The following is a 57,671-nucleotide window of genomic DNA, read 5'->3' on the forward strand; positions in this document are numbered from 1 at the left end:
CTCGCCCTTGGCGTTGATGGCTTCGCGGGTCATGTAGTACAGACCCAGAACCACGTCCTGCGACGGCACGATGATCGGCTCGCCGTTGGCGGGCGACAGGATGTTGTTGGTCGACATCATCAGGGCGCGCGCTTCCAGCTGGGCTTCCAGCGTCAGCGGCACGTGCACTGCCATCTGGTCACCGTCGAAGTCGGCGTTGTACGCGGCGCAGACCAGCGGATGCAGCTGGATGGCCTTGCCTTCGATGAGGACCGGCTCGAACGCCTGGATACCCAGACGGTGCAGGGTCGGGGCGCGGTTGAGCAGCACGGGGTGTTCGCGAATGACTTCGGCGAGAACGTCCCAGACCTCGGGCAGTTCGCGCTCGACCATCTTCTTGGCGGCCTTGATGGTGGTCGCCATGCCACGGGCTTCCAGCTTGCCGAAGATGAAGGGCTTGAACAGCTCCAGAGCCATCTTCTTGGGCAGGCCGCACTGGTGCAGACGCAGAGTCGGGCCCACGGTGATCACGGAACGACCGGAGTAGTCGACGCGCTTGCCCAGCAGGTTCTGACGGAAACGACCCTGCTTGCCCTTGATCATGTCGGCCAGGGACTTCAGCGGGCGCTTGTTGGAACCAGTGATGGCGCGACCGCGACGGCCGTTATCCAGCAGGGCGTCGACGGCTTCCTGCAGCATGCGCTTCTCGTTGCGCACGATGATGTCGGGCGCGGCGAGGTCGAGCAGCCGCTTGAGGCGGTTGTTCCGGTTGATGACGCGACGATAGAGGTCGTTCAGGTCGGAGGTCGCGAAGCGGCCGCCATCCAGCGGCACCAGCGGACGCAGATCCGGCGGCAGCACGGGCAGCACGGTCATGACCATCCACTCCGGCTTGTTGCCGGAGCCCTGGAAGGCTTCCATCAGCTTGAGGCGCTTGGACAGCTTCTTGATCTTGGTCTCGGAATTGGTCTGCGGAATCTCTTCGCGCAGGCGGCCGATCTCGTGCTCCAGATCAATGGCGCCGAGCAGCTGGAATACGGCTTCCGCACCCATGCGGGCGTCGAAGTCGTCACCGAATTCTTCCAGGGCCTCGAAGTACTGCTCGTCGTTGAGCAGCTGATACTTCTCGAGGGTGGTCATGCCCGGATCGATCACCACGTAGCTCTCGAAATAGAGCACGCGCTCGATGTCACGCAGGGTCATGTCCAGCAGCAGGCCGATACGGGACGGCAGCGACTTCAGGAACCAGATGTGGGCAACGGGCGAAGCCAACTCGATGTGGCCCATGCGCTCGCGGCGCACCTTGGCCAGGGCGACTTCCACGCCGCACTTCTCGCAGATCACGCCGCGATGCTTGAGACGCTTGTACTTTCCGCACAGGCACTCGTAGTCCTTGACCGGGCCAAAGATCTTGGCGCAGAACAGACCGTCGCGCTCCGGCTTGAAGGTACGGTAGTTGATGGTCTCCGGCTTCTTAACTTCACCGAACGACCAGGAGCGAATCATCTCGGGCGAGGCCAGACCGATACGGATGGCATCGAACTCCTCGAGTTGACCCTGGTTTTTCAACAGATTGAGCAAGTCTTTCAAGGCCTTTCCTCCTCACGGACCGGATGCGGCCGCCGCGCGGCCGCATCCTCTAGGGTCTCGTGTTATTCGGTTTCCAGTTCGATATCGATGCCGAGCGAGCGGATTTCCTTGATCAACACGTTGAAGGACTCGGGCATGCCGGCCTCCATGCGGTGATCCCCGTCCACGATGTTCTTGTACATCTTGGTCCGGCCGTTCACATCGTCCGACTTCACCGTGAGCATTTCCTGCAGGGTGTAAGCCGCGCCATAGGCCTCCAGTGCCCAGACCTCCATCTCCCCGAAACGCTGACCACCGAACTGCGCCTTACCACCCAGCGGCTGCTGGGTAACCAGGCTGTAGGAACCAGTGGAACGGGCGTGCATCTTGTCGTCCACCAGGTGGTTCAGCTTGAGCATGTACATGTAGCCAACGGTGGTGGTGCGCTCGAAGGCGTTGCCAGTGCGGCCATCGTACAGGCGCATCTGACCGCTCTCGGGCAGATCGGCCAGCTTCAGCATAGCCTTGATCTCGCGCTCCTTGGCACCGTCGAATACCGGCGTGGCCATGGGAACACCGCCACGCAGGTTCTTAGCCAAGTCGAGGATTTCCTGGTCGCTCAGGTCGTCCAGCTTCTCCTGGCGGCCACCGATCTCGTTATAGATCTCGTGCAGGAAGCCACGCAGTTCGGCAACCTTGCGCTGCTCTTCGAGCATCAGGTTGATCTTCTCGCCCAGGCCCTTGGCCGCGAGGCCCAGGTGGGTTTCAAGGATCTGACCGACGTTCATCCGCGAGGGTACGCCCAGCGGGTTGAGCACGATGTCCACCGGTGTGCCGTTGGCGTCGTAGGGCATGTCTTCGACCGGCATGATCACCGAGACCACACCCTTGTTACCGTGACGACCGGCCATCTTGTCGCCCGGCTGGATGCGGCGCTTGATGGCGAGGTAGACCTTGACGATCTTCAGTACGCCCGGTGCCAGGTCATCGCCCTGCTGCAGCTTGCGCTTCTTGTCTTCGAACTTGTCGTCCAGCAACTGGCGACGGTCGGACAGGTAGGCCTGGGCCTTTTCCAGCTGCTCGTTGTGAGCATCTTCCGCCATGCGCAGCTTGAACCACTGACCGCGCTCGAGGCCATTCAGGTACTCGTCGGTGATGACGGCACCCTTCTTGACTGCCGGACCGCCCTCGGCGACTTGACCCACCAAGGCCTGACGCAGACGCTCGAAGGTCGCGCCTTCGACGATGCGGAACTCTTCGTTCAGATCCTTACGGATCTCGTCGAGCTGGGACTTCTCGATGGCCAGGGCGCGGGAGTCACGCTCGACGCCGTCACGGGTGAAGACCTGGACGTCGATGACGGTACCCTTGGTGCCGGTGGGCACTCGCAGGGAGGTGTCCTTAACGTCGCTGGCCTTCTCACCGAAGATGGCGCGCAGCAGCTTCTCTTCCGGGGTCAGCTGGGTTTCGCCCTTGGGCGTGACCTTGCCGACCAGGATGTCACCGGCACCGACCTCAGCACCGACATAGACGATACCCGCCTCGTCCAGCTTGTTCAGCGCAGCCTCACCCACGTTCGGGATGTCGGAGGTGATCTCCTCCGGGCCGAGCTTGGTGTCACGGGCCACACAGGTCAGTTCCTGGATGTGGATGGTGGTAAAGCGGTCTTCCTGAACCACGCGCTCCGACAGACAGATGGAGTCTTCGAAGTTGAAGCCGTTCCAGGGCATGAAGGCCACGCGCATGTTCTGACCCAGTGCCAGCTCGCCCATGTCGGTCGAGGGGCCATCGGCCAGGATGTCGAACTTGGCCACCTGATCACCCTTGCTCACCAGCGGACGCTGGTTGATGCAGGTGTTCTGGTTGGAACGGGTGTACTTGGTCAGGTTGTAGATGTCGACGCCGGCTTCACCGGTCTCGACTTCGTCATCGTTGACACGCACCACGATACGGCTGGCATCGACGGAGTCGATCACACCGCCACGGCGAGCCACGACGCAGACGCCGGAGTCACGGGCGACGTTGCGCTCCATGCCGGTACCTACCAGCGGCTTGTCCGAACGCAGGGTCGGCACGGCCTGACGCTGCATGTTGGAACCCATCAGCGCGCGGTTGGCGTCGTCGTGCTCGAGGAACGGAATCAGCGAGGCAGCGACGGAAACGACCTGCTTGGGCGAAACGTCCATCAGGGTGACGTCTTCGGGCGCCTTCACGGTGAATTCGTTCAGGTGACGCACGGCCACCAGCTCGTCGATCAGCCGGTTGTTCTCGTCCAGCCCTGCAGAGGCCTGGGCGATCACGTGGTTGGCTTCTTCGATGGCCGACAGGAAAACGATCTCGTCGGTGGCCACGCCGTCCTTGACCATGCGGTACGGGCTTTCGAGGAAGCCGTACTGGTTGGTGCGGGCATAGGCAGCCAGGGAGTTGATCAGGCCGATGTTCGGACCTTCCGGCGTTTCGATCGGGCAGACCCGGCCGTAGTGCGTCGGGTGTACGTCACGAACTTCGAAACCGGCGCGCTCACGGGTAAGACCGCCCGGGCCGAGTGCTGAGACACGACGCTTGTGGGTGATCTCCGACAGCGGGTTGTTCTGGTCCATGAACTGGGACAGCTGGCTGGAGCCGAAGAATTCCTTGATCGCGGCAGCCACCGGCTTGGCGTTGATCAGATCCTGCGGCATCAAGCCTTCGCTTTCGGCCATGGACAGGCGTTCCTTGACGGCACGCTCCACCCGCACCAGGCCTACGCGGAACTGGTTCTCGGCCATTTCACCGACGCAACGGACACGGCGGTTACCCAGGTGGTCGATGTCGTCGACGATGCCCTTGCCGTTACGGATGTCGACCAGGGTCTTGAGCACGTCGACAATGTCTTCGCGACTGAGGACACCCGAGCCTTCGATGGCGTCGCGACCGATACGACGGTTGAACTTCATGCGGCCGACGGCGGACAGGTCGTAACGCTCGGCGCTGAAGAACAGGTTGTTGAACAGGGTCTCGGCAGCTTCCTTGGTCGGCGGCTCGCCAGGACGCATCATCCGGTAGATCTCGACCAGGGCTTCCAGCTGGTTGCCGGTGGAGTCGATCTTCAGGGTATCGGAGATGAAGGGACCACAGTCGATGTCGTTGGTGTACAGCGTCTCGAACCGCACGACATTGGCCTTGGCCATCTTGGCCAGAATGTCCAGGGTCAGTTCGGTGTTGCACTCGGCGATGATCTCGCCAGTGGACGGATGCACGACGGCCTTGGCGGTGGTACGGCCAATGACGTAATCGAAGGGTACTTCCAGCTCGCTCAGACCGGACTTTTCCAGCTGATTGATGTGGCGAGCGGTCACACGGCGGCCCTGCTCCACGATCACCTTGCCGCTGCCATCCTTGATGTCGAAGCTGGCAATGTCGCCGCGCAGGCGCTGGGGTACCAGCTCGAACGTCAGCATTTCACCTTTGATATGGAAGGTGTTGGTGTCATAGAACGCATCCAGCACCTCTTCGGTGCTGTAGCCGAGCGCGCGCAGCAGGACCGAGGCCGGCAGCTTGCGGCGACGGTCGATACGGACGAACACAGCGTCCTTGGGATCGAACTCGAAGTCCAGCCAGGAGCCGCGGTAGGGGATGATGCGTGCCGAGTACAGCAGCTTGCCCGAGCTGTGCGTCTTGCCGCGGTCGTGATCGAAAAACACGCCCGGGCTGCGGTGCAGCTGGGACACGATGACACGCTCGGTACCGTTGATGATGAAGGTACCGTTCTCAGTCATCAGGGGGATTTCCCCCATGTAGACTTCCTGCTCCTTGATGTCCTTGATCGCCTTGTTCGACGACTCACGGTCGAAAATGATCAGGCGAACCTTGACCCGCAGCGGGACGGCGAAGGTCACGCCGCGCAGGACGCATTCCTTCACATCGAAAGCCGGCTCGCCCAGGCGATAGCCGACGTATTCCAGGGCCGCATTGCCGGAATAGCTGATAATCGGGAAAACGGACTTGAAGGCCGCATGCAGGCCGATATCGCGGAACTGGTCTTTGCCTGCGCCCGCCTGCAGGAATTCGCGGTACGAATCCAGTTGGATAGCCAGCAAATAAGGCACGTCCATGACGTGCGGCAACTTGCTAAAGTCCTTGCGGATACGTTTTTTCTCAGTGTATGAGTAAGCCATCAGCGTTCCCCAGCTTGGTCACCAGCTTGTTTGGCCTCTCCGACGGGAGCAGCCGGAAAATCGTGCAAACCCTTGGTTTGCCGCACCCCGAGAGCGAGGTGGATACAGCACGTTTTGCCAGGCGGATATGCTCGCCCTGCACAAAACGGCAAAAGGCCGGTGGCGTTCGCCACCAGCCATCAGCCGAACGTGAGACGTTGCGGCTGTAGACGCAAGAACCGAACTTACTTGAGCTCGACCTTGGCGCCTGCTTCTTCCAGAGACTTCTTGGCAGCCTCGGCTTCCTCTTTGGAAACGCCTTCCTTGACCACGCCCGGGGCGCCGTCAACGACAGCCTTGGCTTCTTTCAGGCCCAGACCGGTCAGTTCACGAACGACCTTGATGACGTTCACTTTCTTGTCGCCGGCTTCGGTCAACATGATGGTGAATTCGGTCTGCTCTTCGACGACGGCAGCGGCAGCAGCCGGGCCAGCGGCAACGGCGGCAGCGGCGGTCACGCCGAACTTCTCTTCCATCGCCTTGATCAGTTCCACCACTTGCATGACGGACATTTCGGATACGGCGTTGATGATGTCTTCGTTGGTCAGAGCCATGACTCTAGATTCCTATAACAGGGTGCGGCTTCAGGCCGCAAATAATAAGAAAGACTTGCAGGAAACGCAGCACGCACGATTAGGCGGCGGCAGCTTCCTTTTGGTCGCGAATGGCGGCGAGGGTACGAGCCAGCTTGCTGGTAGCGCCCTGGATAACGCTCATCAGCTGGGACACAGCTTCGTCGTAGGTCGGCAGCGTTGCCAATACGTCGATCTGGTTAGCCGGGATGAGCTTGCCTTCGAACGCGGCGGCCTTGATCTCGAACTTGTCCTGACCCTTGGCGAAATCCTTGAAGATACGGGCGGCAGCGCCCGGATGCTCCTGGGAAAACGCGATCAGGGTCGGGCCCTTGAAGGTGTCGTTGAGGACGTCGAAAGACGTACCTTCAACGGCACGACGCAGCAGGGTGTTACGTACGACACGTACATAGACACCAGCGGCGCGGGCCTCTTTACGGAGTCCGGTCATGGCACCCACAGTCACGCCACGGGCATCGGCCACGACAGCGGACAGGGCACCTTGGGCAGCCTCGTTGACTTCAGCGACGATAGCCTTCTTGTCTTCGAGTTTGATTGCCACGGGTTTAACTCCTGGATGTTACCGTTTCGCCCGATGGACTGGGCGGCGTTTTGGTGTCTGACTCGGTAACCGAATCGGGAGCACCATCTGCGTAGGCTGGGGTTTCCCCGGTTTAAGACCTGCGTCCCCTACGGTCTTGGACAGCCCCCGCCAGGCAGGGACCCCAATCTTGGCGCCGTGCCCGAGAGCACGGCGACTTGCAATTTGCTTAGGCTTCCAGGGAAGCCTGGTCGATCTGCAGACCCGGGCCCATGGTGGAGCTCAGGGTAATGCGCTTGACGTAGATGCCCTTGGAGGTCGAGGGCTTCAGGCGCTTCAGGTCGGCCAGCAGAGCTTCAACGTTCTGCTTCAGCTTCACGGGCTCGAAATCGATCTTGCCAACGGAAGCGTGGATGATGCCGTTCTTGTCGGTACGGAAACGCACCTGACCAGCCTTGGCATTCTTGACGGCGGTAGCGACGTCCGGGGTCACGGTGCCAACCTTGGGGTTGGGCATCAGACCGCGCGGGCCGAGCAGCTGACCCAGCTGGCCAACGACGCGCATGGCATCCGGCGAGGCGATGACGACGTCGTAGTTCAGGTCGCCAGCTTTCATTTCAGCAGCCAGTTCGTCCATGCCGACTTTCTCGGCACCAGCGGCCAGAGCAGCTTCGGCATTGGCACCCTGGGTGAACACGGCAACGCGAACCGACTTGCCAGTGCCGTTGGGCAGCACGGTGGCGCCACGGACGACCTGGTCGGATTTACGCGGATCCACGCCCAGGTTCACGGAGACGTCGATGGACTCCTTGAACTTGATGGTGGACAGCTCGGCCAGCAGGGCTGCAGCTTCTTCGAAGCCGTACTGCTTGCCAGCCTGGATTTTTTCGGCGATAGCCTTTTGACGCTTAGTGAGCTTGGCCATTACACGCCCTCCACATTCAGACCCATGCTACGAGCGGAACCGGCGATGGTACGCACGGCGGCGTCCATATCGGCGGCGGTGAGATCGGCATTCTTGGTCTTGGCGATCTCTTCCAGCTGGGCGCGGGTGACGGTACCAACCTTCTGGCTGTTGGGACGAGCGGAACCGCTCTGGATGCCAGCAGCCTTCTTGAGCAGCACGGAGGCCGGGGTGCTCTTGATTTCGAAGGTGAAGCTACGGTCGCTGTACACGGTGATGATCACCGGAGTGGGCAGACCGGGCTCCATGCCCTGGGTGCGGGCGTTGAACGCCTTGCAGAATTCCATGATGTTGACGCCGTGCTGACCCAGCGCCGGGCCGACTGGCGGGCTCGGGTTGGCTTGGGCGGCCTTAACCTGCAGCTTGATGTAAGCCTGAATCTTCTTAGCCATGTGCTACTCCAATGATGGGTTCAACGCCCCGTGGGGCTCCCCAATTACTTGCTATATCCCAGTGACGACAAAACCCCGCAGCCTGGGCTACGGGGTGAGGGATGCGGACAACCTAGACCTTTTCGACCTGGCTGAACTCGAGCTCCACCGGGGTCGACCGACCAAAGATCAGTACCGCCACGTGGATACGGCTCTTTTCGTAATTCACTTCTTCGACGACACCGTTGAAGTCGGCGAACGGACCGTCCACGACTCGAACTGTCTCACCCGCCTCGAACAAGGTTTTCGGCTTGGGCTTGTCGCTACTATCGGAGACACGACGCAGAATTGCATCCGCCTCACGATCGGTGATGGGTGCCGGCTTGTCGGCGGTACCGCCGATGAAGCCCATGACGCGAGGGGTATCCTTGACCAAGTGCCAAGTCCCTTCGTTCATCTCCATCTGCACCAGGACATAGCCCGGGAAAAACTTGCGCTCGCTTTTACGCTTCTGGCCATTGCGCATTTCCACCACTTCTTCGGTGGGCACCAGAATGTCGCCGAACTGGTCTTCCATTTCGTGCAGCTTGACGCGTTCGATCAACGAACGCATGACATGCTTCTCGTAACCCGAGTAGGCATGCACGACGTACCAACGCTTAGCCACGGCGAACCCTTTCAACCAACAATCGTGGAAACTAGCCAACCGAGCAGGGAGTCGAGCCCCCACAACAACAAAGCCATCACGAGCACCACGGCGACCACGATCAGCGTGGTCTGGGTGGTCTCTTGCCGAGTAGGCCAGACAACCTTGCGAATCTCGGTACGGGCGTCTTTCAGCAAACCGAAGAAGGCTTGCCCTTTGGCAGTCTGCAGGGCAACAAAGGCAGCGATAGCTGCCAGCACCAACAGACCTACCACTCGATACAGGATGGACTGAGCAGCGAAGTAATGATTGGCAACAACACCGATCACCACCAGAACGACAACCACCAGCCACTTCAGCGCATCGAAGCGCGACTCTTTGGCTTCCGCCTTGATGCTCATTGCATGAATCCTGTAAGGAGTGCCAGATATAAATCTGGCAGGCCAGGAGGGAATCGAACCCCCAACCTGCGGTTTTGGAGACCGCCGCTCTGCCAATTGAGCTACTGGCCTGTAACTTGAATCAGGCCGACCATTATGCCGGCCTAACAGCCCAAGATCAATCGATTACTCGATGATCTTGGCAACCACGCCGGCGCCGACGGTACGACCGCCTTCACGGATGGCGAAACGCAGACCGTCTTCCATCGCGATCGGAGCGATCAGGGTGACAACCATCTTGATGTTGTCGCCCGGCATCACCATCTCGACGCCTTCCGGCAGTTCGCAGTTACCGGTCACGTCAGTGGTACGGAAGTAGAACTGCGGACGGTAGCCCTTGAAGAACGGGGTGTGACGACCGCCTTCTTCCTTGGACAGCACGTACACTTCGCACTCGAACTTGGTGTGCGGCTTGATGGTGCCCGGCTTGGCCAGAACCTGGCCACGCTCGACGTCTTCACGCTTGGTGCCACGCAGCAGGACGCCGACGTTCTCACCGGCACGACCTTCGTCCAGCAGCTTGCGGAACATTTCAACGCCGGTGCAGGTGGTCTTGACGGTGGCCTTGATGCCCACGATCTCGACTTCTTCCTGGACCTTGACGATGCCACGCTCGACACGACCGGTTACCACGGTGCCACGACCGGAGATCGAGAACACGTCTTCGATCGGCATCAGGAACGGCTTGTCGATGGCGCGCTCGGGCTCGGGGATGTAGGAGTCCAGGGTCTCGACCAGCTTGCGCACGGCAGAAACGCCCATCTCGTTGTCATCCTGGCCGTTCAGGGCCATCAGCGCGGAGCCGATCACGATCGGAGTGTCGTCGCCCGGGAAGTCGTAGGTGTTCAGCAGATCGCGAACTTCCATTTCGACCAGTTCCAGCAGCTCGGCGTCGTCAACCATGTCGGCCTTGTTCAGGAACACGACGATGTAGGGAACGCCTACCTGACGGGACAGCAGGATGTGCTCGCGGGTCTGCGGCATGGGGCCGTCAGCAGCCGAGCAAACCAGGATCGCGCCGTCCATCTGGGCAGCACCGGTGATCATGTTCTTCACGTAGTCGGCGTGGCCGGGGCAATCGACGTGCGCGTAGTGACGGGTCGCCGAATCGTACTCAACGTGGGAAGTGTTGATGGTGATACCGCGAGCCTTTTCTTCCGGCGCGTTGTCGATCTGGTCGAAACCACGAGCGGAACCGCCCCAGGTGTCAGCACAGACTTTGGTCAGCGCTGCGGTCAGAGTGGTCTTGCCATGGTCAACGTGACCGATGGTGCCCACGTTCAGGTGCGGTTTGTTACGTTCGAACTTTTCTTTAGCCATCGACACTCTCTCCCTTCACGAATTGAGCAAAGCAATGCCGCCATTAAAACAAAGGCAGATATTTTCATATCTGCCTTTTAAGATGGAGCTCATGAGCGGATTTGAACCGCTGACCTCACCCTTACCAAGGGTGTGCTCTACCAACTGAGCTACATGAGCGAAACATTTGCCAGTCAAACTGGAGCGGGTAGCGGGAATCGAACCCGCATCATCAGCTTGGAAGGCTGAGGTTCTACCACTGAACTATACCCGCAGAGCCTAAGCGCTCTAGCAATCTGGTGGAGGGGGAAGGATTCGAACCTTCGAAGTCTGCGACGTCAGATTTACAGTCTGATCCCTTTGGCCACTCGGGAACCCCTCCAAAGTGAGGCGGCATTTTCTTCATCTGCCCTCCTCTTGTCAAGGATCTTTTTAAAATCTCCTTAACAATCAACGCTTTCGCATCGCTCGTTAGCGTTATCAGCGAAAGCGGGCGCAGTTTATGCAACCTCAGCGAACTACGCAACCCCAAACCGCAAAAAAAGCTTAAAAAACAAAGGCCGCCCTAGCGGCGGCCTCTGTCTGCAGACGATAGCCCCGAATTACAGCTGGGGGCCGGCCGCCACGATGGCCTCGGAGACGCCAGAGAACTTCTTGAAGTTCTCGACGAACTTGCCGGCCAGCTCGCGCGCCGCCGCATCATAGGCCTCGCCTTCCTGCCAGGTATCGCGCGGGTTGAGCAGGACGGTATCCACGCCAGGTACGGCAACCGGGACGTCGAGATTGATGACCGGCACATGGCGGGTTTCGGTACCGATCAGGGCGCCCCTCTGGATGGCGGCGATCACTGCACGGGTGGTGGGGATGTTGAAACGCTTGCCCACGCCGTAGCCGCCACCGGTCCAGCCGGTATTGACCAGATAGACCTTGGAGCCGAAGCCCTGGATACGCTTGATCAGCAGATCGGCGTACTCGGCTGCCGGACGCGGGAAGAAGGGCGCGCCGAAGCAGGTGGAGAAAGTTGACTTGATGCCCGGGCCGGAGCCCATCTCGGTCGAGCCGACCAGGGCGGTATAGCCGGACAGGAAGTGGTAGGCCGCCTGCTCATTATTAAGGATGGAAACCGGGGGCAGCACACCGGTGAGGTCGCAGGTCAGGAAGATGACCGCATTGGGCTCGCCGCCCAGGTTGTGCTCGGCACGCTTGTCGATCAGCTCGCGCGGATAGGCTGCACGACTGTTCTGGGTCAGGCTGTCATCGGCATAGTTGGGCTGACGGGTCTGCGGGTCCAGGACCACGTTTTCCAGCACGGCGCCGAACTGGATGGCTTTCCAGATGACCGGCTCGTTCTTTTCGGACAGGTCGATGCACTTGGCGTAGCAGCCACCTTCCATGTTGAAGACGGTGCCTACGCCCCAGCCATGCTCGTCGTCACCGATGAGGTAGCGGCTCTGGTCGGCGGACAGGGTGGTCTTGCCGGTACCGGACAGGCCGAAGAACAGGGTGACATCACCCTCCTCGCCCACGTTGGCCGCGCAGTGCATCGGCAGCACGTCCTTCTCCGGGAGCAGGAAGTTCTGCACGGAGAACATGGCCTTCTTCATCTCGCCTGCATAGCGCATGCCGGCGATCAGCACCTTGCGTGCCGCGAAATTGATGATGACGGTACCGTCGGAGTTGGTGCCGTCACGCTCGGGCTCGCAAACGAACTCGGGCGCGTTGATGATCTCCCAGGCCGGCTTGGACTGGGGATTGTATTCGGCCGGATTGATGAACAGGCAACGGCCGAACAGGTTGTGCCAGGCCGTCTCGGTACGCATGACGACGGGCAGGTAGTGCTCGACATCAGCACCTACATGAACGTGGGAGACGAATTGATCACGCTCGTCCAGGTAGGCGCTGACGCGCTCCCACAGCGGCGCGAACTTCTCCTCCGGGAAAGGCCGGTTGATCGGCCCCCAGTGAATGGCAGCGCGCGTGGAGGCTTCCTCGACAATAAAGCGATCAACCGGCGAACGCCCCGTGCGATGCCCCGTCTTGACGACCAGCGAGCCATTGGCGGCCAGCTCTCCTTCGCCACGTCGCAGGGACTCTTCCACTAACTGCGCGACGCTGATATCGGTATACACGTTGGCTTTCGTCATTTCGTTCCCCATGGCCCTGGGCCTTTCCTTATGCTTGTAGCTCTTACACGGCAGAACTACACGTTGCGGGATTATGCCAGAAAGCCTTCGGGCATTTGCAACGGCTAGTGGCGGGTATTTCCCGGGGTTTGCGTGCCACCGCCCGCAAAAATCTGTGCGATATCGGCGGCGTCGAACACCTGTTGCTCATTGCAAAACTGACAATCGACCTGAATTTCTCCCTGCTGTTCGTCGAGCAGCGTCTCGACTTCCGAACGGCCCATGCTGACCAGCGCATTGGCTGCCCGATCACGGGAACAGCTGCAGTTGAACGCCACCCCTTGCTCGTCGAACAGGCGCACCGTTTCCTCGTGGAACAGGCGATGCAGGATCACCTCGTTGTCGAGGCCCAGCAGTTCTTCGGCAGTGAGGGTATCGGCCAGGGTGACCACGTGTTCCCAGCTGTCCTGACGCGCCTGGGCATCCTTGATTCGTGCCGGCGGCAGCTGCTGGAGCAGCAGGCCGCGGGCACGTCGCCCATCGGCATTGAGCCAGAAGCGGGTGGGCAGCTGTTCGGACGTGGCGAAATAGCCGGACAGGCACTCGGCCAGATTCGCCCCCTCCAGCGGCACGATGCCCTGATAGCGCTGACCATGGCGGGGATCGATGGTGAGGGCCAGGATGCCGTCGGGCATGAGTTCGCCAAGAGAGGCGGACCCCGTAAGCGCCGCCTCGTCGTAGCGAGCGATGCCGCGTACCTCGCGCTCGCTGGAGCATTCGACCATGAGCAGCGGAACGGGTCCGCTGGAGCGCGCCTGGAGCACGAGCAGACCCTCGAACTTCAGGGTCCCGCACAGCAGCGCGGCGGCGGCCAGCATCTCGCCGAGCAACTGCGCCACGGGCTCCGGATAGGGATGCTTGGCCAGCACCTCGGCATAACTGCGATCCAGGGTGGCCAGCTCGCCACGGACATCGGTTTCGTCGAACAGGAAGCGCTGGGTGAAATCGTGGGAAGTCATGAACTACCTATATAAGGAGGAAGGTCGCGAACCTTGGCGTTCGCGACCCAGTCCAGGCCCGTCGGGCGGACTTGGCCATTGAGAGGATCCAGCGAGTGGCGACGACTCAGTCGTCGAACGGATGGACGTACTCGCGGAACTGGTGGATCTGCCGGCGCTGCTTCTTGGTGGGACGGCCATCGGTCTGCAAGCCGAGATTGCCCGCCTTGCGCGCCGCCGCTGCCTGCTCGCGCGCCTTGATGCTTTCTGGCGTCTCGGTATAGAGCTGCTGGGCCTCGGGCGCTCCCCGGCGGTTCTGCGACAGGGCGACTATCACCACGGTCTTTTCGTCATAGCCCTGACGGATGGTGAGGACGTCGCCGATGCGCGGCTCCTTGCTGGGCTTGCAGCGCTCGCCGCGGCACTGGATCTTGCCGCCTTCGAGAGCAGCCTTGGCCAGCGCGCGGGTCTTGAAAAAACGTGCGGCCCATAGCCATTTGTCGAGGCGCATCCGTTCTTCAGTGTGATCTACTGCATACATCGAATAAAAGGTCCCCTGTTGGGTCTTAGACTCTTCTCAAGAACTCTAAACCATCGGACCGACGCTGCAAGCGTGCCTCTGGAGAGCCATGACCACATTCTTTCCTTCCGACCTGACCGGCCAGACCCGTTGCGCGGGTTGCCAGCAGTCGGAACCTCTGGGCTTCGACTTCGACTTTGCCTATCAGCCCATCGTGGATCTGGGCAAAGGCGCGGTCTTTGCCCGCGAAGCGCTGGTGCGCGGCCCTGCCGGCGAAGGCGCCCTGTCGGTGCTCAACCAGGTCACCGACAGCAACCGCTATCGCTTCGACCAGCTCTGCCGCACCAAGGCAATCGCCACCGCGGCCGCCCTGGGCCTGCGGGAGAGCTTGTCGATCAACTTTCTGCCCAATGCCGTCTATCGCCCAGAGCTGTGCATTCGCAGCACCCTGGCCGCCGCCCGGGAGCATGGCTTTCCGCTGGAACGCCTGATCTTCGAAACGGTGGAAACCGAGCATGTGGCCAGCAATCATCTGACGCATATCCTGCGTGAGTATCAGCAGTTCGGCTTCAAGACCGCCATCGACGACTTCGGTGCCGGCCATTCCGGCCTGACCCTATTGGCCGAATTTCAACCGGACCTGGTCAAGCTCGACATGGCGCTCATCCGTGACATCGACCGAGATCAGGTCCGCCGCACCATCGTGCGCAACGTGATCGTCATGTGTCGCGAACTGGGCACCCAGGTGGTGGCCGAAGGTGTGGAAACGACTGCGGAACGGGACTGCCTCCGGGACCTCGGCATCGACCTGATGCAGGGCTACCTGTTCGCCAAGCCCGCCTTCAAACAGCTCGTCGATCCGCAACATTTAGGCGGAGGCCACTGATTTCAAGGAGCAGCGATGAGCAATTCCGCCGAACCGGTCATTATCGGCCTGAGTGAGTGGGTGGCCCTCCCCGAATTGGGGGTGGTGGGCCTGAGAGCCAAGATAGATACCGGTGCCAGCACCTCGGCGCTGCATGCGACGGAAGTCCAGCCGTTCATGCGCGGCAAGGAGCGCTGGGTGAGATTCACCGTGCACCTGGGGACGCTGGTTCAATCTCGGCATCGGCACTGCGAGGCGCCCCTGGTGGCGAAAAAGACCATCCGCAGCTCCAACGGCATCGCCCAGACGCGTTATGTCATCCGTACCCTGCTGGCCCTGGGCGAATGCCAGTGGCCGGTGGAATTTACCCTGGCCTGTCGCAAGAGCATGCGCTATCGCATGCTGCTTGGCTCCAAGGCGCTGATCGATGGTGGCCTGCTGGTGAATCCGGCCGTCTCCTATGCACAAGACAAACCCCAGCTGTCCCTCACTCCGGCTTCCGGTGCCCCATGAAAATCGCCGTTCTCTCGCGTAATCCCAATCTGTATTCCACCCGACGCCTGGTCGAGGCCGGGGTCAGCCGAGGCCATGAAGTGGTCGTGGTGGACACCCTGCGCGCGTACATGAACATCGCCAGCCACAAGCCGCAGATCCACTACCGTGGCAAACCCCTGGAGGGCTTCGATGCGGTCATCCCGCGCATCGGTGCCTCGGTGACCTTCTATGGCTGCGCGGTGTTGCGCCAGTTCGAGATGCAAGGGGTTTTTCCGCTCAACGAGAGCGTGGCCATCAGCCGTTCGCGCGACAAGCTGCGCTCTCTGCAGCTGCTCTCGCGCAAGGGCATCGGCCTGCCGGTGACCGGCTTCGCCCATTCGCCGGATGACGTGCCCGACCTGATCCGGATGGTCAACGGCGCTCCGCTGGTGATCAAGGTCCTGGAAGGTACCCAGGGTATCGGCGTGGTGCTCTGCGAGACCGAGAAGGCGGCCGAATCGGTGATCGAGGCTTTCATGGGCCTCAAGCAGAACATCATGGTGCAGGAGTACATCCGCGAGGCAGGCGGTGCGGATATCCGCTGTTTCGTGGTCGGCGACAAGGTGATCGCCGCCATGAAGCGCCAGGCGGCGCCCGGGGAGTTCCGCTCGAACCTGCACCGTGGCGGTACCGCCAGCCTGATCAAGATCACCCCCGAGGAGCGCATGACCGCCCTGCGCGCCGCCAGGGCCATGGGCCTGAGCGTCGCCGGCGTGGACATCCTCAGATCCAATCACGGGCCGCTGGTGATGGAGGTCAACTCTTCGCCCGGCCTGGAAGGCATCGAGCAGACCACCGGCAAGGACGTGGCCGGGATCATCATCGAGTACCTGGAAAAGAACGCCGAGCCGGGTCTGACGCGAACCAAGGGCAAGGGCTGAGGCGCCAGCTCCCGAGTGTTGGGCTTCGCTGCGCTCAGCCCAACCTACGCACTATCGCGGCCGTGGCGGTCCGCCGATGCGGCCGCTCCTACAGGTTGCAGAGGCGCAATTCTGTGTCAGCTGGCGCTACGCGGCAGTAGCAGGCCCAGGGGCAACAGCACCCGGGCCTCCACCCCTCCTCCCTCGCGATTGCGCAGCTCGGCGCTACCGCCGTGCTGGGCAGCGATGCGCTTGACGATGGCCAGGCCCAGCCCGGAACCGCTGACGGTGCGGGCGCGATTGCCGCGGGTGAAGGGATTGAAGATGTCCTGCAGGTCCTTGGGATCAATGCCGGGGCCGCGATCCATCACGCTCAGGGCGACATAGGGCGCGGTGGCTGAGCCCGCCACCTGTCCGATCACCTCGATGCCTCCACCGCCGCCGTGGCGCAGGGCGTTTTCCACCAGGTTGGTCAGCAGCCGCTTGAAGGAAATGCGCCGCACCGGCAAGGGCGGCAGCACGTCCAGCATCAGCCGTACCCGCTCCTCCTCCTGGTTGTAGGGCGCCACCACCTGGCGGGCCAGCTCGTTGATATTGGTGAGCTCCTGCGGCTCGTCACGGCCATCGCGGACGAAGGCGAGGAACTGGTCGAGGATGGCGTTCATGTCCTCGATGTCGCGAATCATATCCTCGGCCTCTTCGCGCTCGGCCGGTGGCATCAGCTCTACCGCCAGGCGCAGCCGGGTCAGGGGCGTGCGCAGGTCGTGGGACACCCCGGCCAGCATCAGCTCGCGCTCGCGTCCGGCCTGTTCGACGTCCTCGGCCATCTGGTTGAAGGCATGGTAGACGTCCTGGATCTCGCTGGGCGCATCGGTTTCCGGCAGGCGCACGCTGCGGCCCTTGCCCAGCTCGCGCGCCGCATGCACCAGCCGCCGCAGCGGCTGGTTGAGCTGTCGGACGAAGACCCAGGCGGCGCCGGTGGACAGCAGGCCGATGGCGAAAAACCAGCCAAGCACGCTCCAGATGTGCTGCCCGCGCAGGGGATGGGCCATGAGCGGGATCTTGATCCAGTCCGGTCCCAGGGACGGCGCCAGCACCCACATTGCCGGACCATGCTGAACCCGCACCCGTACCTCGGTCTCCTCGCCCAACTCCTGCTTCATCTGGCGCTCGAAGATCTCGCTGTAGGGCCAGTGGTATTCCCCCGCCGGCACGGTCTCAGGCGACTCGTAGCGCAGGCCGGCTGCCTGGGCGATGCGTGGCCGTTCGGCTTCCGGAGTGGCCCAATAGGCCCTGAGCGTCAGGGCCGCGCCATGGCTGTACTGACGATCGACCAGGACGTCCTCGTTGAGCAGCAGATAGACCAGGGTCAGCGCCTTGGAGAAGAGCACCGCGAGCAGAACCATCCACAGCGAGCGGGCGAAGAAACTCTGGGGAAACCAGCTGGGCGCCTTCATTGGCCAGACTTTCCGCGCAAAACGGCGCGAAAGCCATCACAACCTCTGGGATTGCAAGGTCCAGATAGGCAACCTGGCGTGGACACATTCAGATACATTTGCTCGTCCATTTCTTCCCTTCAACCTGGAGTTCTCTCGTGTCCGACATCTGCCAGACCGGCCTGGACATCGGCTTCGCCTCGCTCAGCTACGCGCAGATCGCCTTTCTTGGCGTGGTGCAGGGTATCACCGAGCTGCTTCCCATTTCGTCCACGGCGCACATGCGCGTGGTACCTGCACTGCTTGGCTGGCGCGATCCTGGATCGGCCTTTTCCGCTGCCATGCAAATGGCGGCGCTGGCGGCAGTGATCAGCTATTTCTGGCGCGATGTCAGCGGTGTGACCCGAGGCAGCCTCGCCGCGGTGCGCCAACGCAACTTCGACAGTCCGGATTTCCTGCTGGCGGTGATGATCGTGCTGGCGACCATTCCCATCTGTATCGCCGGCCTGCTGCTGGCGCCCCTGCTCAATGCCTGCGGCTCGCCACTGCGGGGCCTCAGCGTTATCGGCTACGCCTGCCTGGCCATGGCCGCCCTGCTGGCCCTGGCGGAGCGCATCTGCCGGCACAACAGAGACATCTCGCAGATGCGTCTGCGCGATGCCCTGATCGTGGGGATCGCCCAGGTCGGCGCGCTGATTCCGGGCGTGTCCCGCTCCGGCTCGACCCTGACCGCCGCCATGTTCCTCAATCTGCGCCGCGAGGAAGCCGCGCGCTTTTCCTTCCTGCTGGGCCTGCCGGCCATTGCCCTGGCCGGACTCAAGGAGCTGGTGGTGCTCTGGCACGCGCACATCCCGGCCGAAGCCTGGTCGCTGCTGCTGGTGGGCTTGCTGGTGGCGAGCCTGTCGGCCTTCGCGGCGATCTGGGGCCTGATGCGCTTTCTGGAACGCTTCTCGACCTGGCCCTTCATTATCTATCGCGCGCTACTGGGGATCTTTCTGCTGGTGGGCGTGCATCAAGGCCTGTTCGCCTGAGCCACCCCCTAGCCGGGGCGCGATGCCCCGGCTACCTGCCTTACTTGCCGGCGCCATCCGGCACGAAGACGTAACCCACGCCCCAGACGGTCTGGATATAGCGCGGCTTGGACGGATCGGGCTCGATCATCCGGCGCAGGCGCGAGATCTGGACGTCGATGGAGCGCTCCAGGGCGTCCCATTCGCGACCACGGGCCAGGTTCATCAGCTTGTCGCGGGTCAGCGGTTCACGGGCGTGATCGACCAGCGCCTTGAGCACGGCGAATTCGCCAGTGGTGAGCATGTGGGTCTCTTCGCCACGCTTGAGCTCGCGGGTAGCCAGGTGCAGGGCGTAGTCACCAAAGGTCACGATCTCGTCGGTACCAGCGGGCGCGCCGGGTACCACCGGGGCCTGGCGACGCAGCACGGCCTTGATCCGGGCTACCAGCTCCAGCGGGTTGAAGGGCTTGGCCAGGTAGTCGTCGGCGCCCTGGTCCAGACCCTGGATCCGGCTGCCTTCGTCGCCCTTGGCGGTCAGCATGATGATGGGGATGCGGTTGCCGCTCTCACGCAGCCGGCCGCAGGCGGACAAGCCGTCTTCACCGGGCATCATCAGGTCGAGAACGACCAGGTTGAAGACTTCCCGCGCCAACAGGCGGTCCATCTGTTCGGCGCTTTCGACGGTGCGCACGCGGTAACCCTGTTCGGCTAGAAAACGCTCCAAGAGGCGGCGCAGCCGGGCGTCGTCATCGACGACCAGGATCTTTTCACCTTCTGGGGCAGCAGGGGTGCTCATAATATCTCCTTGTGATCTAGCACTGGATTATGCCGTAGGCCATCCGACCGCGGCGTTGGGCCATTGTTAGCAGATTTTGCCTGGTCTTGGGCGGTGACGCTGGCGCAGGGCGTGGCAGCCAGGCGGGCTCGGGTATACTGCGGCCCGCTTTTTCTTGTGCCAGCCAGGTAGCCCGATGGATATCAATAGCCGCATCGCCGAGGAGCTCGGCGCCCGCCCGCAACAGGTCGCCGCCGCCGTGGCGCTGCTCGACGAAGGGTCCACCGTGCCCTTCATCGCCCGTTATCGCAAGGAAGTCACCGGCAGCCTGGACGATACCCAGCTGCGTCATCTGGAAGAACGCCTGCGCTATCTGCGCGAGCTGGAGGAGCGCCGCCGCGCGGTGCTGGCCTCCATCGAGGAGCAGGGCAAGCTGACCCCCGAGCTGGCCCGCGAGATCAATCTGGCCGATACCAAGACGCGGCTGGAGGACCTCTATCTGCCCTACAAGCAGAAGCGTCGCACCAAGGGCCAGATCGCCCTGGAGGCCGGCCTCGGCCCGCTGGCGGAGGCCCTGCTGCAGGACCCGACGCTGAACCCGGAGACCGAAGCGGCCGCTTACGTGGATGCGGACAAGGGCGTTGCAGACGTCAAGGCCGCCCTGGAAGGCGCCAAATACATTCTCATGGAGCGCTTCGCCGAGGACGCCGACCTGCTGGCGCGGCTGCGCGGCGTCCTGCAACAGGACGCCATCCTCAGTGCGCGCCTGGTGCCCGGCAAGGAGACCGAAGGCGCCAAGTTCAGCGACTACTTCGAGCACGACGAAGCCTTCCGGGCCGTGCCCTCGCACCGTGCCCTGGCGATCTTCCGTGGGCGCAACGAAGGCATCCTCAGCGCCGCGCTCAAGCTCGGTGAAGAAGGCCCGGGCATCGCCCATCCCTGTGAAGGGCTGATCGCCGCGCATTTCGGCCTGAAGAACGAAGGCCGCGCCGCGGACAGGTGGCTGGCCGAGGTGGTGCGCTGGACCTGGAAGGTCAAGCTCTATACCTCCCTGGAAACCGACCTGCTCGGCGAGCTGCGCGAGAAGGCCGAGGAAGAGGCCATCGCGGTCTTCGCCCGCAACCTGCATGACCTGCTGCTGGCCGCGCCGGCCGGTCCGCGCACTACCCTGGCGCTGGACCCGGGCCTGCGCACCGGGTGCAAGGTCGCGGTGGTGGATGCCACCGGCAAGCTGCTGGCCACCGACACGGTCTATCCCCATGCGCCGCGCAATCAGTGGGACCAGACCCTGGCCACCCTCGGCGTGCTCTGCACCAAGCACGGCGTGGACCTGATCGCCATCGGCAACGGCACTGCCAGCCGCGAGAGCGACAAGCTGGCGGGCGAACTGATCAGCAAGTATCCGGGCCTGGGCTTGACCAAGGTGATGGTCAGCGAAGCCGGTGCCTCGGTGTATTCCGCCTCGGAACTGGCCGCCCGGGAATTCCCGGAGCTGGACGTCTCCCTGCGCGGCGCCGTGTCCATCGCCCGGCGCCTGCAGGATCCGCTGGCCGAGCTGGTGAAGATCGAGCCCAAGTCCATCGGTGTCGGCCAGTATCAGCACGATGTCTCTCAGCTCAAGCTGGCGCGCAGCCTGGACGCCGTGGTGGAAGACTGCGTGAACGCCGTGGGCGTGGACGTGAACACCGCCTCCGCGGCCCTGCTGGCGCGGATTTCCGGCCTCAACGCCACCCTGGCGCAGAACATCGTGCAATTCCGCGACGCCAACGGCGCCTTCGCCACCCGCGAGGCGCTGAAGAAGGTGCCGCGGCTGGGTGAGAAGACCTTCGAGCAGGCCGCTGGCTTCTTGCGCGTGATGAGCGGCGCCAATCCGCTGGATGCCTCGGCGGTGCACCCGGAAACCTATCCGCTGGTGCAGCGCATCGCCGCGGACACCGGCCGCGATATCCGCTCGCTGATCGGCGACTCGGCCTTCCTCAAGCGCCTGGACCCGAAGAAATTCACCGACGAGAGCTTTGGCCTGCCGACGGTGACCGACATCCTTCAGGAACTGGACAAGCCCGGCCGCGACCCGCGTCCCGAGTTCAAGACCGCGGTGTTCCAGGACGGCGTCGAGAAGCTTTCCGATCTCAAACCAGGCATGGTGCTGGAAGGCGTCATCACCAACGTCACCAATTTCGGTGCCTTCGTCGACATCGGCGTGCACCAGGACGGCCTGGTGCACATCAGCGCCCTGTCGGAGAAATTCGTCAAGGATCCCTACGAGGTGGTCAAGGCGGGCGACATCGTCAAGGTCAAGGTGATGGAGGTGGACGTGCCGCGCAATCGCGTGGGGCTGTCCATGCGCATGGGCGACACGCCCGGCGAGAAGGTCGACGGCAAGCCCGGCGGTCAGGCCCGCGGCAACGGCGGCAAGCCCCGCGCCGACAAGGGCGCCCCGCGCCAGACCCAATCGGCCCCGGCCAACAACGCCATGGCGTCATTGTTCGCCAATGCCAAGCAACTGAGGAAATGAGCATGAGTGGTTCTCCCGTAGGCAAGGACAGCGCCTTCAGCACCCTGCTGGGCATGACGATCCACAAGGCCGAGGCCGGCGAGTCCGAGGTACGCATGAGCGTGCAGGACAAGCTCATCAACCTGCACGGCAAGCTGCATGGTGGCGCCGTCTTCTCGCTGATCGACACCGCCCTGGGCCAGGCCAGCCACAGCCTGTTCGACGGCCAGCCCGGCAGCGTGACCCTGGAATGCAAGGTCAACTACGTGCGTGGCGTCAGCGAAGGCGAACTGGTCTGCCGCGCCCGGGTGATCCATCCGGGCCGCAAGACCCACGTACTGGAAGCCCAGGTGCATCAGGGCGACAAATTGATCGCCCTGGCCCAGGCGACCTTCGCCTGTCTGTGACCGGCCAGCTTGGGCGGCAGCGAAGCGGCGCATATCGCCCTTTGCCGCTGCCTGAGCTACGCTGGGAGACAACTGAGCGGGTTGCGGTCTGAGGCTTGAACCCGGACCGCAGCAGTGACTGCTGCCCCCCGCGTCGGCCCTGGCCGGCAACCCTCATTTCAGTCGGTTTCTTCTACCCTGTCCGGGGCGAGTACCGCCATAGGAAGTCAACTTGAGCGATATCCTGTCCCGCCGCCTGGCCCTGCTCGGCGCTGATCCCACCCTTCTGGCCGAATGCCTGCACGGTATCGAACGCGAGACCTTGCGGGTGGACGCCCATGGCCAGCTGTCCCGGCGCCCTCATCCGCAGGCCCTGGGATCGGCCCTGACCCATCCGCAGATCACCACGGACTACTCCGAGGCCCTGCTGGAATTCATCACCCCCACCGGCACCCGCACGCCCGAGGTGCTGGCGGCCCTGGATCGAGTGCACCGCGCCGCGGTCGCCGAGCTCGACGGCGAGCGCCTGTGGAGCGGCTCCATGCCCTGCGCGCTGCCGGCCGAGGACGAGATCCCCATCGCCGATTACGGCAGCTCCAACATAGGTCGACTCAAGCACGTCTACCGCCGCGGCCTGGCCCTGCGCTACAGCCGTACCATGCAGTGCATCGCCGGCATCCATTACAACTTCTCGCTACCGGAGCCGGCGTGGGAACTCTTGCGTCAGCACGAAGGCGATTCCAGCGACGCCCGTGACCATCAGTCGGCGCGCTACATCGCCCTGATCCGCAACTTCCGGCGCTACAGCTGGCTGCTCATGTACCTGTTCGGCGCTTCGCCAGCGCTGGACGTGGGCTTCCTGCGCGGCCGGCCGCACCAGTTGCAGACCCTCGACGAGCGGACCCTGTATTTGCCCTATGCCACCAGCCTGCGCATGAGCGATCTGGGCTACCAGAGCAACGCCCAGGCCAGCCTGACGCCGGACTACAACGACCTGACCACCTACACCGAGAGCCTGAGACGCGCGGTGGGCACGCCCTACCCGCCCTATGCGGAGATCGGTACCCACCAGAACGGCGAGTGGGTGCAGCTCAACACCAACATCCTGCAGATCGAGAACGAGTACTACGCCACCATCCGCCCCAAGCGCGTCACTCGCAGCGGCGAGCGGCCGGTGCAGGCGCTGATGGCCCGTGGCGTGCAGTACATCGAGGTGCGCTGCCTGGACATCGATCCCTTCCTGCCACTGGGCATCGACACCACCGCTGCGCTGTTCCTCGACGCCTTCCTGCTCTATTGCGCCCTGGAAGGCAGCCCGCCGCTCAACGGCGAGTGCCGCGAATGCACCGACAACTTCGCCAGCGTGGTGCGTGAAGGCCGCAAGCCCGGCCTGCGCCTGCAACGCCATGGCGCTTCGGTGACCATGATCGACTGGGCGGCGGAGATGCTCGACCAGATCGAACGCTGCGCCGAGACCCTGGATGCCAGCCTGGGTGGCGATGCCCATCGCCAGGCGGTGGCAGTGCAGCGGCAGAAGCTGGCCGATGTCCGCCTCACCCCTTCGGCGCGGGTGCTGCAGGAACTGCGTGAGTGCGGCGAAAGCTTTGCCGACTTCGGCCTGCGCCAGAGCGAGGCCCATGCGGCCTATTTCGCCAGCCACCCGCTGAGCGAAGGCGAGCAGGCCTGCTATGCCCAGATGGCGCGCCAGTCGCTGGACGAGCAGGCGGAGATCGAGGCGGCGCCCCAGGGGGATTTCGATACCTTCGTGGCGGCCTATCAGGCCAGCATTCTGGCGACGATCGGGGTGTGAGTACGTAGCGTGGACAAGGTGGCGCGGTTGCCACGCGACCTATCCAGGGATGCAGAGCGGGGATGTAGGTTGGGTTGAGCGAAAGCGAAGCCCAACACCTGGGTTTGGCTTGGAGTTGCCCTGGCTGATTAGCGTGTTTTGCTGATAGCTCTTATTTCGCCCACCCGGGCAACTCACTTTTTTCAGTTGCGGCTGCGTGCTCCTGACTACGCGTCCCGGACTACGCGTCCCGGACAAAAGTAAGCAAAAACGCTTGCCCCAAACATCCGGCCCTCCGCTTCGCTCCAGGTGACTCGCGTTGCTCGCCCTTCGGGCCAGCCTGCGGCTGTTACTTCGCTGCGCTACGTTTCGCTCACGCCAGCGCCGTTCCGGGGTCGGCCTACACGGGCCATCCATGGCCCGTGTAGGCCTCTCGCCGCATCCCTTCGGCTCAACCCCTCCAGGACACTGGCGTTCGCCCTTCTGAACGGGGCGATTCGCCAACCTGGAAATTCTGGTTGTAAAGCCGTGAATAGCCCGTAGCCCGTAGCCCGTAGCCCGTAGCGTGGACAACGGCGAAGCCTTGTCCACTGATAGCAGCGGTGCCCACCAGTGGAAAACGCTGCGCGGTTTTCCACGCTACGTCTCCAGACGCCAGCGGGCGAATCGATGGTTGATGAGGGCGCCTTCCGATATCGATGCAGAAGTGCCAGCTGCGCCTTGGAGCGGTTTCAGTTCGGACTGGAGCTATCGCGGCCATGGGCCGCTCCTAACAGGTGTGCCTAGAATGTGTAGGAGCGGCCCATGGCCGCGATGACGAGCGGCTTGGTAGCGTTGGGCTTCGCTCCGCTCAGCCCAACCTACGCTCACGTTCGTCTACAGGCTCTTCTCGAAGATCTTCGAATTGCGCTGAAAGTTGTACAGCGACGCCCGCGCAGCGGGCAGCCGCTCCACGCCGCTCGGCTCGAAGCCGCGTTCGCGGAACCAGTGGGCGGTCTTGGTGGTGAGCACGAACAGGGTGCCGAGGCCACGCTCGCGGGCGCGCTGCTCGATGCGTGCCAGCAGGGCGTCGCCACGGCCGCCGTGGCGGTAGTCGGGATTCACCGCCAGGCAGGCCAGCTCACCCGCGGCTGATTCGGCGATGGGATAGAGCGCTGCGCAGGCGATGATCAGGCCTTCGCGTTCGACGATGCTGAATTGCTCGATCTCGCGCTCCAGCACCTCGCGGGAGCGGCGGACCAGGATGCCCTGCTCTTCCAGCGGACGAATCAACTCCATCAGGCCGCCGACGTCGGCGATGGTCGCCTCGCGCAGGGTCTCGAAGGGTTCCTGAGCCACCAGGGTGCCGCTACCAGCGCGGGTGAAAAGCTCGGTGAGCAACGCGCCATCCTCGGCGTAGCCGACGATGTGGCAGCGCCGCACGCCACCACGGGTGGCCTGGGCGGCGGCGTCGAGCAATTCGGCCTGGTAGGAGCTGCCCAGGCGCGCCAGATGGGTGGGGATCTGCTGCGGACCGATCTCGCGGATCAGGGCGCCATGCTCGTCCAGCAGGCCCGGTTCGGCGCCGTAGAGCACCAGCTTGTCGGCGCCCAGGTCGATGGCGGCGCGCATGGCGACGTCTTCGCAGGCCAGGTTGAAGGTCTCGCCGGTGGGGGAATAGCCCAGGGGCGAAAGCAGCACGATGGTGCGCTCGTCGAGCAGGCGACCGATACCACGGCGGTCGATGCGGCGGACTTCACCGGTGTGGTGGAAGTCGACGCCGTCCTGCACTCCTACCGGCCGTGCGGTGACCAGGTTGCCGCTGGCCACCCGCAGGCGCGAGCCCTGCATGGGCGAGGCGGCCATGTCCATGGACAGCCGTGCCTCGATGGCGCTGCGCAGGCTGCCGACCGCGTCGATCACCGCTTCCAGGGTCGGGCCATCGGTGATGCGCAGGTCGTTGTAGAAGCGCGGTTCGATGCCACGGGCGGCCAGGCGCGATTCGATCTGCGGGCGCGAACCGTGCACCAGCACCAGGCGTACGCCCAGGCTGTGCAGCAGGACCAGGTCGTGGACGATGTTGCCGAAGTTGGGATGGGCGACGCCGTCACCGGGCAGCATGACGACGAAGGTGGCGTCGCGGTGGGCGTTGATATAGGGGGAGGCGTGGCGGAGCCAGTTGACGTATTCGTGCATCGAGACGAAGACCCTTGGTGGATAGGCGTGAGGGTGAACGAGGGCAGGCAGGGCGTTCAGCGTCGTCGCAGCACGGAGGTTCCTCGACAGGGAGCGGATGGGCAGGCAGGGTCAGTAGACCGCCTGGAGTTTACAAAAAGTCACGCCGGGCGCGCGGGTCTGTTCATCGGACAGCCGCCACCTCGCCCAGGCAGTAGTGGCCGATCAGTTGCCGCAGCAGCTTGACGGTAGGCGCGATGCGCGCCAGCGCCAGGTGCTCCTCGGGCTGGTGCGCGCAACTGATGTCGCCGGGGCCGAGCACCAGCACCTCCTGGGTGATCGCCTGTAGATAGGGTGCCTCGGTGGCGAAGGCCACGGCGTCGGCGGTATGGCCGGTGAGGCGTTCGGCCAGGCGCACCAGCTCGGCCTCGGCCGGCTGCTCGAAGGGCGGCACGGCGGGAAACAGCGGCTGGTAGTCGATCTGTACCCCGAAGCGCTCGGCGAGCGGCAGGAGCCGCCCGCGGATGGCGTGGCGCAGGGCTTCTGGCTGCATGCCTGGTAGCGGACGCAGGTCGAATTCCAGGGTGCACTGGCCGCAGATACGATTGGGGTTGTCACCGCCATGGATGCAGCCGAGGTTGAGGGTCGGCTGGGGCACCAGGAACAGCGGGTTGCGGTACTCGCGCTGCCACTGGGCGCGCAGGTCGAGCAGCTCGCCCATCACCGCCTGCATGGCGTCCAGGGCGCTGTGGCCCAGTGTCGGATCGGAGGAATGGCCACTCTGACCCAGGATGTCGATGCGCTCCATGAGAATGCCCTTGTGCAGGCGAATCGGCCGCAGCCCGGTCGGCTCGCCGATCACCGCGGCGCGGCCCAGCGGGCGTCCGGCCTCGGCCAGCACCCGGGCGCCGTCCATGGAGGATTCCTCATCGCAGGTGGCCAGCACGATCAGCGGCTGGCGCAGTTGGCGCAGATCCAACTCGCGCACCGCCTCGAGGATCAGCGCGAAGAAGCCCTTCATGTCGCAGCTGCCCAGCCCGTACCAGCGATCGTCGGCTTCGCGCAGACGCAAGGGATCGGCCTGCCAGAGGACCTCGTCATAGGGCACGGTGTCGGTATGGCCAGCCAGCACCAGCCCGCCCGGACCGCTGCCCAGGGTGGCGATGAGATTGAACTTGCCCGGCGCCACCTCCTGGGTCTCGCAGGCGAAGCCCAGGGCACCGAACCAGTCGGCCAGGCGGGCGACCACCCCGGCGTTGGACTGGTCCAGCGCCGGCTGGGTGCAACTTACCGAGCTCTCGGCGATGAGGGTGGCGAACAGAGCTTTCAGCGCGGGCAGAGTCATGCGGGGCCTCCTGGTCACGACCCCATCATGGCGTCATCCGCCCGGCGATGAAACCTTCATGGGCCTTGAACGCGTGGACCGGCTAAACTAGCGGCCACGTTCTCGCCGTCCGTCGTCATGACGCGCTCGGCACGGAGCCGGACCGTTCTCTTCCGGCGCCAGGATCCTGCAATGGCCAAAGAAACCGAAATCAAGCTGCGCGCCAGTGCGGCCACCCTCGACGCCCTGCGCGCTCATCCGCTGCTGAAGAAGCGCTGCAAGGAAGGCTGGCAGCGTCACGAACTCTCCAACTGCTATTACGACACCGACACCCGCGACCTGGCCCATGCCAAGGTCGCCCTGCGCGTGCGGCGTGATGGCGACCGCTACATCCAGACGCTCAAGAGCCGCGGCCAGAGCCTGGCCGGGCTGTCCGAGCGCAACGAATGGGAATGGCCGTTGGCCGATGCCACCCTGGACACCGCGCTGTTCGACGACAGCTGCTGGCCCGCTGAGCTGGCCGACCTGGACCTACGCCGCCTGCAGCCGGTGTTCGACACCGACTTCGTCCGTGACGCCGCGGAAATCGCCTGGGGCCGGGGCAAGACCCGTACCGTGATCGAGGTGGCCCTGGACCAGGGCGAAGTGCGCGCGGGCGAACAGCGCGAAGCCATCGCCGAGGTCGAGCTGGAACTGCGTCAGGGCGAACCGGCGACCCTGCTGGAGCTGGCCGAGCAACTGGCCGCCGAGCTGCCGCTGATGCCCTGCGACATCAGCAAGGCCGAGCGCGGCTATCGCCTGCACGATGCGTCGAGCTACACCCTCTATCTGTCCGCGCCGGAACTGGACGCCGAGACGCCACTGGACGAAGCCGTCGCCCGCCTGGGCTGGCACCTGCTGGCCGGCAGTCAACGCCTGGCCGAACAGTATCGCTGGAACGGTCACTGGCGCCTGCTGGTGGACTGGGTGCACCAGCTGATCGATCTGCGTGCGCTGCTCGGCAGCCTCGGTCAGGCCGCGCCGCGCGCCACCAGTCGCGACCTGCGCCAGGCCCTCGATGAGCTGCTCGCCGATTGGCGTCCGCTGGCCGTGATCGGTCAGGACGACGAGGAAGCGCGCCGCCAGGCGCCGCAGCGCTTTGCCGCCGAACTGGAACAGCCACGCTGGGGCCTGTTCTCCCTGCGTGCCGCGCGCTGGCTGCATGAGCGCGCCTGGATCCAGGGTCGTACCGGTCGCGGCGAGCGCCAGGGCGTGACGCCGCTGGGCCAATGGCTGCCACGCCTGCTGGCCCAGGAGGCGGCTGAGCTGCCGCTGCTGCGCGCCATCACCGAACCCGAGCTGATCCAGCAGCAGCTGCCGCGCCTGGAACGGATGCAGGTCTGGCTGCACCTGGCGCGTGGTGCCCTGGACCTGCCCGAGGCCGACCGCCTGTATGGCGAACTGGGCAAGCTGGCCCCACTGAGTGCCCATGGCGATCTCGCCGGGGTGGCCGAACAGGCCCGCCTGGTTTACGGGCTGGCACCCTGGAAAGCCCTGGCCTGAGCCGCCGGACGGCAGGACAGAGGCGCGCCTGCCGTCTACGCTGATGGCACAAGGCCGCGAGCGATTCTGTCGCACAAAGTCGCTATGCTGAAGGAGGCGACCGTCCTAGAGGTTACGAGAGGAAGGTCGCCCCCGGTCAGAGACCGGGCATCATCCGAGGCGACCACCTTTTCAAGGAGTCCAGATGTCCGCCATAGCCTCCTCTTCCGCTGATCGTTGGCTCGACCTGGGCGATATCCTGCGTGAGCTGGTCAGCCAGCGGCGGATCGACCAGCAGACCGCCGAACAGTGCCTGCTTCTGCGCCGCGGCTCGGCCAATCCGCAGCAGCATCCGCTGGAGTTCCTGGCGGCGCAGAGCGTGGACGACCTCAGCCGTCCGGGGCGCAAGCTGGATCTGGACAGCCTGACCCGCTGGCTGGCCGACTATTCGAAGCAGCCTTTCTACCGCATCGATCCGCTCAAGGTGGACGTGGCCTCGGTCACCCCGCTGATGTCCTATGCCTTCGCCCAGCGCAACAAGATCCTGGCCGTGGCGGTGAGCCCGGACGAGGTGACGGTGGCCAGCGCCCAGCCCTTCGTGCACAGCTGGGAGAGCAACCTCACCCATGTGCTGCAGCGGCCGATCAAGCGCGTGGTGGCCAGCCCTGCGGACATCACCCGCTATACCCAGGAATTCTTTCGCCTGGCCCGCTCGGTCACCGGCGCTTCGGCGGTCGAGCAGAAGAGCAGTGGCGTCGGCAACTTCGAGCAACTGGTCAATCTCGGGGCCGCCGATGGCGAGCCGGATGCCAACGACGCCCACATCGTCAATATCGTCGACTGGCTGTTCCAGTACGCCTTCCAGCAGCGCGCCAGCGATATTCACGTCGAGCCACGGCGCGAGCAGGGGGCGGTGCGCTTTCGCATCGACGGCGTGCTGCACACCGTCTACCAGTTCCCCGCCCAGGTCACCCTGGCGGTGGTCAGCCGGATCAAGAACCTCGGCCGCATGAACGTCGCCGAGAAGCGCAAGCCCCAGGATGGCCGGATCAAGACGCGCATGGCCGGCGAGAAGGAAGTGGAGCTGCGGCTGTCGACCATGCCCACCGCCTTCGGCGAAAAGCTGGTGATGCGGATCTTCGACCCGGACGTGCTGCTCAAGAGCTTCGACCAGCTCGGTTTCTCCGCCGACGACCTGCGTCGCTGGGCCGACATGACCGGGCAACCCAACGGCATCATCCTGGTCACCGGGCCCACCGGCTCGGGCAAGACCACCACCCTCTACACCACCCTCAAGCAACTGGCCACGCCCGAGGTCAACGTCTGCACCATCGAAGACCCCATCGAGATGGTGGAAGACGCCTTCAACCAGATGCAGGTGCAGCCGAACATCGAGGTGACCTTCGCCAGTGGCGTGCGGGCGCTGATGCGGCAGGACCCAGACATCATCATGATCGGTGAGATCCGCGACCTGGAAACCGCCGAGATGGCCATCCAGGCGGCGCTGACCGGCCACCTGGTGCTCTCCACCCTGCACACCAACGACGCCCCCAGCTCGGTGAGCCGCCTGATCGAGCTGGGCGTGCCCTACTACCTGATCCGGGCCACGGTCCTGGGCGTCATGGCCCAGCGTCTGGTACGGACCCTGTGCCCGGCCTGCAAGACGCCCATCGAGCTGGACCCGGCCGCCTGGCAGGAGCTGACCAAGCCCTGGAACGCACCGCTGCCCACGGGAGCCATGCGCCCGGTGGGCTGTCCGGAATGTCGCGACACCGGCTATCGCGGTCGTGCCGGGGTATACGAAATCCTCACCCTCTCCGATAGTCTGCGTGAACTGGTGACAGCGGATACCGACATCACCGCCCTGCGGCGGCAGGCATTCAAGGAAGGCATGCGCAGTCTGCGGCTGTCCGGCGCGCAAAAGATCGCCGCCGGCCTGACCACCGTGGAAGAAGTCTTACGCGTCACGCCTCAGAGTGAACGTTAGCGCCTAGCGCCCAGGCCCCGCGAGCGGAACAAGGATAGCCAGCCGTGCAGACAACCGTCGTCACCCCTACGGCCCTGGATGCCGAGGACGCCGAGCAGCGCCATCGTCGCCAGGAAGCCCTGGCGGCCTATGGCCTGCTCGATGGCCAGCCGGAGCCGGCCCTCGACGACCTGGTGGAACTGGCTGCGACCCTTTGCGAGACGCCCATCGCCGCGGTCAACCTGCTTGGCGAACAGCAGCAGCGGTTCATCGCCGAGCGCGGCCTGGGCGTGGCGGAAATTCCCCTGGCCCTGTCTTTCTGCCAACACCTGCATGCGGCCCAGGAGGCGCGGCAGATCGAGGACCTCAGCCAGGATCCGCGCTTCGTCGACAACCCCCTGGTGACCGATCCGGCGGGCCTGAGATTCTATGCCGGTGCGCCGCTGCGCACGGCCGACGGCGTCTTTCTCGGCACCCTGTGCGTGCTGGACTGGCAACCGCGCGACCTGAGCCCGGCGCGACTGACCGGCCTCGAACGCCTTGCCCGCCAGGTACTGCGTCTGTTCGAGGCCCGACTGCCGGCGACCTCGCCCACGCGGCACAGTACCCTCGACGAGACCCACTACCGCGCCCTGATGGACGTCAACCCGCAGATCATCTGGTTCGCCCGGCCCGATGGCACCTTCGAATACGCCAATCGCTACTGGTACGAATACAGCGGCCTGAGCCCCGCCAGCACCGTCGCCGATCCCGACCTCTGGGCCGATGCCATCCACCCCGACCACCGCCCGCACCTGTTGCGGCGCTGGCGTGAGGTGCGCCAGCAGCGCGTCGCCGGCAGTCTGGAATTGCAGCTGCGTGATGCCCAGGGTCGCTATCGCTGGTTCGAAACCCGCACCATGCCCTTCACCAACGCCAGCGGCGAGATCGAGCACTGGGTGGGCGTGGCCCAGGATATCGACAGCCGCAAGCGGGCGGAAACGGCGCTCCGCGAAAGCGAGGCCTTCGCCCACCTGCTGCTGGAATCCACCCACGAAGGCTTCTGCGCCCTGGATCGCGAGGGCCGTGCAACCCTGTGCAATCGCGCCTTCCGCCAGATGCTCGGATTGACCGAGGAGCGTGACATCCTTGGCGACCGCCTGGACACCCGGCTTAGCTCCGCGCGCAGCGAAGACGGCGCCCGGGCGCTGCAGCGCGCCGCGAGCGAAGGTGCCACCCTGCACCTCTCCGCCGACGCCCTGCTGCGCGAGGACGGCAGCCTGCTACCGGTGGAATGGCGCGCCCAGCCGCTCTGGCGTGACGGCAAGGTCCAGGGCGCCATCTGTACCTTCGTCGATCTCAGCGAGCGTATCCGCAGCCATGACCGCCAGCGCTTCCTGCTCGAACTGGGCGACCTGCTGCACGGCGTGACCAATACGGGGGAGGTCGCCTCGGTGCTGGGCGACAGCCTGGGCCATCTGCTGGCCGTACAGCGCATCGGCTATGCCCGCGTTGGTCACGACGGTAGCCTGACCATAGACAGCGACTGGCTCGAACAGGGGCGCACCCATCGCCTCAACCTGCCCAGCCTGGGTCACTGGCATACCTCGGCAGTGGAAGAGCTACGCCGCGGCATCATCGTCAGCGTGGAAGACAGCGCCCAGGACGAGCGCCTGGGCGCGATGCGCAGCCAGCTGGTCGAACATGGCGTCCGAGCCGGCCTGGTGGTGCCGCTGCTGGCCGAGGAACAGCTGGTCGGCCTGCTGTTCCTCTATGCCGGCACGCCCCGCCACTGGACCATTGGCGACGTGGCCCTGGTGCGCGAGGTGGCCGAACGCATCCGCATCGTCATCGAGCGCACCGCCGCCGCCGATGCCCTGCGCCTGGCCGAGCAGCGCATCGCCCTGGCCATGGACGTGGCCGACCTGGGCGTCTGGGACTATGACATCGACCGCGATCTGATCAGCTGGGATACGCGGCTCGCCCATCTGGTAGGCGCCGCCGAAGGCCGCTGCTCCCTGCGCGGCGGCGCCCTGCTGCGCGCCCTGCACCCCGCGGATGCACCACGGGTACGTGCCTACGTGAGCGCCGCCATCCAGGACGGCGGCAATGCCTACGACCTGCGGCTGACCTTTCGCGTGCGCAGCTCACGCCAGGGCGAGCCGGTGTGGCTCAGCATCCGCGGGCGCGAGCGCCTGGAGCCCGGCGGTCAGCGCCGCCTGGTGGGGATCGCCCGCGACATCACCCGCGAACGCCATGACGCCGATCGCATCAGCGAGACCAATCGCCAGCTGCGTCGCCAGATCGAGGAACGACGTGAAGCCGAAGCCCGCCAGCATGCCCTCATCGAGCTGGGGGATCGGTTGCGCGAAGGCGATCCGGAAAGCACGGGAGTGGCCGCCGCCCTGGAATTGGTGGGCACGCGCCTGGGCCTGCGCCGGGTCGGTTATGCGCGGCTGGAGGAAAGCCGGGGCGCCTTCGTCCCACAACAGATGTGGACGCCCAATGGCAGTCTCGATCAGGCCCTGGCCTATCCGCTGCTCGCCCCTGACAGCCTGGGCAACCAGGAAGGCGAGGCGCCCCTGGTCATCGACGACGTCAGCCAGGATCCGCGCGCCCAGGCCAATGCCCAGCGTCTGCTCGACCTGGAGATCGCGGCGCTGGTGGACATCCCGCTCTATGAGGACGGTCGCCTGCGGGCCCTGTTCGTCGCCCATGACCAGCGCGCCCGGTTATGGACGGAAGGCGAGGTGCAATTCCTGCGCGATGTCACCGACCGGCTCTGGTCGGCCATCTGCCGGCAGCGCTCCCAGGACGCCCAGCGCGAGAGCGAGGGCCGCTTCCGGCTCATGGCCGACAGCGCCCCGGTGCTGATCTGGGCCTGCGATGCGGACGGCCAGCTGCAATTCGTCAACCAGCGCTTCGCCAGCGAATTCGACCTGCACGACGCCGACCTGCACGACCAGGGCTGGAGCGCTCTGCTCCCGGAGACCGAGTGCCCGGCTTTCGAGGGGACCTTCAAGCAGGCCATCGCCACCCACAGCGCCCTGCGCGCCGAGGTACGGGTGCGCAATGCCCAGGGTGAGTGGCGCTGGCTGCGCCTGGAAGGCACGCCGCGGCTGGAGCTCGACGGGGAATTCCACGGCCTGGTGGGCTGTGGCGTGGACGTGACCGAGGCGCGGCAGACCACCGACCAGCTGGAGCAGCGTATCGCCGAACGCACCCAGGAACTGGGGCGCAGCCATGCGCGGCTGATCGCGGAAATCTACGAACGCGAGCGCACCGAGGAAGCTCTGCGCCAGTCGCAGAAGATGGAAGCCATCGGCCAGCTCACCGGCGGTATCGCCCACGATTTCAACAACATGCTCACCGGCATCGTCGGGGCCCTGGACCTGATCCGTCTGCGCATCGCCAATGGGCGCACCCAGGACCTGGATCGCTACATCAACGCCGCGGTGAATTCGGCCGACCGCGCCGCTGCCCTGACCCACCGACTACTGGCCTTCGCCCGCCGCCAGACCCTGGATCCGCAACCGGTGGACGTGCACCAGCTGGTCGCCTCGCTGCAGGACCTGCTGGTGCGCACGGTGGGCGAAAACGTCGCCTTGCGCCTGGATCTCGCGCCGGTCGCCTGGCTTGCCCACAGCGATACTCACCAACTGGAAAACGCCCTGCTCAACCTGGTTATCAACGGCCGCGACGCCATGCCCGCGGGCGGCGAGCTGTGCATCGCCACCGCCAATCTCAGTCTGGATGGCGAGGCGGCCGCACGCGAATCCCTGGCGCCGGGTGACTACGTACGCCTGAGCGTGGCCGACACCGGCACCGGCATGCCGCCGGAGGTCAAGGCCAAGGCCTTCGAGCCCTTCTTCACCACCAAGCCGGCCGGCCAGGGCACGGGGCTCGGCCTGTCGATGATCTATGGCTTCGTCAAGCAGTCCGGCGGCACCGCACGCATCGACACCGAGCAGGGCCAGGGCACCACCATCAGCCTCTACCTGCCCCGCCACCCGGAGGTGGTCGCGGAGCACGACGACAAGCCCACGACCAAGGTCGCGCCCCGCGCCGAGGCCGGCCAGACCGTGCTGGTGGTAGAGGACGAATACGCGGTGCGCATGATCGTACTGGAGGTACTCGCCGAACTGGGCTACACCGCCCTGGAGGCAAGCGACGCCGACAGCGCCCTGCCGATCATCGAAAGCGGCCAGCGGCTGGATCTGCTCATCAGCGATGTCGGCCTGCCCGGCATGAATGGGCGCCAGCTCGCCGAAATCGCCCGTGGTCGGCGACCCGAGCTCAAGGTGCTGTTCATCACCGGCTATGCCAAGAATGCCAAGGTGCGCGGCGAATTCCTCGGCGAGAACATGGACATGCTGATCAAGCCGTTCGACATTGACGCCCTGGCCGAACGTATCCACAGCATGATCCAGCGCTAGGCTGATGCAGCGGCCTGGAACTCGGCGGACGTCTGAGCTCTCTATAGGAGACCTCAAGAAGGAGATCTCATCCATGCGCCTGAAGAAGCTTGCTCTGGTTTCCCTGATCGGTCTGCCGCTGCTGGCCGCGACCACCGCCGCCAATGCGGATGCGCGGTTCTGGCGGCATGCCGCGACCCTGGGGGCGACCTCCGGCTCGTTCTATACCACCAGCCGTGACGATCACAAGATCGTTGCCGCCACCCAGGACGACGCCAGCTCCTACCTGGCCAGCAACGGCCAGATCCGTGGCCCCTACCTGGAAGCCGCGCTGCGCGACATGCGCGCCGCCGAGCCGGGCCTGCAGGCCAGCGACAACGATCTCGCCATGCGCATCCTGACCCAGTAAGGGCCAGGCAAAAAAGAACCCCGCCGGTCATGCCGTGCGGGGTTCTTTTTTGCCTGTTGCCTGGGCGTGAGGCTGTCGCCTCAGCTCTCGCTGGCCTGGTGATAGCCTTCGGCATCGAGCAGCTTGCCCAGCTCGGCCGGATCCTGCGGCTTGAGCTTGAAGAACCAGGCACCATAGGGTTCGCCGTTGACCTGCTCGGGAGCGTCGGCCAGGGCATCGTTGATGGCGATGACCTCACCGCTCACCGGAGCGTAGATGTCCGACGCTGCCTTGACCGACTCCACCACCCCGGCCTGCTCGCCAGCGCCCAGGGTCTTGCCGACTTCCGGCAGTTCGATGAACACCACATCGCCCAAGGCCTCCTGGGCATGATCGGAAATGCCGACGGTAACGCTACCATCGGCTTCCAGGCGCGCCCATTCGTGGCTGGCGGCATAACGCAGGTCGGCGGGAATCTGGCTCATGAGGGGTCCTCGGGACTGGCACGGTTAAAACTCAAGGGTAGCCTGCCGACCCCGAGGACCGCCATCGCTGGCTGGGGTTAATTGGGCCCGATTCGTGTGCAGCTGCTGTTGTCGACGTACTTCTTAAGCGTCGCCCACTGGGGGCGATCCACGCCATTGATGGGCTCCACCGCCAGGTTGTAGTTGCCCCAACCCGGGCCGGCGGCCCAGTAGCTGGCCGGGATGCAGTGCTGCTTGAGATAGGCCAGCATGTTGTCCATGGCCACCAGCCAACGCGGATCGTCATCGGGTACGCCGAATTCGCCGATGTAGCCCTGCTTGCCGTTCTTCTTCAGCCAGTCGACGAAGGGCTTGACGCGATTCACCCCGACCATGGGATCGAAGCCGCTCATGTCCTTGCTCGCATACTGGCCACCGCCGTCGTTGTCGAAATAGACGTGGGCGGAAAAGATCAGCTTGTCCGCCGGGTCCTTGAGCGCCAGCAGCGGATCGTTCCACTGTGGCCAGCGCGAGGCGCTGGACCAGCCATTGCCCTCGACGATGATGGGATGGACGCTGTCCATGGTGCGGATGCCGTTGATGCCATGCTGGGCGGCGGTCGGCCAGAAGGCCACGGCGTCGTGGGGCTCGTTCATGATGTCGTAGCCGTAGAGCGCCGGATGCTTGCCGAAGCGAAAGGCCAGGCGATAGGTCACGTCCCAGTAGTTGAAGTAGGTGACCTTGCCGGCGCCGATGACTTCGCCGCGATACCGCGCATAGTTGTGCAGGTCGAGGATCACCTTGACGCCGTACTTCTGCGCGTAATTGAGCGTCTGGGTGACCAGCGCGCCATAGTCCGGATCCAGCATTGAGTTCAGCTTGGGTTGGATACGCTCCCAGATGATCGGAAAGCGCACCAGCTTGATGCCCTTGGCGCTCCAGTCCTTGAAGTGCTGCTCGCTGGGAAAGATGTAGTTGCGGTTGTTGATGCCGGGCAGCACCTGGCTGGCGAAGCCGGCACCGGAAAAGTTCAGACCGACCAGTTCGACCGCCTGGGCCGAACCGAAGAGGGCGCTGCTCAGGGCCAGGGTGCCGGCCAGACGTAGGGAAAACTGGCGCAAGCGCCGGGTAAGGGATTGCATGACTGCACCTGTGAAAAGAAATACGCCCCGCCCCCGCAACCTAGCGAGTTCTGGCATGAGCGAGCTCAGGCGGCCGCGTCCTCCTGCGGCGCCGCGTGGTGCGACTTCGTCGTCATTGTTGGAGGTAGCTATCGGCGTCGGCACCCGCAGCTTGAGTGAATATTTCCTTTCAAAAACAATTGGTTGCCGATGTATTTGTGTCAGATTGCCGGCGCTTTTCAGCCGTATTTGCCGCGAGGGAGCTAACGCCTTGAATCAACAGGACTTTCTGTATCCATAAAAAGACAGGAGGGCCTGGATAGCCCTCAAAAAGACCAGCAATGTGGCTACAGTCATTTTTCAAATCGCCCACCCTAATCACTTCAGAGGCTCAGCAGGCCTCCACTACCCCTGGCCCGGAACATTCTCCTGACCCTAGGCTCTACCCCTGCGAGCCCCCGCGAGAGCCCTGCCATGCCCCTTAGCGCGCCCTACCCCGCTCGTACCCTGACCCTGGCCCTGGTGACCGCCACCCTGCTCGGCTGCGGCGAGACCGCCCAGTTGCAACGCGAGGCCGGCTATGGCCCGACGCCGACCCTGCCGGCGCCACACAAGACCCTGCTGCCGACAGTCAACGTGGCGCCAGCGGTCGGCTGGCCCGAGGGCGGCAAGCCCATCGCCGCGCCGGGCACCCAGGTCCAGGCCTTCGCCCGCGACCTGGACCATCCGCGCTGGCTCTATGTACTGCCCAATGGCGATGTGCTGGTGGCGGAAAGCAATGCCCCCAAGCGCGATGACTTTCCCGGCATCAAAGGCTGGATCGCCGGTCTGTTCATGAAGAAAGCCGGCGCCGGGGTGCCCAGTGCCGACCGCATCACCCTGCTGCGTGATGCCGACGGCGATGGTGTCGCTGAGACCCGCACCCTCTTCGCCGAGCACCTCCATTCGCCCTTCGGCATGGCGCTGGTGGGCGAGGACTTCTATGTCGCCAACGCCGATGCCCTGGTGCGCTTCACCTATCGCCCCGGCGCCACCCGCCTGGAAGGCCAGGGCACCAAGGTCACCGACCTGCCGGCCGGCATCAATCACCACTGGACCAAGAACGTCATCGCCAGCCGCGATGGCCAGAAGCTCTACCTCACCGTCGGCTCCAACAGCAACGTCGGCGAGAACGGCCTGGATATCGAGCAGGGGCGCGCCGCCATCTGGGAGCTGGACCGCGCCTCGGGCCAGAAGCGTCTGTTCGCCACCGGCCTGCGCAATCCCAACGGCCTGGACTGGGAGCCCACCACTGGCAAACTCTGGACGGTGGTCAACGAGCGCGACGAAATCGGTAGCGATCTGGTGCCCGACTACGCTACCTCGGTGCAGGACGGCGGCTTCTATGGCTGGCCCTACAGCTACTGGGGTCAGCACCTGGACAGCCGAGTGCAACCGCCACGACCGGACCTGGTGGCCAAGGCCCTTACCCCCGACTACGCCCTGGGCAGCCACACCGCCTCCCTGGGACTGGCCTTCGCCCGCGCTGACACTCGGCTCCCCGAGGCTTTCCATCAGGGCCTGTTCATCGGCCAGCATGGCTCCTGGAATCGTGATCCCAAGAGCGGCTACAAGGTCATCTTCGTACCCTTCCAGGACGGGAAGCCCAGCGGCCCACCACGGGACCTGCTGACCGGCTTCCTCAACGCCAAGGAAGAGGCCCAGGGGCGCCCGGTCGGGGTGGTCAACGACGGTCGCGGCGGTCTGCTGGTGGCCGACGACGTCGGCAACACGATCTGGCGGGTCAGCGCACCGCCACGCTAAGGCGCTACCCCTTTGTTAATCCGTCCTTAAGCGCCTTGGACTAGTCTTGAGCCTGACCATCCTGGGGGATGGTCACCGCTCTTGCCGTGGCAGGCCCGGAGCGGTACAACCGCTCCACCGCCTGGGAAAATCCGATGAGAATACTGCTGGCCGAAGACGACATGCTGCTGGGCGACGGCATCCGCGCCGGCCTGGCTCTGGAAGGCGACACCGTCGACTGGGTGACCGATGGCCAGGCCGCCCAGGCCGCGCTGGAGACCGATCCCTTCGACCTGGTGGTGCTCGACATCGGCCTGCCCCGCCGCTCGGGACTGGAGGTCCTGGCCGGCCTGCGCAAGCGCGGCGACGCCACCCCGGTGCTGATCCTCACCGCTCGGGACAAGGTCACCGACCGGGTCACCGGCCTGGACACCGGCGCCGACGACTACCTGACCAAACCCTTCGATCTCGACGAACTGCTTGCCCGCGTGCGCGCCCTTACCCGGCGCAGCGCCGGTCGGGCGCTGCCGCAACTGGAGCACAACGAGCTGCGCGTCGATCCGGCCACCCACCGGGTGACCCTGGCCGGCCAGCCCGTCGAGCTGGCACCACGGGAATACGCCCTGCTGCGCCTGTTGCTGGAAAACATGGGCAAGGTGCTCTCGCGCAATCGCCTGGAGCAGGCCCTCTACGGCTGGGATGGCGATGTCGAGAGCAACGCCATCGAGGTCCATATCCATCACCTCAGGCGCAAGCTCGGCACCAGCCTGATCCGCACCGTGCGCGGCATCGGCTATGGCATCGACCAGCCCGAGCGGCCGGCGCCGTGAACGACGGCCCGGCGATCTCGCTGCGGCGGCGCCTGCTGACGCTGCTACTGTGCGGGATCTTCGCCTGCTGGCTGATCGCCGCCCTGGTGACCTATCAGTTGGTCCTGCGCCAGGTGAATCGCCTGGCAGACGAGGACATGCTCGACTTCGGCGCGGCGGCGCTGCACCTGGCCACCCTTGGCGAAGGCAATGACCATACCCTGCCGCCCGAGGCCCGCGCCCTGGAGCGCAGCCGCACGGCCATCGCCGATCTGCCACTGTTCAAGCGGCGCAATGCCCTCGGCTATCTGCTGCAGGCCGGCGACCAGCGCCTCGGCACCCTGGCCCCGCCAGCCGGCCTGGTCAATCAACCGGCCGGCTTCAGCAGCCTGCTGGCCGAAGGGCAACACTGGCGCGTGCTGCGCCTGAGCAGCGGTGACGGGCGCATCTGGATCTACGAAAACCTGGCCGATCGCCGCGGGGCCACCAACCTGCTGCTGCTCGGCTCGCTGTTCCCCCTGGCTCTGGCCCTACCGGTGCTGGCCGCGCTCATCTGGTTTGGCGTCACCCGTGGGCTCGATCCGCTGCGCCAACTGGCCGCGCAGATCAAGCAGCGCTCCGCCCAGCGGCTGGAGCCGCTGCCGCTGAATCGCGTACCGTTGGAAGCCGCGGTCCTGGTCGAGGAGATCAACGCCCTGCTGCAACGCCTGGACGGTGCCCTGGAAGCCGAGCGTCGGCTGACCAGCGACGCCGCCCACGAAATTCGCACGCCCTTGGCCAGCCTGCTGACCCACACCCAGGTGGCCCTGCGTTCCAGTGATCCCCAGGCCCACGCCCGGGGCCTGGTGCAGGTGCGCCGCAGCGCCGAGCGCATCAGCCAGCTGATGGAGCAGATCCTGCTCCTGGCCCGCCTGGACAGTGGCGCCTTGCAGGAACAGTTCATTCCCGTCCACCTCGGACGCCTGGCGGCGGATACCCTCTCGGAACTCGCACCGCTGGCCATCGACAAGAACATCGACCTGGTCCTGGAGGATCAGGAGGTCCGGCTGTCCGGCATCCCCACCTGGCTGGGGGTGCTGCTCACCAATCTGGTCGGCAATGCCATCCGCTACACCCCGAGCGGTGGCCAGGTGCTGGTGCGGGTCGTCGAGGACGTGCCCGGGCGGGTTCGGATCGATGTCTGCGACAGCGGACCCGGCGTCACCCCGGAAGAGCGGGCGATGATCTTCACCCGCTTCTATCGCAGCGAGAGCGCCGGTCAGAACGTCGGCAGCGGCCTGGGGCTACCCATCGTCAAGCGCATCGTCGAAATTCATGGTGGCACTCTGCATCTGGGCGAAGGCCTGCAAGGGCGCGGCCTGGGCGTGCATATCGAGCTGCCTGGGCTGGTCTGAACCAGCCGCCTACGACCAAGGCCATCTTTTATCCGGGCCGGCCTAGGGCTTACAGTGAAGGGATTCGTCAAAAGCGAATGCAGTCCTGCACCCTGGAGAGCCCGGCCCATGTCCATGATCCTGTACCACACTCCCGCCTCGCCCTTCGGTCGCAAAGTCGTGGTGATGCTCCACGAGACGGACCTGATCGAGCAGGTCGAGGTGGAAATCGTCCAGCAGACGCCACTCAATCCCAATCGCGACGTGCTCGATACCAATCCGGCCGGCAAGATTCCCGCCCTGCGCCTGGCCGATGGCACCTGCCTGCACGACAGTCGCGTCATCCTCGACTACCTGGATACCCTGCACGAGCGCACCCCGCTGATCCCGCGTCAGGGCCCGGAGCGCTGGCGCCGCCTGACCCTGGCCTCGCTGTGCGACGCCATGATGGAAGCCGCGGTACAGATCCGCTACGAAAGCTTCATGCGCCCACCGGGCATGCAATGGAAGCTCTGGCTGGACAACCAGCAGGAAAAGATCGCCCGGGCGCTGGACTACTTCGAGCGCGAGGCCATCAGCGAGCTGGACGACGAATTCGACGTGGCCAGCCTCGGCATGGCCTGCCTGCTCGGCTATCTGGACTTCCGCATCCCCACCTTTGCCTGGCGCAGCGACTGCCCGCGGATCTCAGCCTGGTACGCCCGCACCAGCGAGCGGCCGTCGCTGCAGACCACGCGCCCCTGAACCAGCGCTAGGCCTGCTGCCAGAGACGCTCCAGATTGCGAAAGCCCCACTCCTCCGGGTCCTCCCGCCGCACGATGCGTTCGTCGGCGGGGGGCCGGGCGAGGTCCAGCAGGCGCTGCGGCAGGGGGGTGCGCGAGCGGGCGGAAAAGAACACCCGGACCCGGGGCGTCAACAGGCTGTCCGGATGCTGCTCGACCACCACCGCCAGTTGCTCGTTGCTCAGCCGCACCAGGGAGCCGATCGGATAGATGCCCAGGGTCTTGACGAAGGCCTGGAACACCTGGGGATCGAAATGCCCCTTCCACTCCGCCATGCGCCGGATCGCTTCGGCCGGACTCCAGGCCGTCTTGTAGGGTCGCGTCGAGGACACCGCGTCGTAGACGTCGCAGACCGCCGCGATACGCGACAACAGGCTGATCTGCGTACCGGCCAGACCACGGGGATAGCCGCTGCCATCGAATTTCTCGTGATGGTGCAGACAAACGTCGATGACTTCCGCCGCCGCGCCCCACTGCCGCAGCAGGGCGACGCCCTCTTCGGGATGCCGCCTCATCACCGCGAACTCCGCATCGGTCAGCTTGCCCGGCTTGTTGAGCACCTCAAGGGGCGTGCGCATCTTGCCCACGTCGTGCAGCAGACCGGCCTGCCCGGCCAGCCATACCTGCTCCGCCGGCAGCTCCATCTGCCGCGCCACGGCCGTCATCAGGGCGCAGACCGACACGGAATGGATGTAGGTATACTCGTCGGCCGTGCGCAGTCGCGTCAGGCTGATCAGCGCCGTGGGATGCCGCAGCACCGATGCCGAGATCTGCTCGACCACGGTCGCCACTTCGCTCAGCTCGATGGCCTGCCCCAAGCGCACGTCCTGGAACAGCCGCGCCACCTCCTGCTTGGCATGGGCGCTCACGGCGGAAGCCTGCGCCAACTCCCGAGGGCAGTTGAGGGCCGCACCCGGCGCGGAGGCCGGGGCGGTAGCGTCGGCCGTGCTGACGGGCGGCGCGGCAGCCGACGCGGGGATCGCTTCGGGCTCCACGGGCATCGGTGGCTTGGGCTGGCAATCCAGCCCCTTGGCGATATCGATCCACACGGCGGTCACGGCGCTGTCCTGGATCTTCTGCAGGTCGCGCTGTTCCTGGAGCAGAAAGCGCGCCTTCCAGAACGGATGGTCGATCCAGCTGCCTTCGAACCTGTGGATGTACATGCCGAGGCAGACTTCGGCACTGGTAACCTTTTTGAGCATGGCGTTCACTTCGCAGCTTATCGGCAGCAGCCATTTGGAAGCAGATGATCGCAAACTGCCATGGCACGCTAAAGACTATCGCCCCAAGTTCTAGACGAGAGAATCCATGCACCTCCTGACCGGTATTGCCGTCTCCCTGCTACTTCTGCTGAACACCCTGGTCATGATAGGTCCGCTGATGGTGTTTGCCCTGATCAAGCTGCTGCCCAACGTCGCGCTACGCGACGTCTGCTCCCGATTGGTCACCGCCATCGCCGAAGCCTGGGCGGAAATAAACAAAGTCATCTTCGCCCGACTGACCCCGACCGTCTGGGATATCCGCGGCGCCGAAGTGCTCAGGCGTGACCGCTCTTACCTGGTCATCTGCAACCATCAGTCTTGGGTCGACATCCCCGCGCTCATCGAGACCTTCAATGGCAAGGTGCCCTACTTCAAGTTCTTCCTGAAGAAGGAACTCATCTGGGTGCCCTTCCTGGGCCTGGCCTGGTGGGCGCTCGACTATCCCTTCATGAAGAGATACACCCGGGCACAGCTAGCGCGGCGGCCGCAACTCAAGGGCGCGGACCTGGCCATCACCCGCCGTGCCTGCGAGAAATTTCGCCGCCAGCCGGTGACCATCGTCAATTACCTGGAAGGGACCCGCTTCACCGCCGCCAAACATGCCGAACAGGATTCGCCCTATCGGCACCTGCTCAAACCCAAGGCCGGTGGCATGGCTTTCGTCCTCGCGGCCATGGGCGAGCAGCTGGACACGCTGCTGGACGTCACCCTGGTCTATCCGGACGGACGTGTGCCCGGCTTCTGGGACCTGCTCTGCGGCCGCGTCAAACGCGTTATCATCGATATCCGCGCGCGACCGCTGGATCCGGCGCGCTGGGCGGGCGACTACAGCGAAGACGCGGAATTTCGCGCAGACTTCCAGCAGTGGGTCAGCGAGCTCTGGGCAGAAAAGGACCAGCGGATCGAGGCGCTACAAGATTCCCGCTCGCGTTGAACGAGCGGGGCACCCTGCGGCCTGCAGACAGTCAGAGTGCGGGTAGTCGGCTGTCTCGACAAGGATCTCTCATGCCCACCCCGACGCTGGACACCACCACGACCCGCTGGCTTCCCTGGCTGATCGCCGTCGCCTTCTTCATGCAGTCGCTGGACGCGACCATCGTCAACACCGCCCTGCCGCGCATGGCCGCCGACCTCGGCGAGAATCCCCTGCGCATGCAGGGGGTGGTGATCGCCTACCTGCTCACCGTCGCCCTGTTGATCCCCGCCTCGGGCTGGATCTCCGATCGCTTCGGCAGTCGCCGCGTCTTCTTCACCGCCATCGCCCTCTTCACCTGCGGCTCGCTGCTCTGCGCCCTGGCACCTAGCCTCAACCTGCTGATCGCCGCCCGGGTGATCCAGGGACTGGGAGGCTCGCTGATGCTGCCCGTGGGGCGGCTGGTGATCCTGCGTGTCTATCCCCGCAGCGAACTGGTGCGCATCCTCAGCTTCATCACCATTCCCGGCCTGGTCGGCCCCCTGGCGGGCCCGGCGCTGGGTGGCTGGCTGGTGGAAGCCGTGTCCTGGCACTGGATCTTCCTGATCAACCTGCCGGTCGGGATCCTTGGCTGCCTGGCCACCCGCCGCCTGCTGCCGGACCTGCGCAGCCCCCTGCCCCAGCGCTTCGATGGCCTGGGCTTTCTGCTCTTCGGCACCTCCATGATCCTGATCAGCATCGCCCTGGAAGGCCTCGGTGAACTGCACCTGCCCCATGTGCGGGTGGTGCTGCTGCTGATGGGTGGCATGGCCTGCATGGTCGCCTACTGGCTGCGCGCCCTGCACCACGATCAACCGCTGTTCTCGCCTGAGCTGTTCCGCATCCGCAGCTTCGCGGTGGGCATCTTCGGCAACCTCTTCGCCCGCCTCGGCAGCGGTGCCCTGCCCTTTCTCATCCCATTGCTGTTCCAGGTGGGCCTTGGTTATTCGCCAACCCAGGCCGGTCTGCTGATGATGCCCCTGGCCCTGTCCGCGATGCTCGCCAAGCCCATCGCCGGCCCGCTGATCGGCCGTCTCGGCTATCGTCGCCTGCTGGTGGGCAATACCCTGCTGCTGGGCTGCCTCATCGCCAGCCTCGCCCTGATCGGCCCTTCCACGCCCTTCGTCTGGCTGCTCATCCACCTGGGTATCCTCGGCGCGGTGAACTCCATGCAGTTCACCGCCATGAACACCATCACCCTCATCGACCTGCACGACCAGCAGGCGGCCAGCGGCAACAGCCTGCTGTCGGTGGTGATGCAGCTGGCCATGAGCTTTGGCGTCGCCTGCGCCGCCGCCCTGCTGGGCGGTTTCCAGGACGACTATGGCGATACCGAGGTGCTCTCGGCCTTCCGGGCGACCTTCCTCAGCGTTGGCGCCCTGTCGATGCTGGCGGCGGCGATCTTCCTGCAGGCCTCACGCGAGACCGGTCGACGGATCAAGCCATTGGCCACGGAGCCGGAAAAGAGCGCGCAAAACGTGGAGTGAGAGACCGGTCGCGCCGATAGGTACGCCAGAAACGAAAAACCCCGGCCAGGCCGGGGTTTTTCGTGAGCTTCGGGCGACGTCAGGTGTCAGATGACCTGTACGCGCTCTGCCTGCATGCCCTTCTGGCCTTGCACGACTTCGAAGCTGACCTTCTGGCCTTCAGCCAGGGTCTTGAAACCAGTGCCTTCGATGGCGCGGAAGTGCACGAACACGTCCGGACCGCTTTCGGGAGTAATGAAGCCATAGCCTTTGGTTTCGTTGAACCACTTGACGGTGCCGTTCTGACGATTCGACATGACGGGTGTTGCTCCTTGGAATAACGGGTTTGTTATTGACACATGCTGGCGCGGCAGTGCGTTGCATAGACCAGACGCCCGGTACTGAGTTGCAAGGAGTAACAAGAATCGAGCAGCAAGGGGTGGACGAAGAGCCTACCGCCTCAGGTCACGATCGACGGCGACCCAAGCAAACACAGTTCTCGAACTCTACGCCATATTTTTCTGGAAAGCGATTACCCTCCGGAGGTCGAATTTGTTTTGTAAAAAGGGTGCTACAGCGCCGATTTTCGACCCATCGAACACTTCTCGCCTACCCGTTCGAAAGGCCTCGCTTCAGCCTGCTCGTCGAAACCGGCACGTAAGGCAGAAAGGCGTCCAGGCCCTGAAATCCCCCAGCAAGGAATACCGATGAACGTTACCCCTGTGGAACTGCTGATCAGCGATTGCGATGGCGTACTGGTCGACAGCGAAATCCTCGCCGAACGCGTCGTTCTCGACGGCCTGGCCGTCCATGCACCACGCGCCGAACTGCAAGCCCTGCTGCACGGCACCTTCGGCCTGACTACCCGGGACATCTTCAACTTGGTCGAACAGCGCTTCGGCATCACCCTGCCGCCAGCGCTGTTCAGCGACCTGCGCGCCGAGGCCGAAGCCCTGATTTCCACCAGTGTCGAGCCCATTCCCGGCGTGAAGCGCGCCCTGGAAAGCATCGATTTGCCACTGGCGGTCGCTTCCAACAGCCTCAGGCACAGCGTCGAATCCTCGGTCAGGCGCGCCGATCTGGTGGCGCGGGTGGCGGGCCACATCTTCAGTGCCGACATGGTGCCGCAGCCCAAGCCGGCGCCCGATGTCTACCTGCTCGCGGCCAAGACCATGGGCGTCGCGCCGGAGCGCTGCCTGGTGATCGAAGACAGCGCCACGGGCGTCCGGGCAGCCCTGGCCGCGGGCATGCGCGTCATCGGTTTCACCGGCGCCAGCCATATTCCGCCGAGCCACGGCGACACCCTGAGCGCGCTGGGCGTGACCGCGCTGATCGCCCACATGGACGAACTCCCCGGGACCGTTGCCCGGCTACGCGCAGCCGCCACCGGCCAGCAATGAAAAAGGGGCCCTAGGGCCCCCTTTCTTCCTGCGTTACCGGAATCAGGACAAGACCGAACCGGCCACCTTGGGCAGCGCCGCTACCGGCGCCATTTCGGCAACCGCGTTCCAGGCCGGCTCGCTGAGCTGGGTTTCCAGCAGCTGGCGGTGGATCGCCTCGCGATGCTGTTGCAGCACGATATCCAGGGCGCGGCTGGGCGTCAGTTCCACATCGTCGAAGGTGACGATCTGGCCGGGCTCCATCGCCCGCTTGAGCACGCTGTGCTTGAGCAGTCCGATCGGCAGGTGATCCGGGCACTCGGCGATCTTCACGGCTTCGCCGCGCACGCTGTAGCCGCCGATACCGCGCTCGATGATGTCGCCAGCCGCCATGGGCTTCTTCATGATCGCAGCCACGCTCAGGGTCGGCGTGGTGGAGTTGTTCAGCAGAATCTTGCCGCCGGCGATGACGCGACGCAGGGTCTTGCCGACTTCCAGGGAGCAGAGGTGGAAGGGGCGTACCAGGACATAGTACGGGCCCTTGCCCAGCTTGAAGTACTCGATGGCGCCGGCCTGGTCTTCGTCATGCCGACCAACCACGAAGACGCCACCCGCCGAGTAGCCACTCGGGATCACGTAGTCGACGATGGGCGTGCCCAGCTGCTCGGCCATCTGCGCCAGGATGTTCGCGCTGTCCTGCAGGTTGGTCGAGTTCAGGCCTTCGAGACCCTGACGGGTGATGGTGGCGCCATAGTTGTTGCCCACCACCACCTGCTCGATCTGCACCTTGGTGCCATCGGTGAAGGAGGTGGTCTGGTCGACGCTGGTGCCCTGGCGCGCGGACCAGTAGGCCATGTCTTCCGGGGTCGGGTTGTGGTTCAGATAGCCCTTCATGTTGCCGTAGACCAGCGGCTTGAAGCCCATCTGCACGGCTTCTTCATGCAGCGCCGCCAGCGAACCCGGCTGGTCGCCCTCGGCCTCGGTCAGGAATCCCTTGCCCGCCAGATAGGAACCCGTCGTCACCTGCAGCTCGGCATTGATGGTAACTACCTTGATCCCTGCCTCGAAGGCACGTTCGATGATCTCGGTACCGTGGTAGGGGTCGCCACTGCACTCCACCAGCAGATCGCAATGATCGATGAGATCCGCGACCGACTGGGTGAGCGCTTCGGTCAGGGGGTAGTCGGTGACCGTGGCGATGGGCCGGCGGGTCAGGACGCGGGTCACGGTCATGTCGTCATAGTGGCGGCTGATGAGGCGAGCCAGGCAGCGCGAGATCATGCCGGTACCGACGATGCCGATACGGGTGACAGGGGATTGGGAGGACATAGGATCGATTCCTTTCAAAGAGAATGTCGGTAGCGAGCAAAGCCACCATGCAAAGTGCCGACCCCAACTACGTGTCCGATCTCTTACAAATGGAAGAACGGCTTCCATCAGAAATTCTTTGACTGGGATCAATCTTTCCGTGCGACTCGAAGCCAAATCAAAAATTCATGACTTCGTAACAGATAGCGACCAATGGCTGCAGATCGCCACCTTTTTCCTTGCCGTCCAGCGACGGCCGTTCAACTCGTCGGTTCTGCGCGCTCCGTAACTGCGTTACCGCGCGCCCAATAGCCACGGCGGAACAGGTCACGTTCGCCCAGGACCAGCAACAGCACCAGGAAGCCCAGCATCGCCACGCTGATGCTGACGATCAGCTCCAGCAGACCGACCGGCTTGGGCAACAGGAAACTCAGCAGGGCCACCGCGCTGCCGGCGCTGAACCAGCGCAGCAGCAGCGACAGATGCAGACCGGCAAGGGAATGACGATAGAGCGCCACGGCCATGAACAGCGCCTGCAGGAAGGCCCCGGTGGTAAAGGAATAGGCCAGACCCTGGGCGCCGAACGGCTGATAAAGACAGGCATCCAGGGCCACGGTGATGAAGGAACTGGCCAGGGTGGCATAGAGGAAGGTCTTGGCGCGCTGCTGCGACAGCAGGGCCCGGCCCCACAGCAGGGCCAGCCCCATCCAGGGCAGACCCAGGGCATAGGCCACTACCAGGGTCGCGGTCGCCGCACTCTGCTCGGCGCCAAAGGCACCGCGCTCCAGCAGGACCTTGACCACCGGCTCCGAGTAGCTGAACAGCACCACCGAGGCCGGCACCAGGAACAGCAGGGTGCCGAGCAGCGCCTTGCGCATCAGCGCGGCGTACTTGTCGGCATTGCTCTCGTTCCAGCTGCGGGTCAGCTCGGGAAAAATCATGGCCAGGATGGACAGCGCATAGAGCGTGAGCGGAATGGTCACGATGCGGTAGGAGAAGGACAGCATGGTGATGTTGCCCTCCGCCAGCAGCGAGGCGAAGAAGCGCTCCGCCAGCATGCAGCCCTGCTGGGCGCCGGCGGCGAGCAGCACGGGGGCGAAAGTCAGCGCGAAGGGGCTGCCCTCGGGCTTTTCCATCGCCACCGAACGCTGGCTGAGATAGCCGAGGCGACGATGCTGGATGACGATCAGCAATACCTGAGGCAGCAGCATGCCGGTGAACAGGGCGATACCACTCGGCTGCAGGATGACGATGGCCAGGATGGCGCCCAGATTGAGCATCAGCGTCCGGGTCATCGGCAGGATGAAGATGCGATCCAGGTTGAGCAGCGCGCCTTGGCAATAGAGGATGGCCTGGACGCAGATCAGCAGGGTACCGACGGCGAAGACCAGCTTGCCCGTCTCGACCTGCTCATCGCTCCAGCCCGGCGCCAGGGCATGCATCAGCCAGGGACTGGCGAGGACGCCGACCACCGACAGCAGGAGGCCGAACAGGCCGATGCGCCAGTACAGCCAGCGGCCGACCTGCTCGTACTGGGCATTGCACCTGTCGCGGATGCGCTGCAGATAGGGAATCATGGCATCGCGCAAGGCGAGGCCGAAGAAGCTCTCGAAGAACACCGGCAGAATGAGCGCGACAAAGATGAGGTCGGCTTCCCAGCTCACACCGAATTGCCGGGCGATCAGCAGGTCGCGCAGGAATCCCAGCAGGAAGCTGGCGACGGTGATGGCCAGGATGATAAGCGTCGAACTCACGCCCGCACCTCGATTGGCCGGGACAGGCCAAGCGCAGTAATACGCAGACGGATAGGGAAGGCGTGCATTGAGCGGTCTCGTTCCGTGAGCCGGAGGTGATCCGGATAAAGGCGGGCAGAGCTGCCCGTTTGGTCCAGACTCAGAGACCAGCTTCCGCGCTTAAGTTTCCCGATGCAATTCCAGAGACATGCAGAAATGTCGAACGATTGGCAAATTGCCATGACTGACCAGGTCCTGACCGCCGAGCGGTAGTCCTTGCAATCCTGCGGCAAGCCAACTACTGTATATATAACCAGATACAGAATACGAGGTGACGCATGGCCGTCGAAGTGTTGTATCGCAGCAGCCGAGATCCGGAGCGCCTGTTCATGGATAAAGCCGAAGCCGATCGTCACGATAAAATGTTGGAGCTGGCCGAGTCGCTCGCCAGCGTGCTGGACAAGGCCGTCCCCGGTCTTGCCGAGAAGCAGTGCGAAGACCTGGGCCTGTTCATGGCCCGCAATCGAGAGATCTTCGCCCGGGCGTTCCGCAATCAGCCCGACGCCCTGGGCGAGCTGGACCTGCCCGGCTAGCAAGGGGCGGCGTCACTCGGTTAGCCTGGGAAGAGATCTGAGCCGGAGAAAGCCTCTTGTCCCTTCCCATCATCTTCGATACCGATCCTGGCGTGGACGACGCCCAGGCCATCGCCCTGCTGTTTGCCGATCCCGAATTCGAGGTGATCGGCCTGACCACGACCTTTGGCAACGTGCCGGTCGCCACGGCGACCCGCAACGCCCTGCTGCTCACCGAGCTGGCGGGACGGGACACGCCCGTCGCCGCGGGTGTCGCCGAACCCCTGATCAAGCTGGCCGGCAACCATGCCCTGCATGTGCATGGCCAGGATGGCCTGGGCAACCAGCAGCTCCCCGAGCCAAGCCAGACGCCCCATGCCCTGGACGCCGCGCGTTTCATCATCGAGCAGACCCGCCTGCGACCGGGTGAGATCACCCTGGTGGCGGTCGGGCCGCTGGGTAACCTGGCCCTCGCCCTGGCGCTGGATCCCACGGTCGCCGATCGCGTCCGTGAGGTCGTGGTGATGGGCGGCGCCATCGTCGAGCCAGGCAACGTCACGCCCGTGGCGGAAGCCAACATCTTTTCCGATCCCCATGCCGCGGCGCGGGTGTTCGCCGCTTCCTGGCCGCTGACCCTGGTCGGCCTGGATGCCACCCACCGCGCCGTGCTCGACCTGCCACGCCTGCAACGCATCGCCGCGTGCCAGGGCGCTCTGGGTGAGGTACTCGCCCGGAGCTATGACTTCTATGCGGACTTCTACCGCAGCGTGAAGGACATCGACGGCTGCCATCCCCACGACAGCTGCGCCCTCGCCTATCTGCGGCGACCCGAGCTGTTCCATACCGCCCGCGGCCACCTCAGCGTCGGTACCGAGGGCCTGGCGGAAGGCCAGACCTTTTTCGCGCCCGAAGGTCGGGTCTACCAGGATGGGCGCTGGTCCGGCAATCCGCCGATGACCGTCTGCCTGGGCATGGACGGCGCAGCCATGGTGGCCTGGATGGAAGAGGTCCTGACCGCAGCGGCGCAGTAACCAGTCAAGCATCCAAGGCCGTGCGCGCCGCCTTGCAGCGCGCACACGGCAGCCTGCGCCAGGTGAATGGCAGCTTCGCCCCGGCCGAGCGTTCAGCAGGCATAAAAAAAGGCCCCGTAAGGGGCCTTTTCTACATCCCGGATCAGTTGACCTTGGGATCCAGTTCGCCGCGGGCATAGCGCTCGAACATGGCATCCAGGGAGATCGGCTTGATCTTGGAGGCCTGGCCGGCGGTGCCGAAGGCTTCGTAACGGGCGATGCAGACTTCGCGCATGGCGGTCACGGTCTTGGCCAGGTATTTGCGCGGATCGAACTCGCTACGGTTCTTGGCCATGAACTCGCGGATGGCACCGGTGGAGGCCAGACGCAGGTCGGTATCGATGTTGACCTTGCGGACGCCGTACTTGATGCCTTCGACGATCTCTTCGACCGGCACGCCGTAGGTTTCCTTGATGTCGCCACCGTACTCGTTGATGATTTTCAGCCACTCCTGGGGCACCGAGCTGGAGCCGTGCATGACCAGGTGGGTGTCCGGGATGCGCGCATGGATTTCCTTGATGCGCTGGATCGACAGGGTGTCCCCGGTCGGCGGCTTGGTGAACTTGTAGGCGCCGTGGCTGGTGCCGATGGCGATGGCCAGGGCATCGACCTTGGTGGCCTTGACGAACTGGGCGGCCTCTTCCGGATCGGTCAGCAGCTGGCTGTGATCCAGGGTACCTTCGGCGCCCACGCCGTCTTCTTCACCGGCCATGCCGGTTTCCAGGCTGCCCAGGCAACCCAGCTCACCTTCCACGGACACGCCACAGGCATGGGCGAAGGCCACGGTCTGCTGGGTGACGCGCACGTTGTAGTCGTAGTCGGACGGCGTCTTGCCGTCGGCCATCAGCGAGCCGTCCATCATCACCGAGGAGAAGCCCAGCTGGATGGAGCGCTGGCAGATGTCGGGGGTGGTGCCGTGGTCCTGGTGCATGACCACCGGGATGTGCGGGAATTCTTCCACCGCGGCCAGGATCAGGTGACGCAGGAAGGGAGCGCCGGCGTACTTGCGGGCACCGGCGGAGGCCTGGACGATGACCGGCGAATCGGTCTTGTCGGCGGCTTCCATGATGGCGCGCATCTGCTCGAGGTTGTTGACGTTGAAGGCCGGGACGCCATAGCCGAATTCGGCGGCGTGATCCAGCAGCTGACGCATGCTGACGAGTGCCATTGGTGATTATCTCCCTACAAAGGCGGTGGTGGCGCCAGCCTGCATGAGCGGCTGGCAGGGTTCAAGCGGCCGACCCCTGGCCGCTGTGGATTAATCGGTTCAGCTGACATTCGCCGCTTCAAGGCGTCCGGCAGCCACGGCCGATGAGGTCGTTGTTGGCGATCCAGTAGACAAGTCCCTGGTCGCCACGAATATGGAAAGCCACCAGCCCATCGGTATAGGACTGGCCATCGGTGGCCGGTTCGCGGTTGAGATGACGGACCAGGCCATCGCCTTCCAGCTTGAGGTCGACGATGGACTGGCTGCGATCCACATAGCGCCAGTCGAAGGCCGCCTTGGAATCGCAGACCCAGTGCGTCCAGCCGCCGGTCTGCTGCGCACCACGGCCGGCACAGCCGGCCAAAAGGGCGAGACTGAGCAGACCGAGGGCGAACGTACGCCCCTTCACTGGGCGCAGCCGCTGGAGGGACGACCGGCGTTGGCGTTGCCGGTGAGCGTGTCCACGCGCTCGTTGTTCTGTGCCGTCGGGGTAGCGGCGGACACCGGCGGCGGCGAGAACACCGCGCAGGCCTTGTCGGCATTGCCGCCGGCACAACCGGCCAGCACGAATACAGCGGAACACACAAGCAGCGGCGTACGCATGGCGATTACTCCTGGGCGCGTTGCTGGAGGACTTCCACGGCCGGCAGGACCTTGCCCTCGACGAATTCGAGGAAGGCGCCGCCACCGGTGGAGATATAGGAGACCTTCTCACCGATGCCGTACTTGTCGATGGCGGCCAGGGTGTCGCCACCGCCGGCAATGGAGAAGGCGTCGCTGTCGGCGATGGCCTGGGCCAGGGCGCGGGTGCCTTCGCCGAATTGATCGAATTCGAAGACGCCTACCGGACCGTTCCAGAGGATGGTCTTGGCCGACTTCAGCAGGTCGGCGAACTGCTGGGCGCTGACCGGGCCGATGTCGAGGATCATGTCGTCGTCGGCCACGTCGTTGATGGACTTGGTGACGGCTTCGGCGGTCTCGGCGAATTCCTTGGCGACCACCACGTCCACCGGCAGCGGCACGCTGACCTTGGCGGCGATGGCCTTGGCGGTGTCCACCAGATCGGCTTCATACAGCGACTTGCCGACCTTGTAGCCGGCCGCGGCCAGGAAGGTGTTGGCGATGCCGCCGCCGACGATCAGCTGGTCGCAGATCTGCGCCAGGGAGTTGAGCACGTCCAGCTTGGTGGAGACCTTGGAGCCAGCGACGATGGCGGCCATCGGGCGGGCGGGGTTGCCCAGCGCCTTACCCAGGGCATCCAGCTCGCCGGCCAGCAGCGGACCGGCCGCGGCGACCTTGGCGAACTTGGCCACGCCATGGGTCGAGCCCTCGGCGCGGTGGGCGGTGCCGAAGGCATCCATGACGAAGACGTCGCACAGGGCGGCGTATTGCTTCGCCAGCTCGTCGGCGTTCTTCTTCTCGCCCACGTTGAAGCGCACGTTTTCCAGCAGCACCAGCTGGCCCGGCTCGACCTGGACGCCGCCCAGGTAATCTTTCACCAGCGGCACCTCACGGCCCAGGGCCTTGCCCAGATAGGCGGCGACCGGTGCCAGGCTGTTTTCCTCGCTGAATTCGCCCTCGGTGGGACGGCCCAGGTGCGAGCAGACGATCACCGCAGCACCCTTTTCCAGGGCCAGCTTGAGGGTGGGCAGGGCGGCGACCAGACGGGCATCGCTCTTGATCTGGCCTTCCTTCACCGGAACGTTGAGGTCTTCGCGAATCAGGACGCGCTTACCCTTCAGATCGAGGTCGCTCATTTTCAACACGGACATACAGGCAATCCCTTAGTTGTGCTTGTTTCAGGTGGGCTTGGCGATGCGCAGCCAATGGCCGGCGACGTCGAGCATGCGGTTGGCGAAGCCCCATTCGTTGTCGAACCAGACCAGCAGGTTGACCAGCCGGGGACCGGAGACGCGGGTCTGGCTGCCATCGACGATGGCGGAATGGGGATCGTGGTTGAAATCGCAGGAGGCGTGGGGCAACTCGGTGTAGTCGATCAGCCCGGCCAGGGGGCCGCTCTGCGCGGCGTCACGCAACAGGGTGTTGAGCGCTGGAGCGGTGGTGTCTTGGCCGACGATGCAGGTGATGTCCAGGCAGGAGACGTTGACCGTGGGCACGCGCACGGCGCGGGCCTGGATGCGCCCGCCGAGCTCCGGCAGCAGGCGCTCGATGCCTCGCGCCAGGCCGGTCGCCACCGGAATGATCGACTGGAACGCCGAACGCGTCCGCCGCAGATCTTCGGCATGGTAGGCGTCGATCACAGGCTGGTCGTTCATGGCCGAGTGAATCGTGGTGATGGAGACGTACTCCAGACCCAGGGTCTCGTGCAAAAGTTTCAGCACCGGGACGCTGCAGTTGGTGGTGCAGGAGGCATTCGAGACCAGGGCCTCGTCACCGCGCAGGGTCTGCTGGTTGACCCCGTAGACCACGGTGGCGTCCACGTCGGTCTCGCTGACCATGGGCTGGGAGAACAGCACCCGCGGGGCGCCAGCGGCCAGAAAGCGCCCGGCCTCGACGCGGGTGCTGAAGGCACCGGAGCATTCCAGCACCAGATCGACGTCCAGCGCCGCCCAGTCGACCCGCTCGGGCTCGGCCTCGCGGCGGATCTCCAGGGCCTGGTCGCCGATGCGTAGTCGCTCGCCGTCCAGCGCTACCCGGCCGGGAAAGCGGCCATGGGTGGAATCGAAGCGGGTCAGGTATTCGAGGCTGGGCCGGTCGGCCAGGTCGTTGAGGGCAACGATGCTCAGCTCCGTCGTCGTGCCCCGCTCGTGCAGGGCACGCAACACGCAACGACCGATACGACCGTAGCCGTTGAGAGCGAGGCGATAGCGAGCGGAACTCATGCGTGAACGGACTCGGGCGCAAGCGAAAGGCCGATTATGCGGCGGTTCGACGACGAATGGGAGTCGCCAGGGTAGCCCACCTGCCTTTCTCACTACAAAAAAGCGCCCTCCTTGGCAGACGCAGAAAAATTCCGCCGTCTGGCTTGGACGTCCTGCGGTATCCGGGTCGGAATGCTGTCTGCCGTGAATGGGCAGAGGTAGCTCCCAGGGAAGCCGGCCTACCGGCCTGCCTGCGATGCCCTAGCAGAAACGGTCATCGAAGGCTGATAGAGCGGAGCCATGACCTGGATCAAAAACCCTACTTGTTGTGCTGTAGAAATTAGAAAACACCATATGTAGTATCTGGACCGAACTTGAGGCCCAAGCCGCACTCGAAGGAAAAGACCCGAATCGCCACGGCGAACGCCGGCTGGCGCCAGGCTTTTTCCCTTGAGTTCGCCCTACTAAGGACAGGAGTCAGCCATGACCATTACCATCTACAGCAAGCCCGCCTGCGTACAGTGCAACGCCACCTATCGCGCCCTGGACCGTCAGGGGATCACCTATGAGGTGGTGGATATCGAGCAGGATGCCCAGGCGCGCCAGACCGTGGAGTCCCTGGGCTATCGCCAGGTGCCGGTGGTGGTGGCCGGTGATGACCACTGGGCCGGTTTCCGCCCGGACAAGCTCGGTCAGCTGGTGGCCTGAGGCCAGGGCCATGGGTGAGCTGCTGTATTTCTCCAGCACCTCGGAGAACACCCACAGATTCGTCGAGAAACTCGGTCTGCCGGCGCGGCGTATCCCTCAGGATCCCGCCGCCGAACCGCTCAAGGCCCGTGAGCCCTACATCCTGGTCTTGCCGACCTATGGCGGCGGGGGCAGCAAGGGCGCGGTGCCCAAGGCGGTGATCCATTTTCTCAACGATCCGCACAATCGCGCCCTGATCCGCGGCGTCATTGCCGCCGGCAACACCAACTTCGGCGAGGGCTACTGCCTGGGTGGACGCATCGTCGCCCAGAAATGCGCGGTGCCCCTGCTCTACCAATTCGAATTGCTCGGCACGACGGAGGACGTCGACCGGGTGCGCACGGGAGTGAACGACTTTTGGCAACGTCAGGCCTGACCCCGACCGGCAGCGACGCGGACTATCACGCACTCAATGCCATGCTCAATCTCTATGGCCCCAATGGCGAGCTGCAGCTCGACAAGGACCGCCAGGCGGCGCGGCAATACTTCCTGCAGCACGTCAACCAGAACACGGTGTTCTTCCATAACCTGGACGAGAAACTTGGCTATCTGGTGGACAAGGGCTACTACGAGGCGGCGGTGCTGGAGCAGTATGCCCCGGCCTTCGTGAAGGCGCTGTTCGAGCGCGCCTATGCCTACAAATTCCGTTTCCAGAGCTTTCTCGGCGCCTTCAAGTACTACACCAGCTACACCCTCAAGACCTTCGAC

General features: G+C 64.5%; 50 protein-coding genes and 4 tRNA genes (2 of these 54 running past the window's edge). 23 read left to right on the forward strand and 31 right to left on the reverse strand.

The features are described 5' to 3' along the window. From rpoC to PJ259_RS14255, 16 genes are all read right to left on the reverse strand, one after another. Positions 1-1,569, reverse strand: partial view of a DNA-directed RNA polymerase subunit beta' gene (gene rpoC, locus PJ259_RS14180; RefSeq protein WP_007163090.1) — the 5' end (the start) only. 2,631 nt of this gene lie to the left of the window's left edge; only the first 1,569 of its 4,200 coding nucleotides appear in the window; its start codon is at positions 1,567-1,569; the stop codon falls past the left edge of the window. Positions 1,570-1,631: 62 nt separating this feature from the next. Then, positions 1,632-5,705, reverse strand: coding sequence for a DNA-directed RNA polymerase subunit beta (rpoB, locus tag PJ259_RS14185; protein WP_059316465.1), 4,074 nt, complete (start codon positions 5,703-5,705; stop codon positions 1,632-1,634). 224 nt (positions 5,706-5,929) lie between these two features. Beyond that, a complete protein-coding gene (rplL, locus tag PJ259_RS14190; protein ID WP_017641869.1) occupies positions 5,930-6,298 on the reverse strand; it encodes a 50S ribosomal protein L7/L12 in 369 nt (122 codons plus the stop codon). Positions 6,299-6,377: 79 nt separating this feature from the next. Beyond that, entirely contained in the window at positions 6,378-6,878 is a 501-nt protein-coding gene (rplJ, locus tag PJ259_RS14195) for a 50S ribosomal protein L10 (RefSeq protein ID WP_017641868.1), read from the reverse strand. A gap of 208 nt (positions 6,879-7,086) precedes the next feature. After that, positions 7,087-7,782 carry a 50S ribosomal protein L1 gene (gene rplA, locus PJ259_RS14200; RefSeq protein WP_007163094.1) on the reverse strand — a complete coding sequence of 232 codons (696 nt, stop codon included), beginning with the start codon at positions 7,780-7,782 and terminating at the stop codon, positions 7,087-7,089. Further along, positions 7,782-8,213, reverse strand: a complete 432-nt coding sequence (rplK, locus tag PJ259_RS14205; protein ID WP_007163095.1) for a 50S ribosomal protein L11 — start codon at positions 8,211-8,213, stop codon at positions 7,782-7,784. The genes rplA and rplK overlap by 1 nt, the downstream gene beginning before the upstream one ends. 112 nt (positions 8,214-8,325) lie before the next feature. Further along, entirely contained in the window at positions 8,326-8,859 is a 534-nt protein-coding gene (nusG, locus tag PJ259_RS14210) for a transcription termination/antitermination protein NusG (RefSeq protein WP_007163096.1), read from the reverse strand. Positions 8,860-8,870: 11 nt separating this feature from the next. After that, on the reverse strand, positions 8,871-9,239 hold the full coding sequence (gene secE, locus PJ259_RS14215; RefSeq protein ID WP_059316468.1) for a preprotein translocase subunit SecE: 369 nt from the start codon (positions 9,237-9,239) through the stop codon (positions 8,871-8,873). Between the two features lie 35 nt (positions 9,240-9,274). Then, positions 9,275-9,350: transfer RNA gene (locus PJ259_RS14220), tRNA-Trp, on the reverse strand. A 54-nt stretch (positions 9,351-9,404) separates the two neighbouring features. Then, positions 9,405-10,598, reverse strand: a complete 1,194-nt coding sequence (tuf, locus tag PJ259_RS14225) for an elongation factor Tu (protein WP_059316463.1) — start codon at positions 10,596-10,598, stop codon at positions 9,405-9,407. A gap of 83 nt (positions 10,599-10,681) precedes the next feature. Next, positions 10,682-10,757 (reverse strand) — tRNA-Thr (locus PJ259_RS14230). A 20-nt stretch (positions 10,758-10,777) separates the two neighbouring features. After that, a tRNA-Gly gene (locus tag PJ259_RS14235) sits at positions 10,778-10,851 on the reverse strand. A 23-nt stretch (positions 10,852-10,874) separates the two neighbouring features. Then, positions 10,875-10,959, reverse strand: a tRNA-Tyr gene (locus tag PJ259_RS14240). A 220-nt stretch (positions 10,960-11,179) separates the two neighbouring features. Beyond that, positions 11,180-12,721 (reverse strand): phosphoenolpyruvate carboxykinase, encoded by a 1,542-nt coding sequence (locus PJ259_RS14245; protein WP_271653259.1) that lies wholly within the window; start codon positions 12,719-12,721, stop codon positions 11,180-11,182. A 104-nt stretch (positions 12,722-12,825) separates the two neighbouring features. Then, entirely contained in the window at positions 12,826-13,719 is an 894-nt protein-coding gene (hslO, locus tag PJ259_RS14250; RefSeq protein WP_271653260.1) for an Hsp33 family molecular chaperone HslO, read from the reverse strand. 106 nt (positions 13,720-13,825) lie between these two features. Then, entirely contained in the window at positions 13,826-14,239 is a 414-nt protein-coding gene (locus PJ259_RS14255; protein WP_442964855.1) for an RNA-binding S4 domain-containing protein, read from the reverse strand. 88 nt (positions 14,240-14,327) lie between these two features. Between PJ259_RS14255 and rimA the strand changes: the two genes are divergently transcribed. Genes rimA through rimK form a run of 3 tightly spaced genes read left to right on the forward strand, consistent with a single transcriptional unit; the run spans position 14,328 to position 16,498 of the window. Further along, on the forward strand, positions 14,328-15,104 hold the full coding sequence (rimA, locus tag PJ259_RS14260; RefSeq protein ID WP_059316472.1) for a S6 modification regulatory phosphodiesterase RimA: 777 nt from the start codon (positions 14,328-14,330) through the stop codon (positions 15,102-15,104). A 15-nt stretch (positions 15,105-15,119) separates the two neighbouring features. After that, complete coding sequence (rimB, locus tag PJ259_RS14265; protein WP_017639502.1) at positions 15,120-15,596, forward strand: retropepsin-like aspartic endopeptidase RimB; 477 nt, start codon at positions 15,120-15,122, stop codon at positions 15,594-15,596. Next, positions 15,593-16,498: a 30S ribosomal protein S6--L-glutamate ligase gene (gene rimK, locus PJ259_RS14270; RefSeq protein ID WP_017639501.1), complete on the forward strand. Its 906-nt coding sequence runs from the start codon at positions 15,593-15,595 to the stop codon at positions 16,496-16,498. The genes rimB and rimK overlap by 4 nt, the downstream gene beginning before the upstream one ends. Before the next feature lie 116 nt (positions 16,499-16,614). Here the strand turns inward: rimK and PJ259_RS14275 are convergent, their stop codons facing one another. Further along, complete coding sequence (locus PJ259_RS14275; RefSeq protein ID WP_271653261.1) at positions 16,615-17,934, reverse strand: ATP-binding protein; 1,320 nt, start codon at positions 17,932-17,934, stop codon at positions 16,615-16,617. A gap of 137 nt (positions 17,935-18,071) precedes the next feature. On the opposite strand from PJ259_RS14275, the gene uppP reads away from it, so the two are divergent. Beyond that, positions 18,072-18,944, forward strand: coding sequence for an undecaprenyl-diphosphatase UppP (uppP, locus tag PJ259_RS14280; protein ID WP_059316474.1), 873 nt, complete (start codon positions 18,072-18,074; stop codon positions 18,942-18,944). Positions 18,945-18,984: 40 nt separating this feature from the next. On the opposite strand, the gene ompR is transcribed toward uppP, so the two are convergent. Further along, complete coding sequence (gene ompR / locus PJ259_RS14285) at positions 18,985-19,719, reverse strand: osmolarity response regulator transcription factor OmpR (protein WP_059316475.1); 735 nt, start codon at positions 19,717-19,719, stop codon at positions 18,985-18,987. A 175-nt stretch (positions 19,720-19,894) separates the two neighbouring features. Here ompR and PJ259_RS14290 point away from each other — a divergent pair, with 175 nt between their 5' ends. From PJ259_RS14290 to gshA, 3 genes are all read left to right on the forward strand, one after another. Continuing rightward, the gene (locus PJ259_RS14290; protein ID WP_271653262.1) at positions 19,895-22,213 is read left to right on the forward strand and encodes a Tex family protein; all 2,319 of its coding nucleotides are present in this window, start codon (positions 19,895-19,897) and stop codon (positions 22,211-22,213) included. Further along, a complete protein-coding gene (locus PJ259_RS14295; RefSeq protein ID WP_167348571.1) occupies positions 22,210-22,599 on the forward strand; it encodes a PaaI family thioesterase in 390 nt (129 codons plus the stop codon). Before PJ259_RS14290 ends, PJ259_RS14295 begins: the two co-directional genes overlap by 4 nt. 211 nt (positions 22,600-22,810) lie before the next feature. Next, complete coding sequence (gene gshA, locus PJ259_RS14300; RefSeq protein ID WP_271653263.1) at positions 22,811-24,388, forward strand: glutamate--cysteine ligase; 1,578 nt, start codon at positions 22,811-22,813, stop codon at positions 24,386-24,388. A gap of 855 nt (positions 24,389-25,243) precedes the next feature. Here gshA and argA read toward each other — a convergent pair. Further along, a complete protein-coding gene (argA, locus tag PJ259_RS14305) occupies positions 25,244-26,542 on the reverse strand; it encodes an amino-acid N-acetyltransferase (protein ID WP_059316479.1) in 1,299 nt (432 codons plus the stop codon). Between the two features lie 163 nt (positions 26,543-26,705). Further along, entirely contained in the window at positions 26,706-27,866 is a 1,161-nt protein-coding gene (gene argE / locus PJ259_RS14310; protein WP_271653264.1) for an acetylornithine deacetylase, read from the reverse strand. 171 nt (positions 27,867-28,037) lie between these two features. Between argE and PJ259_RS14315 the strand changes: the two genes are divergently transcribed. From PJ259_RS14315 to PJ259_RS14330, 4 genes are all read left to right on the forward strand, one after another. Further along, complete coding sequence (locus PJ259_RS14315) at positions 28,038-29,387, forward strand: CYTH domain-containing protein (RefSeq protein ID WP_059316481.1); 1,350 nt, start codon at positions 28,038-28,040, stop codon at positions 29,385-29,387. Positions 29,388-29,571: 184 nt separating this feature from the next. Then, a complete protein-coding gene (locus PJ259_RS14320; RefSeq protein ID WP_059316482.1) occupies positions 29,572-31,353 on the forward strand; it encodes a GspE/PulE family protein in 1,782 nt (593 codons plus the stop codon). Between the two features lie 44 nt (positions 31,354-31,397). Beyond that, positions 31,398-35,747: a PAS domain S-box protein gene (locus PJ259_RS14325; RefSeq protein WP_271653265.1), complete on the forward strand. Its 4,350-nt coding sequence runs from the start codon at positions 31,398-31,400 to the stop codon at positions 35,745-35,747. 73 nt (positions 35,748-35,820) lie between these two features. After that, positions 35,821-36,135 (forward strand): DUF2388 domain-containing protein, encoded by a 315-nt coding sequence (locus PJ259_RS14330; protein WP_017639490.1) that lies wholly within the window; start codon positions 35,821-35,823, stop codon positions 36,133-36,135. Between the two features lie 80 nt (positions 36,136-36,215). Here the strand turns inward: PJ259_RS14330 and gcvH are convergent, their stop codons facing one another. Together gcvH and PJ259_RS14340 are read right to left on the reverse strand one after the other, a co-directional pair. Continuing rightward, a complete protein-coding gene (gcvH, locus tag PJ259_RS14335; RefSeq protein ID WP_271653266.1) occupies positions 36,216-36,599 on the reverse strand; it encodes a glycine cleavage system protein GcvH in 384 nt (127 codons plus the stop codon). A 77-nt stretch (positions 36,600-36,676) separates the two neighbouring features. Further along, entirely contained in the window at positions 36,677-37,720 is a 1,044-nt protein-coding gene (locus tag PJ259_RS14340; protein ID WP_271653267.1) for a glycoside hydrolase family 5 protein, read from the reverse strand. Between the two features lie 453 nt (positions 37,721-38,173). Here PJ259_RS14340 and PJ259_RS14345 point away from each other — a divergent pair, with 453 nt between their 5' ends. The 4 genes from PJ259_RS14345 (at position 38,174) to PJ259_RS14360 (ending at position 42,407) form a co-directional block, all read left to right on the forward strand. Continuing rightward, positions 38,174-39,502, forward strand: coding sequence for a PQQ-dependent sugar dehydrogenase (locus PJ259_RS14345; protein WP_271653268.1), 1,329 nt, complete (start codon positions 38,174-38,176; stop codon positions 39,500-39,502). Between the two features lie 134 nt (positions 39,503-39,636). Beyond that, on the forward strand, positions 39,637-40,311 hold the full coding sequence (locus tag PJ259_RS14350) for a response regulator (RefSeq protein WP_271653269.1): 675 nt from the start codon (positions 39,637-39,639) through the stop codon (positions 40,309-40,311). Beyond that, complete coding sequence (locus tag PJ259_RS14355; protein ID WP_271653270.1) at positions 40,308-41,684, forward strand: sensor histidine kinase; 1,377 nt, start codon at positions 40,308-40,310, stop codon at positions 41,682-41,684. The genes PJ259_RS14350 and PJ259_RS14355 overlap by 4 nt, the downstream gene beginning before the upstream one ends. Before the next feature lie 108 nt (positions 41,685-41,792). After that, the gene (locus PJ259_RS14360; RefSeq protein WP_271653271.1) at positions 41,793-42,407 is read left to right on the forward strand and encodes a glutathione S-transferase family protein; all 615 of its coding nucleotides are present in this window, start codon (positions 41,793-41,795) and stop codon (positions 42,405-42,407) included. A gap of 7 nt (positions 42,408-42,414) precedes the next feature. Here the strand turns inward: PJ259_RS14360 and PJ259_RS14365 are convergent, their stop codons facing one another. Beyond that, positions 42,415-43,647, reverse strand: a complete 1,233-nt coding sequence (locus tag PJ259_RS14365; protein WP_271653272.1) for an HD-GYP domain-containing protein — start codon at positions 43,645-43,647, stop codon at positions 42,415-42,417. Between the two features lie 106 nt (positions 43,648-43,753). Between PJ259_RS14365 and PJ259_RS14370 the strand changes: the two genes are divergently transcribed. Both PJ259_RS14370 and mdtD read left to right on the forward strand, forming a co-directional pair. After that, positions 43,754-44,641 (forward strand): acyltransferase, encoded by an 888-nt coding sequence (locus PJ259_RS14370; protein WP_059316491.1) that lies wholly within the window; start codon positions 43,754-43,756, stop codon positions 44,639-44,641. A gap of 71 nt (positions 44,642-44,712) precedes the next feature. Beyond that, positions 44,713-46,146, forward strand: a complete 1,434-nt coding sequence (mdtD, locus tag PJ259_RS14375) for a multidrug transporter subunit MdtD (protein ID WP_271653273.1) — start codon at positions 44,713-44,715, stop codon at positions 46,144-46,146. Between the two features lie 86 nt (positions 46,147-46,232). On the opposite strand, the gene PJ259_RS14380 is transcribed toward mdtD, so the two are convergent. Beyond that, on the reverse strand, positions 46,233-46,442 hold the full coding sequence (locus tag PJ259_RS14380) for a cold-shock protein (RefSeq protein ID WP_017639480.1): 210 nt from the start codon (positions 46,440-46,442) through the stop codon (positions 46,233-46,235). 390 nt (positions 46,443-46,832) lie between these two features. On the opposite strand from PJ259_RS14380, the gene PJ259_RS14385 reads away from it, so the two are divergent. Next, the gene (locus tag PJ259_RS14385) at positions 46,833-47,525 is read left to right on the forward strand and encodes an HAD family hydrolase (RefSeq protein ID WP_271653274.1); all 693 of its coding nucleotides are present in this window, start codon (positions 46,833-46,835) and stop codon (positions 47,523-47,525) included. A gap of 42 nt (positions 47,526-47,567) precedes the next feature. On the opposite strand, the gene PJ259_RS14390 is transcribed toward PJ259_RS14385, so the two are convergent. Beyond that, positions 47,568-48,785, reverse strand: a complete 1,218-nt coding sequence (locus tag PJ259_RS14390; RefSeq protein ID WP_271655871.1) for an NAD(P)-dependent oxidoreductase — start codon at positions 48,783-48,785, stop codon at positions 47,568-47,570. Positions 48,786-49,072: 287 nt separating this feature from the next. Then, positions 49,073-50,566, reverse strand: coding sequence for a lipid II flippase MurJ (locus PJ259_RS14395; RefSeq protein WP_271653275.1), 1,494 nt, complete (start codon positions 50,564-50,566; stop codon positions 49,073-49,075). Positions 50,567-50,883: 317 nt separating this feature from the next. Between PJ259_RS14395 and PJ259_RS14400 the strand changes: the two genes are divergently transcribed. After that, positions 50,884-51,138: a YebG family protein gene (locus PJ259_RS14400; protein ID WP_271653276.1), complete on the forward strand. Its 255-nt coding sequence runs from the start codon at positions 50,884-50,886 to the stop codon at positions 51,136-51,138. Positions 51,139-51,194: 56 nt separating this feature from the next. Further along, entirely contained in the window at positions 51,195-52,148 is a 954-nt protein-coding gene (locus PJ259_RS14405) for a nucleoside hydrolase (RefSeq protein WP_271653277.1), read from the forward strand. Between the two features lie 142 nt (positions 52,149-52,290). Here the strand turns inward: PJ259_RS14405 and fba are convergent, their stop codons facing one another. From fba to epd, 5 genes are all read right to left on the reverse strand, one after another. Further along, positions 52,291-53,355, reverse strand: coding sequence for a class II fructose-bisphosphate aldolase (gene fba / locus PJ259_RS14410; protein ID WP_059316498.1), 1,065 nt, complete (start codon positions 53,353-53,355; stop codon positions 52,291-52,293). Between the two features lie 118 nt (positions 53,356-53,473). Beyond that, positions 53,474-53,803 carry an MliC family protein gene (locus tag PJ259_RS14415; RefSeq protein WP_271653278.1) on the reverse strand — a complete coding sequence of 110 codons (330 nt, stop codon included), beginning with the start codon at positions 53,801-53,803 and terminating at the stop codon, positions 53,474-53,476. Further along, complete coding sequence (locus PJ259_RS14420) at positions 53,800-53,997, reverse strand: hypothetical protein (RefSeq protein WP_271653279.1); 198 nt, start codon at positions 53,995-53,997, stop codon at positions 53,800-53,802. Before PJ259_RS14420 ends, PJ259_RS14415 begins: the two co-directional genes overlap by 4 nt. A 5-nt stretch (positions 53,998-54,002) precedes the next feature. After that, complete coding sequence (locus tag PJ259_RS14425; protein WP_271653280.1) at positions 54,003-55,166, reverse strand: phosphoglycerate kinase; 1,164 nt, start codon at positions 55,164-55,166, stop codon at positions 54,003-54,005. A gap of 27 nt (positions 55,167-55,193) precedes the next feature. After that, the gene (gene epd, locus PJ259_RS14430; RefSeq protein WP_271653281.1) at positions 55,194-56,237 is read right to left on the reverse strand and encodes an erythrose-4-phosphate dehydrogenase; all 1,044 of its coding nucleotides are present in this window, start codon (positions 56,235-56,237) and stop codon (positions 55,194-55,196) included. 462 nt (positions 56,238-56,699) lie between these two features. Between epd and nrdH the strand changes: the two genes are divergently transcribed. The 3 genes in view from nrdH to nrdE are tightly spaced (at most 10 nt apart) and all read left to right on the forward strand, a layout consistent with a single transcriptional unit that may run on beyond the window. After that, positions 56,700-56,924, forward strand: coding sequence for a glutaredoxin-like protein NrdH (nrdH, locus tag PJ259_RS14435; protein ID WP_017639470.1), 225 nt, complete (start codon positions 56,700-56,702; stop codon positions 56,922-56,924). Between the two features lie 10 nt (positions 56,925-56,934). Further along, positions 56,935-57,339, forward strand: a complete 405-nt coding sequence (gene nrdI, locus PJ259_RS14440; protein ID WP_271653282.1) for a class Ib ribonucleoside-diphosphate reductase assembly flavoprotein NrdI — start codon at positions 56,935-56,937, stop codon at positions 57,337-57,339. Further along, on the forward strand, positions 57,321-57,671 hold the start of the coding sequence (nrdE, locus tag PJ259_RS14445; protein WP_271653283.1) for a class 1b ribonucleoside-diphosphate reductase subunit alpha. It continues 1,791 nt past the right edge of the window; 351 of the gene's 2,142 nt are visible here — the first part of the coding sequence; it begins with the start codon at positions 57,321-57,323; its stop codon lies beyond the right edge, outside the window. The genes nrdI and nrdE overlap by 19 nt, the downstream gene beginning before the upstream one ends.

The organism is Pseudomonas sp. JBR1 (genome assembly GCF_028198185.1).
Classification (GTDB): Bacteria; Pseudomonadota; Gammaproteobacteria; order Pseudomonadales; family Pseudomonadaceae; genus Chryseomonas; species Chryseomonas oryzihabitans_E.

Coding starts and splice junctions, on each gene's coding strand:
- rpoB (WP_059316465.1), bottom strand. CDS start 5,705: ATGGCTTACTCATACACTGAGAAAAAACGTATCCGCAAGGACTTTAGC.
- rplL (WP_017641869.1), bottom strand. CDS start 6,298: ATGGCTCTGACCAACGAAGACATCATCAACGCCGTATCCGAAATGTCC.
- rplA (WP_007163094.1), bottom strand. CDS start 7,782: ATGGCCAAGCTCACTAAGCGTCAAAAGGCTATCGCCGAAAAAATCCAG.
- rplK (WP_007163095.1), bottom strand. CDS start 8,213: ATGGCTAAGAAGATTCAGGCTTACATCAAGCTGCAGGTTAAGGCCGCC.
- secE (WP_059316468.1), bottom strand. CDS start 9,239: ATGAGCATCAAGGCGGAAGCCAAAGAGTCGCGCTTCGATGCGCTGAAG.
- tuf (WP_059316463.1), bottom strand. CDS start 10,598: ATGGCTAAAGAAAAGTTCGAACGTAACAAACCGCACCTGAACGTGGGC.
- PJ259_RS14245 (WP_271653259.1), bottom strand. CDS start 12,721: ATGACGAAAGCCAACGTGTATACCGATATCAGCGTCGCGCAGTTAGTG.
- hslO (WP_271653260.1), bottom strand. CDS start 13,719: ATGACTTCCCACGATTTCACCCAGCGCTTCCTGTTCGACGAAACCGAT.
- PJ259_RS14255 (WP_442964855.1), bottom strand. CDS start 14,239: ATGTATGCAGTAGATCACACTGAAGAACGGATGCGCCTCGACAAATGG.
- rimA (WP_059316472.1), top strand. CDS start 14,328: ATGACCACATTCTTTCCTTCCGACCTGACCGGCCAGACCCGTTGCGCG.
- rimB (WP_017639502.1), top strand. CDS start 15,120: ATGAGCAATTCCGCCGAACCGGTCATTATCGGCCTGAGTGAGTGGGTG.
- rimK (WP_017639501.1), top strand. CDS start 15,593: ATGAAAATCGCCGTTCTCTCGCGTAATCCCAATCTGTATTCCACCCGA.
- PJ259_RS14275 (WP_271653261.1), bottom strand. CDS start 17,934: ATGAAGGCGCCCAGCTGGTTTCCCCAGAGTTTCTTCGCCCGCTCGCTG.
- ompR (WP_059316475.1), bottom strand. CDS start 19,719: ATGAGCACCCCTGCTGCCCCAGAAGGTGAAAAGATCCTGGTCGTCGAT.
- PJ259_RS14290 (WP_271653262.1), top strand. CDS start 19,895: ATGGATATCAATAGCCGCATCGCCGAGGAGCTCGGCGCCCGCCCGCAA.
- PJ259_RS14295 (WP_167348571.1), top strand. CDS start 22,210: ATGAGCATGAGTGGTTCTCCCGTAGGCAAGGACAGCGCCTTCAGCACC.
- argA (WP_059316479.1), bottom strand. CDS start 26,542: ATGCACGAATACGTCAACTGGCTCCGCCACGCCTCCCCCTATATCAAC.
- argE (WP_271653264.1), bottom strand. CDS start 27,866: ATGACTCTGCCCGCGCTGAAAGCTCTGTTCGCCACCCTCATCGCCGAG.
- PJ259_RS14315 (WP_059316481.1), top strand. CDS start 28,038: ATGGCCAAAGAAACCGAAATCAAGCTGCGCGCCAGTGCGGCCACCCTC.
- PJ259_RS14320 (WP_059316482.1), top strand. CDS start 29,572: ATGTCCGCCATAGCCTCCTCTTCCGCTGATCGTTGGCTCGACCTGGGC.
- PJ259_RS14330 (WP_017639490.1), top strand. CDS start 35,821: ATGCGCCTGAAGAAGCTTGCTCTGGTTTCCCTGATCGGTCTGCCGCTG.
- gcvH (WP_271653266.1), bottom strand. CDS start 36,599: ATGAGCCAGATTCCCGCCGACCTGCGTTATGCCGCCAGCCACGAATGG.
- PJ259_RS14340 (WP_271653267.1), bottom strand. CDS start 37,720: ATGCAATCCCTTACCCGGCGCTTGCGCCAGTTTTCCCTACGTCTGGCC.
- PJ259_RS14345 (WP_271653268.1), top strand. CDS start 38,174: ATGCCCCTTAGCGCGCCCTACCCCGCTCGTACCCTGACCCTGGCCCTG.
- PJ259_RS14350 (WP_271653269.1), top strand. CDS start 39,637: ATGAGAATACTGCTGGCCGAAGACGACATGCTGCTGGGCGACGGCATC.
- PJ259_RS14360 (WP_271653271.1), top strand. CDS start 41,793: ATGTCCATGATCCTGTACCACACTCCCGCCTCGCCCTTCGGTCGCAAA.
- PJ259_RS14365 (WP_271653272.1), bottom strand. CDS start 43,647: ATGCTCAAAAAGGTTACCAGTGCCGAAGTCTGCCTCGGCATGTACATC.
- PJ259_RS14370 (WP_059316491.1), top strand. CDS start 43,754: ATGCACCTCCTGACCGGTATTGCCGTCTCCCTGCTACTTCTGCTGAAC.
- mdtD (WP_271653273.1), top strand. CDS start 44,713: ATGCCCACCCCGACGCTGGACACCACCACGACCCGCTGGCTTCCCTGG.
- PJ259_RS14380 (WP_017639480.1), bottom strand. CDS start 46,442: ATGTCGAATCGTCAGAACGGCACCGTCAAGTGGTTCAACGAAACCAAA.
- PJ259_RS14385 (WP_271653274.1), top strand. CDS start 46,833: ATGAACGTTACCCCTGTGGAACTGCTGATCAGCGATTGCGATGGCGTA.
- PJ259_RS14390 (WP_271655871.1), bottom strand. CDS start 48,785: ATGATCTCGCGCTGCCTGGCTCGCCTCATCAGCCGCCACTATGACGAC.
- PJ259_RS14400 (WP_271653276.1), top strand. CDS start 50,884: ATGGCCGTCGAAGTGTTGTATCGCAGCAGCCGAGATCCGGAGCGCCTG.
- fba (WP_059316498.1), bottom strand. CDS start 53,355: ATGGCACTCGTCAGCATGCGTCAGCTGCTGGATCACGCCGCCGAATTC.
- PJ259_RS14420 (WP_271653279.1), bottom strand. CDS start 53,997: ATGCGTACGCCGCTGCTTGTGTGTTCCGCTGTATTCGTGCTGGCCGGT.
- PJ259_RS14425 (WP_271653280.1), bottom strand. CDS start 55,166: ATGTCCGTGTTGAAAATGAGCGACCTCGATCTGAAGGGTAAGCGCGTC.
- epd (WP_271653281.1), bottom strand. CDS start 56,237: ATGAGTTCCGCTCGCTATCGCCTCGCTCTCAACGGCTACGGTCGTATC.
- nrdH (WP_017639470.1), top strand. CDS start 56,700: ATGACCATTACCATCTACAGCAAGCCCGCCTGCGTACAGTGCAACGCC.
- nrdI (WP_271653282.1), top strand. CDS start 56,935: ATGGGTGAGCTGCTGTATTTCTCCAGCACCTCGGAGAACACCCACAGA.